Genomic DNA, 54794 nt, shown 5'->3' with positions numbered 1-54794 from the left:
ACGCGGGCCCCGGCCCGCCAGATGTCGGTCCGGTAACGGACCTGACAGCGACTCTTATACACCCTTGACACCCCTAAAGGTCTAGGCCAAGCTGCGGGAACTGGTCTAAACCATTAAAGCCACACCCGTCCTTGAGGGGGAGAACGCGATGAAGCGTGGGCTCATAGCGGCGACCGCGGCCGCGGGAATGCTGGTGAGTGTCGCTGCCTGTGGGTCGAGCGGCAAGAGCAATTCGGGCGCCGACGGCTTCAAGGGCCAGAAGCTGACCGTATGGGTGATGTCCGGATCCAATCCGGAACAATGGACCAAGCAGGTCTCCGACCAATTCAAGAAGAAGACCGGCGCCACGGTCGAATTCAAGGTCCAGCAGTGGAACGGAATTCAGCAGAAGCTGAGCACCGCCCTCTCGGAGGACACGCCGCCGGACGTCGTCGAGATCGGCAACACCCAGACCGCCGCCTACGCCAAGGCCGGTGCCCTGGTCGACCTCGGCGACCTGAAGAAGGAGATCGGCGCCGACTGGAACGACGCCTTCAACAAGGCCGCGATGGCGGACGGGAAGCAGTACGCCCTGCCGTGGTTCGCCGGCAACCGCGTGGTGATGTACAACAAGAAGATCTGGGCCCAGGCCGGGATCACCAAGCTCCCCACCACGCGCGCCGAACTCTTCCACGACTTCGACACCATCAAGCAGAAGACCGAGGCCGATCCGCTCTACCTGCCCGGCCAGAACTGGTACTTCCTCGACGGCCTGACCATCGGCACCGGTGCGCAACTGGTGAAGAGGGAAAGCGGCAAATGGGTGTCCAATTTCGCTGACCCCAAGGTCGCCAAGGCGATGGACATCTACAAGCAGTACATGGCGTTCAGCAGCGCCCCCAAGAACAAGGACGAGGCAACTCCGCAGCAGGCCGAAGTCTTCGCCAAGGGGAAGACCGGCGCCCTCATCGCCATGGGCTACGAGGCCGCGACCGCCATCAAGGCCAATCCGAAGATCAAGGAAGACATCGGATTCTTCACCATTCCGGGGGAGAACGCCGCCAAGCCCGAGGGCGTCTTCCTCGGCGGTTCCAACTTCGCGGTCGCCGGAATGAGCAAGAACCAGGAACTCGCCAAGGAATTCCTGAAGGTCGCGCTCTCCAAGGACAACGACGCCCAGATGGTGAAGGAATCCGGCTGGACGCCCAAGTCCCCGGCCCTGGCCGGCGCCGCCAAGGACAACCCGGCCGCCGCGGCCGCCGCCCCGGCCGCCGAGAAGTCCGGCGGCACCACCCCGCTGATCCCGCAGTGGGCCGCGGTGGAGAACGTGCCGAACCCGATCAAGAACTACATGACCGCGGTCCTGAACGGCAAGGCACCGACCGACGCCGCCAAGGACATCGAGTCCGAGATCAACTCCCGGCTCGCCAAGCAGTAGCCGGCCACCGCACGCGCACGGGCCGGGCGGTCCCGCGGGGCCCCGCCCGTACGCCCGGAAAGCAGCGACCGCGGCCGCCGGCACCGCGCCGGGCCGGCACCCCGCGGTGCCGGCGGCCGCCTCCACCGCACCACCCGCACATCCACGGGAACGAGGGGACCACACGCTCATGGCAGTGCAGCTCGACGAAGCGGCGGGGCGGACCGCGCCGCGGACCGGCAAGGGCGGCGCACCGCCCGCCCGGAGCGGCTCCGGCGGCCGACGGTCCGCCCCCTACCTCCTGCTGCTCCCGGCCCTGCTCGCCACCGCGGTCTTCCTGGGCTGGCCCCTCGTCCGCAACCTGGTGCTCTCCTTCCAGAACCTCAACATGAAGGAGCTGATCCAGCACCTCACCGACTGGCGGGGCCTGGGCAACTACCAGGAGGTGCTGGGCAGCGAGCAGTTCTGGCGGGTCACCGGCCGCACCATCGTCTTCACCGCCGTCAACGTCGTGCTGATCATGGTGCTGGGCACCCTGCTCGGACTGCTGCTGGCCCGGCTCGGCACGAAGATGCGCCTGGTGCTGTCGGCGGCGCTGGTGCTGGCCTGGGCGATGCCGTCGATCGCCGCCACCACCGTCTTCCAGTGGCTCTTCGACTCCCGCTACGGCGTCGTCAACTGGCTGCTGGACCACCTCGGTTGGCACGCCATGGCCCACTACGACTGGGTCGGCACCCAGTTGTCCACCTTCTTCGTGATCACCGTCCTGATCGTCTGGCAGTCGCTGCCCTTCGTGGCCCTCAACCTCTACGCGGCCACCACGACCATCTCCAAGGAGCTCTACGAAGCGGCCCGGATGGACGGCGCCGGCACCTGGAAGATCTTCACCTCCGTCACCTTCCCCTTCCTGCGCCCCTTCTTCCTGGCCACGACGTTCCTCGAAGTCATCTGGGTCTTCAAGGCGTTCCCGCAGATCTTCGCGATCAACCAGGGCGGCCCGGACCGGCTCACCGAGACGCTGCCGATCTACGCCTTCACCGAGGGCGTCGGCAACCTCCACTTCGGCATGGGCGCCGCCATCTCCGTCCTGACCATCGTCGTGCTGCTCGCCCTCACCGCGTACTACCTGCGCCTGACCCTCAAGCAAGAGGAGGACGCGCTGTGAAGCGCTCACTCGCCGGCCGGATCTGGCCCAACGCGACCGCCGCCGTCCTCGCGCTGCTGTTCGTCTTCCCCGTGTACTGGATGTTCGCCACGGCCTTCAAGCCGACCCAGGACATCCTCAGCGAGGACCCGGTGTGGTTCCCGTTCCACGGCACCGTCTCGCACTTCGTGACGGCCGTGGACGCGCCGAACTTCTGGCGCCTGGCCGGGAACTCCGTCGTGGTGACCGTGGTCGCCGTCGGACTGTCGCTGGTCATCGGGCTGTGCGGTTCGTTCGCCATCGCCCGGATGCGCTTCAAGGGCCGCCGGGGCATCCTGCTGACCTTCATGGTCGCCCAGATGGCGCCCTGGGAGGTCATGGTGATCTCGATCTACCTGATCGTCCGGGACGCCGACCTGCTCAACAGCCTGCTGCCGCTCACCTTCTTCTACATGCTGATGGTGCTCCCCTTCACCCTGCTGACGCTGCGCGGCTACGTCGCCGCGGTGCCCAAGGAGTTGGAGGAGTCCGCGATGGTCGACGGCTGCTCGCGCCGACAGGCGTTCGTCAAGGTCGTCCTGCCGCTGCTGGCCCCCGGCCTGATGGCCACCTCCCTCTTCGGCTTCATCACCGCCTGGAACGAGTTCCCGCTGGTGCTGGTCCTCAACAAGGAGCCCGGCGCCGGCACCCTGCCGCTGTGGCTCTCGCAGTTCCAGACCCAGTTCGGTGACGACTGGGGCGCCACCATGGCCGCCGCGTCGCTCTTCGCCCTCCCCATCCTGATCCTCTTCCTGTTCCTCCAGCGCAAGGCGGTCGGCGGTCTCACCTCCGGCGCAGTGAAGGGATAGCCCATGACCACCGTCAGCCGCTCCGCCGACACCCTCACCCGCGACGCGCTCGCCGTCCTCCAGCCCGGCTTCACGGGCACCACCGCCCCCGACTGGCTGCTGCACCGCCTGGACGAGGGCCTGACGACCGTCGCCCTCTTCGGCCGCAACGTGCACGACGCCGCACAACTCGCCGCGCTCACCGGCCGGTTGCGCGAGGCGCGCCCGGACCTGCTGGTCGCCATCGACGAGGAGGGCGGCGACGTCACCCGCCTCGAAGTGCGCGGCGGCTCCTCCTTCCCCGGCAACCTCGCCCTGGGCGCCGTCGACGACCCCGACCTGACCCGGGCCGTCGCCCGCGAACTCGGCCGCCGCCTCGCCGACTGCGGCATCAACGTCAACTGGGCCCCGTCCGCCGACGTCAACTCCAACCCCGCCAACCCCGTCATCGGCGTCCGCTCCTTCGGCGCCGATCCCGCCCTCGTCGCCCGGCACACCGCCGCCTACGTCCAGGGACTGCAGTCCGCCGGCGTCGCCGCCTGCACCAAGCACTTCCCCGGCCACGGCGACACCGACACCGACTCCCACCACGACCTCCCGCGCATCACCGCCGACCTGACGACGCTCCGGGAACGCGAACTGGTGCCGTTCCGCGCCGCGGTGGCCGCCGGCACCCGCGCGGTGATGAGCGCCCACATCCTGCTGCCCGCCCTGGACACCGAGCGGCCCGCCACGCTCAGCCCCGCCGCGCTGCACGGGCTGCTGCGCGCCCCCGCCACCGAGGGCGGCCTCGGCTTCGACGGACTGATCGTCACCGACGGCATCGAGATGCGGGCCATCGCCGCCGCCTACGGCATCGAACGCGGCAGCGTACTGGCGCTCGCCGCCGGTGCCGACGCGATCTGCGTCGGCGGTGGACTGGCCGACGAGGACACCGTGCTGAGACTGCGCGACGCCCTGGTGCGCGCGGTCCGGGACGGCGAACTGCCGGAGGAGCGGCTGGCCGACGCCGCGGCGCGGGTCCGCACCCTGGCGCACTGGACTCGGGACGCGGGCGCGGGGGAGGGGACCGCGCCCGCGCCCGGGATCGGGCTGACCGCCGCCCGCCGGGCCCTCCGCCTGACCTCCGCCACCCCGCACGAGCCACTTACCCGACCCGCCTACGTGGCCGCCTTCACCCCCCTCGCCAACATCGCCGTCGGTGACGAAACCCCCTGGGGCATCGCCGCCGAACTCTCCCGCCTCCTCCCCGGCACCGAGACCGGCGCCTACACGGCCGAGGACGCCGCGGCCGGGACCCGCGCCCTCGTCGACACCCTGCTCGCCGCCGCCGGCGACCGCCCCGTCGTCGCCGTCGTCCGCGACCTGCACCGCCACCCGTGGATGGCCGACGCCCTGCACGCCCTGCTGGCCGCCCGCCCCCGCACCGCCGTCGTCGAGATGGGCGTCCCCCAGACCCCGCCCCAGGGCACCCCCCACCTCGCCACCCACGGCGCCGCCCGCGTCTGCAGCCAGGCCGCCGCGGAGGCCCTCACCGGAATCCGCCCCTGACCGCGCCCGGGTAAGGGCCCCGACGGGTGCCGACCCCACCGCCCCTGACAGGCACCGACCTTGACGGACCCCGTCCCTGACCGACCCTGCTCCTGACGGTCCCCGCCCCTGACGTTCCCCGCCCCTGACGGGCGGCTCCCCGCGCGGAGTTACCCCCGCCCCGCCCCGCAACGCACCGAGGGCCCGCCCCGGCGCCCGCCCCTCAGGGGCCGGCACCGGCACGGGCCCTCAGGCCGTCGGTCGGTGCCGTCAGAGCCCCTGCCACGCCGGCTTGGCGGCGTAGGTCGCCCGGAAGTAGTCGGCCAGCTTCAGCTTGGACGCCGCGGCCTCGTCGACGACCACCGTGGCGTGCGGGTGCATCTGGAGTGCCGAGGCCGGGACCAGCGCGGCGAGGGGACCCTCGACGGCCTGGGCCACCGCGTCTGCCTTGCCCTCGCCCGTGGCCAACAGCACCAGGTGACGCGCCTCCAGGATGGTGCCGATGCCCTGGGTGATGACGTGGTGCGGGACCTCGTCCGGGCTGTCGAAGAAGCGGGCGTTGTCCTCCCGGGTCTGCTGGGTCAGCGTCTTGATGCGGGTACGGGAAGCCAGCGACGAGCAGGGCTCGTTGAAGCCGATGTGCCCGTCGGTGCCGATGCCGAGCAGCTGGAGGTCCACCCCGCCGGCCTCGCGCAGCGCCTCGTCGTACGCCGTGCAGGCGGCCGGCACGTCCAGCGCGGTGCCGTCCGGCCCCATGAACGCGCTCTCGTCGAGCCCCAGCGGCTCCACCACCTCGCGCAACACCACCGAGCGGTACGACTCCGGGTGCCCGGCGGGCAGGCCCACGTACTCGTCGAGCTGGCAGATCCGCGCGCGCGAGGCGTCCACCGCACCGGCCCGGACCTTCGCCGCCAGCGCCTCGTAGATGGGCAACGGGGTCGAGCCGGTGGCCACGCCGAGCAGCGCCTCGGGCTTGCGGCGCACCAGGGTGGCGATGGCCTCCGCGATGAGCGCGCCGCCTGCCGCGGCGTCCGGGACGATGACAACTTCCACGCTTGGCCTGCCGTTCTGGAGAATGGGCTATGTGGTATAGACCAATCTAGCAGAGGAGGCCGGCCCTGACCCCGTGGCGTCGCTGAACGAAAGGGCACGTTTTCCTGACCGTTCCCCGTCGCCGTGGTGACCGCACCACGGGGCGGACGGGGTGCGGCGACGGGGTGACGGAACGGGGCGCCAGGGCGGGCGCGCGGCTGTCAGAGCAGGGCGCCGCCCGTGGCGTCTATCCACTGGCCCGTCACCCACCGGCTGTCCTCCGAGGCGAGGAAGCCCACGATGTCGCTGATCTCGGTGGGTCCGGCCACCCGCCCCAGCGGGGAGAGCGCGCCGGTCGCGGCGCGGGCCTCGGCGTTCGTCTCGCCGCGCAGCCAGCCGGCGTTCATGTCGGTGTCGACCGCGCCCGGTGCCACCGCGTTGACGGTGATGCCGCGGGGGCCGAGCTCCTTCGCCAACGAGCGGGTCAGCACGTCGACGGGCCCCTTGGACATCGCATAGGCGATCAGGTCCGACCGCGCGGCGCCCTGGGTCAGCCGCGTGGAGACGTTGACGATCCGTCCGCCGTCCCGCAGGCGGGACAACCCCTCCTGGATCACGAAGAACGGTGCGGTGGAGTTGACCGCGAAGAGGCGCTCGACGTCGCCGCGCGTCATCTCACCGAACGGGCGCAGGGTGCCGTCCAGCGTCTTGTTGATCCCCGCGTTGTTGACCAGGACGTCCAGCCCGTCGGCGTGGGCGTCGAACGCGGTCCACAGCGCCTCGGCGTCGCCCGGCTCCCCGAGTCCGGCGCGCAGCGTGAACGCCTCGCCGCCCGCCGCCTCGATCGCCGCGACCGTCTCCTTCGCCGCCGTCTCGTCGCTGGCGTAGTGCACCCCGACCCGGGCGCCGTCGCGCCCCAGTCGCTCCGAGATGGCCCGGCCGATCCCCCGGCCGCCGCCCGTCACCAGTGCCGTCCTGCCGCTCAGAGCACCCATCGTGACCCCTCCCCTTCTTCTGCGCGTCCGCGCGCTACCCGCGCACGGACACCCGGTCGTCCGGCGAGCCCTTTCTGTAGTGCTCGCTACACAAAAACCGTAGCACGCGTTTCTTATCGACCGCTATAGAATTCACTCCATGGTGGCCAAGGAGACCAAGCGGCGCGGCCGGCCCCGGTCGTTCGACCGCGACACGGCACTGGAGAAGGCGGTCCGCTCATTCTGGGAGCACGGCTACGAAGCCACCTCCATCTCGGACCTCACCCGCGAGATGGGGATCAGCGCCCCCAGCCTCTACGCCGCCTTCGGCGACAAGCGGGCCCTGTTCGACGAGGCGATCACCGTCTACGGGCAGCTCTACGGCGGCTTCATCACCCGCGCGCTCGCCGAGGAGCCCACCGCCCGCCGCGGCGTGGAGCGGGCGCTGCGCGAGGCCGCGGCCGAATACACCGTCCCGGACCGCCCGCGCGGGTGCATGGTCATCAGCGCCGCGCTGAACACCGCCCCCGCCTCCGCGGAGGTCGCCGACTCCCTGCGGCAGAAGCGGCAGTCGAACCTCCGCGAGATCGAGCGCGCGATCCGGGCGGACGTCGCCATCGGCGAACTCCCCGCCGACACGGACGCGCCGGCACTGGCCGCCTACGTGAGCGCGATCGTCGCCGGGATGTCGCAGTCCGCGCGCGACGGCACGGACCGGACGACCCTGGAAGCGGTCGCCGCCCTGGCGATGAACGCCTGGCCGAGCGTGGTGGAGGTGCACGAGGAACGGCCGCACGCGGTGGAGCCGTCCGAGGGCGAGCGGGTCTGACATCGACCCCGAAAACACCCGCGGGCCGCGGCGCCGGGACAGGACCCTCAACCTGTCCGGCACCGCAGCCCGGAGCTGACATCGGCCGGGCCCGTTCTACGGGCGGGGCGCGCCCCCTGTGCGGTTGGGGACGCCGTCCCGTCCTGGGACCGGTCGATCGGAGGCCTGGGCGCAGTCAGGGCAGAGAGCGCCGTGGGCCTCTATCCGCCCTCCTGTGCGGGGAGGGCGGAGGCTTCAATGGTTCGGGGTTTCCCCCGAAATGCCGCACCGCACATTCTGGACTAGACCATTCTGCCGTGTCCATGGCCGTGCAGGCACAACACATACCGTACGCCGGTAGGCTCCCAGGTGTGCCCTCGATGAACGATCTCGTACGCCAGCACACCGCTCTGGGCGACTCCGACCTGGAGTGGCTGCACCTGTTGGTCTCGGAGTGGCAACTGCTCTCCGACCTCTCCTTCGCCGACCTCGTGCTGTGGGTCCCCACCCTCGACGGCACCCGCTACGTGTCGGTGGCCCAGATGCGGCCCAACACCGGACCCACCTCCTACCAGGACGACATGGTCGGCCACCTCGTGCCCCGGGGCCGCCGGCCGATGCTGGACTCCGCCCTGGACGAGGGCCGCATCGTGCGCGAGGGCGACCCGGAGTGGCGCGAGGAGGTGCCGGTGCGGGTCGAGTCGATCCCGGTCCGCCGCGAGGGCCGGGTCCTCGGAGTGATCGCCCGGAACACCAACCTGCTCACCGTACGGACCCCCAGCCGGCTGGAGTTGACCTACCTCCAGAGCGCCTCCGACCTGGCCCAGATGATCGCTGCCGGAACGTTTCCCTTCCCCGGCCAGCAGGTCGACATGGACGCCTCGCCGCGCGCCGGCGACGGACTGATCCGGCTCGACGCCGACGGCGTCGTCCAGTACGCCAGCCCCAACGCGCTCTCCGCCTACCACCGGCTCGGCCTCGCCGCCGACCTCGTGGGCCACCACCTCGGCCAGGCCACCGCCGAACTGGCCCCGGCCCGCGGCCCGGTGGACGAGGCGCTGGTCAAACTGGCCAGCGGCTGGGCCCCGCGGGAATTCGAGGTCGAGGGCGAGGAGGGCGTGATCCAATTGCGCGCCATTCCGCTCAAGCCCAAGGGGACGCATATCGGTTCACTGGTTCTGTTGCGCGACGTGACCGAACTGCGACGCCGCGAACGGGAACTGATCACCAAAGACGCCACCATTCGGGAAATTCACCACCGGGTGAAGAACAATCTCCAGACGGTCGCCGCCCTCCTGCGGCTGCAGTCCCGCCGGATGGAATCCGAGCAGGGCCGCGAGGCGCTCAACGAGGCCGTGCGCAGGGTCGGTTCGATCGCGATCGTGCACGAGACGCTCTCCCAGACGCTCGACGAACGGGTGGAATTCGACGAGATCGCCGACCGGGTGCTGGCCATGGTCGCGGAGATCGCCCCGGGCAAGGTGACCACCCGCCGCACCGGACGCTTCGGCATCCTGGACGCCGAGGTGGCCACCCCGCTGTCGATGGTGCTGACGGAGGTGGTCCAGAACGCCCTGGAGCACGCCTTCGACCAGGAGCAGCACGGTACCGTCGAGGTCACCGCGGTGCGCGGCGGCAGCCGCACCGAACCCCGCCTGCTGGTCACCGTCCAGGACAACGGCCGCGGACTGCCCGAGGGGTTCGATCCGCACCGCACCGGAAACCTGGGGCTGCAGATCGTGCGGACCCTGGTGGAGGGGGAGTTGGGCGGAACGTTCGACATGGTCCGCCGGCCCGAGGGCGGCACCCAGGTGCTCCTCGACCTTCCCGTGCGCGCCGAGAAGTAGCACCGGGGCGGGCGACGGGGCCGCGGGGCGGGCGGGAGGGCCGCGCCCCGGGCACAGCAACAAGCCCCGGACCAGTGTGCGGTCCGGGGCTCAAAGCTATTGCGATGCGATATCGACCGGGCGTCAGCTCCGGGCGGGCATCGAAGGTACTGCGCGCTGCGGCTCGGGGGCCACGGGGCGGTTGGCTCAGGCGCTGGCGTTGCGCGCCCGGTTGCGAGCTGCACGGCGCTTCATCGCGCGGCGCTCGTCCTCGCTCAGACCACCCCAGACGCCCGAGTCCTGGCCGGACTCGAGCGCCCACTGCAGGCACTGCTCCATGACGGGGCAGCGGCGGCAGACGGCCTTGGCTTCCTCGATCTGCAGCAGCGCGGGACCGGTGTTGCCGATGGGGAAGAAGAGCTCGGGGTCTTCTTCGCGGCAAACGGCGCGGTGACGCCAGTCCATGGCTGCTCCATCTCCTCGTGTGACGGGAACGTTGCTTGTGAATGTGAACGCTTTCACGAATCCCTCCACAAGGGAAGGGCCGAAAGCCAGTCAAGGACTGGTGCGGTCCTGTGGGATGAGGAGGAGGATTCGGGCTCTCAAGGGGGCCGGTAAAGCGGCCGTCCCGATCGCCATGAAGAGACTCGCAAACCTCGGCGACGGATACAACCCCTTCCGGAAACTTTTTTTTGATTCCTTGGTGTCGCCTAGCTCACAGCCGTCATTCCAGGGGGTGGAAGCCAGCCTAAACGTTCGAGTGAAAGGACTTTAGGCCCTACTGCTCACACAATCACACGCAGTGCACGGCGTACGCCTGTGAACGTCACACTCGTGCGCAGTCCGAGGTGGTCACCGTCCATCTGAAACGGCAGGGGCACCTGCGAATGCAAGGTGAAGTCGGTGAGGTCGTGGAGTGAGAGGACGTGCTTGCCCCGTGGGCCGCGGTCCGGTGTGGAGGCGAGGAGCTGGGAGGCGTAGCGGGTCACCGCCGGCATCGAGAACTTGTCCAGCGCGAAGAGGTCCAGCGCGGTGTCGAACGACGCCTCGGGGGAGGGGTAGATCGGACGGTTGCCCAGGTAGGACCACGGGGCGGTGTTGCAGATTATGGACATCGCGAGGTTCTCGGTGACCTCGGTGGTGCCCGGTGCGTCGCCCGGCCGTTCGAGCGTGATGGTGCCCCGGCGGCGGTTCGCCTCGCCGAGGAACTGACGCACGACCTGTCGCACGTACAGGGCATGGGTCGAGCGCTTGCCGCGCTCGCGCTGCTGTTCGACCCGGCCCACTACGCCCGCGTCGAAGCCGAAGCCGGCGCAGAAGGTGAACCAGCGGGCCGGCACCCCCTCGTCCGGGCTGCCCGGCGTGCCCGAGGCCAGGCCCAGTCCCACGGTGCGCTCGGTGCGGTCACGCAGCGCGTCCAACAGGGCGCCGGTGGCCTCCACGACGTCGTTGGGCAGTCCCAGGGCGCGGGCGAAGACGTTGGTGGAGCCGCCGGGGACCACGGCGAGCCGGGGGTGCGAGTCCGGGTCGGGGCCGGTCGACAGGAGGCCGTTGACGACCTCGTTGACCGTGCCGTCCCCGCCGAGCGCCACCACCAGGTCGGTCTGGCCGCCCTCGGCGGCCTCCCGGGCCAGGTCGCGGGCGTGGCCGCGGTACTTCGTCTCGGCGACCTCCAGCTTGAGGTCGCTGGCCAGCGCGTGGGTGAGCACCTCACGGGTACGGACACTCGTGGTGGTAGCTGCGGGATTGACCACGAGAAGTGCGCGCATATGCAGCAGCGTACCTACCTGCCGGTACCTGCTTCGCCGCCGTCCACGCTGCGGGCACGCCCGGCCCGGCGGTGACCCGGCGCTACCCTGCTGGGGTGACCAGTCAGCAGAAGCAGTCCCCGAAGCGAGCCGCCGGCACCCCCGCGGCGTCCGAGCCCAAGGGGCCCCGGCCCGCCCGGCTCGGCGCCGCCGCGGCGCTCACCGCCGTCGAGGGCCTGGCCCTGGCCGCCCTCGGCGCGTACATGCTGATCGACGGCATGGTCGGGACGCCCGACAGTCCGCAGCAGGCGGAAATGGGCGGGGTCACGATCCTGGCGCTGGCGGTGCTGCCGTTGGTCGCCGCGCGGGGGCTGTGGCTGCGCCGCCGGTGGAGCCGGGGGCCCTCGCTGATCACCCAGATCGTGGCGCTGCCGGTCGCCTGGACGCTGATCAAGGGCGGCGGCGCACTGATCGCCGCCGGCGGAGCGCTGGCGGTGGCGGCGCTGGTCGTCCTCGTGCTGTTGGTCAATCCGACCGCGACCACGGCGCTGGGCATCGCCCCGCGGGAGACCCCGTAGGACTGAGGCGCGCCGCGGTTTCCTGAGGCGGCCCGGCGCACGCGCACGCATGCATGTGGCCCCGTAGGGGTGGGCCGAACGGATCCCGTACGGGTCGTCGGCGCCCCCTGCGGGGCCACAACGCGGTGGGGTGGGGTGATGTTCCCGATGTCTGGATCGGTGCCGGTGCCGGTGCCGGTGCTGGTACCGGTGCCGGCCGTTGCTTTTACTGGTCGTTGTTGGTGCCGGTCGTTGCTGGTGCCCGCACCAGCAACGTGGCTCGGCCGGTGCCGCCGGTGTTACTCCTCTACCAGCAGCTTGTCGCGCAGTTGGGCCAGGGTGCGGGCCAGCAGGCGGGAGACGTGCATCTGGGAGATGCCGACCTCCTGGGCGATCTGCGACTGGGTCATGTTCCCGAAGAACCGCAGCAGCAGGATCTTCTTCTCGCGCGGCGGCAGGTCCTCCAGCAGCGGCTTGAGGGACTCGCGGTACTCCACGCCCTCCAGCGCCTCGTCCTCGGCCCCCAGGGTGTCGGCGACGGCCGGCGACTCGTCGTCGGTGTCCGGGACGTCGAGGGAGAGGGTGCTGTAGGCGTTCGCCGACTCCAGGCCCTCCAGGACCTCCTCCTCGGAGATCCCCAGGTGCTCGGCCAGCTCGTGCACGGTGGGTGCCCGGCCGTGTCGCTGGGAGAGCTCGGCGGTCGCGGTGGTCAGCGACAGCCGCAGCTCCTGGAGGCGCCGCGGAACCCGGACCGCCCACCCCTTGTCACGGAAGTGCCGCTTGATCTCGCCGACGACGGTGGGCGTGGCGTAGGTGGAGAACTCCACGCCGCGGTCCGGGTCGAACCGGTCCACCGACTTGATCAGACCGATCGTGGCGACCTGGGTCAGGTCGTCGAGCGGCTCACCGCGGTTGCGGAACCGCCGGGCCAGGTGCTCGACCAGCGGCAGGTGCATCCGCACGAGGGTGTTGCGCAGCTCGGCACGCTCCGGGGAGCCGTCGGGGAGCTTGCGCAGCTCGTAGAACATCGCGCGGGCGCCGCCGCGGTCGTGCGCGGCCTGCCGCTCCGCGGGGGACCGGTCCTGGGGCCGGTCCCCGGCAGCCGGCGGATCCTGCTGCTCCGCCTGCCGACCCTGCTGCTCGCTCTGGTCCATGTGGTCCGCCCGCTCCGCCTGCTCCGCCGCGTCCAACCGGCCGCCGTGGTCGTCCGCTCCCATCGGGTGCGGCTGGGCATGCTGCCCGGGGATGACCGCGCCCGCCGCCATCCTCGCGCCGCGTTCGAGATCTTTCACGGGGCCCCCTGTTCGGTCATGACGGTCCGGGACCGGCGCCGCGCTCCTTGTACAGACTGATGGTGACCGTGCGGTCCTCGGCGACGGTGGAATCGACCTTGCCGGCCAGCGCGGAGAGCACCGTCCAGGCGAAGGTGTCGCGCTCGGGAGCGCGGCCGTCGGTCGTCGGGGCCGACACCGTCACCTGCAGTGCGTCGTCGATGAGCCGGAAGACGCAGCTGAGGACGCTGCCGGGGACGGCCTGTTGCAGCAGGATCGCGCAGGCTTCGTCAACCGCGATGCGCAGATCCTCGATTTCGTCGAGGGTGAAGTCCAAGCGGGCTGCGAGGCCGGCCGTGGCCGTACGCAACACGGACAGGTAGGCACCCGCAGCGGGCAGACGGACTTCCACGAAGTCCTGAGTCCCGGGCTCGCCTGCGATCTGGGACACCCTCACCTCCAAGGTGACACAAGCTGGTAGAGCTGGAATGCGTGCTGAAGCTCTTGCGGTTCGCGTTTCTTCGCGTTCTTCGGGGTATCCGTGCCGGGTGGTCCTCCCGCCAGGTGCAAGGAGAACGATCCGGCGCGGCTCGTGGTTCGGCTGTGACGCTATCGCGATCGGCGGGCCGGTGTCGCCCGGAAGGAGCAGGGCAGCCGTCCGGACGGCGACGGCCGACTCACCGGCGCCACGTCTGTTACTGAGTGTAAAACCTCGGGCACGGACGGTGGTAGGGGTGGGAGCCGTCAAATCGAGCCCGATTACGCTCCGTTGGTGGGCGCGGTGTCCGCGAGCGTGTGCAGCGCCTCTCCAGTGAGCCGGAATACCGTCCATTCGTCCATGGGTTGGGCGCCGATGGAACGGTAAAAACCGATGGAGGGTTCGTTCCAATCCAGCACCGACCACTCGAAACGCTGGTAGCCGCGGCGCACGCAGAGTTGCGCGAGGGCCGCCAGCAGCGCCTTGCCGTGGCCGCCGCCGCGCGCCTCGGGGCGGACGTACAGGTCCTCCAGATAGACACCGTGCGTGCCCGTCCACGTCGAGAAGTTCCGGAACCACAGGGCGAAGCCGACCGGCCCGCCGGCGTCCTGCGCGATCAGCGCGAAGGCGGCCGGCTGGGGGCCGAACAACGCCTCCTTCAACTGCGGCTCGGTGGCCGTGGCGGACTCGGCGGCACGCTCGTAGGCGGCCAGTTCGCCGATCATGGCGAGGATGACGGGGACGTCGTCGGGTGTCGCTTCGCGGATCATGCGGCAAGGCTAGACCGGCGTCCCGGCGCGCCCCGAGGGGGTGCCGCCCGGGCCGGTCACGCGCTTCAGACCAGCGCCTCGTCCACGAAGCACCACCGCCACGAGGCGCCCGGTTCGAACGACCGCATCACCGCGTGGCCGGTCTCCTTGAAGTGCCCGGTGGCGTGCTGGTACGGCGAGGAGTCGCAGCAGCCGACGTGGCCGCACACCAGGCAGAGCCGCAGTTGCACCGGGTGGCTGCCGGCGGCCAGGCACTCCAGGCAGGTGGCGCTCAGCGGCGTCGGTTCGGCGCGCGGGAGTTCGGGAACGTGCGTGCACTCGCTCATGATGGCCAGGTTAGATCGCCGGGACGGCCGGCGGGGGAGCGTGGGGACGGTGCGGGCGTGAACGTGATGCCGCTGTTGCTGCTGGTCGCGGGTAGTGCGGGGGTCGCCGGCCTGGCGCGGCGGACCCCGGTGCCGGCGCCACTACTGCTGGTCGCCGTGGGACTCGGCGCCGCATACATCCCGGGCATCCCGGACTACACCCTCAATCCGCACGTCGTGCTGCCGCTGCTGCTGCCCCCGCTGCTGCACACCGCCGCCCTGGACAGCTCCTACCTGGACCTGCGGGCCAACGTGCGGCCGGTGGCGCTGCTCTCGGTCGGCTACGTGCTGTTCGCGACGCTGGCCGTCGGGTACGTCGCGTACCTCGTCGTCCCGGACCTGCCGCTGACCGCGGCGCTCGTGCTGGGCGCCGTGGTCGCCCCGCCGGACGCCGTCGCGGCCACCGCGATCGCCCGCCGGCTGGGCCTGCCGCACCGGATCACGACGATCCTCCAGGGCGAATCGCTGGTCAACGACGCCACCGCGATCACCGCGTACAAGGTGGCGCTGGCCGCCGCCGTGGGCGTCAGCGCCACCTGGGGGCAGGGCTTCAGGGAGTTCGCCGTGGCGTCCCTGGGCGGCATCGGGGTCGGCCTGGTGCTGATGGTGCCGCTGCACTGGCTCCGCCGCCGGCTGCGGGAGTCGGCGCTGTTGGAGAACACCCTCTCGCTGCTCATCCCGTTCACCGCGTACGCCGCCGCCGAGCAGGTCGGGGCGTCCGGAGTGCTGGCCGTCGTGGTCGTCGGCCTCTACCTGGGGCACCGGTCCTGGCAGGTCGACTTCGAGACCCGGCTCCAGGAGGAGGCGGTCTGGAAGATGGTCTCCTTCGTGCTGGAGTCCGCGGTGTTCGCGCTGATCGGGCTCCAACTGCCGGTCGTGCTGCGCGGGCTGGGGGAGTTCAGCACCACCCAGGCGCTCGGCTACGCGGCCGTGGTGTTCGGCGCCGTGGTGCTGGCCCGCTACGCGTGGGTCTTCCCCGCCACGTACCTGCCACGGCTGTTCTCGGCCCGGATCCGGACCCGCGAACCGGACACCACCTGGCGGGCGCCGGTCATCGTCGGCTGGGCAGGGATGCGCGGGGTGGTCTCGCTGGCGATCGCCTTCTCCATCCCCACGACGGTGCACGACGGCGCCCCCTTCCCGGCCCGCAACCTCGTGCTCTTCCTGACCTTCACCACCGTCATCGGCACCCTCGTCGTCCAGGGGCTGACGCTGCCGCCGCTGATCCGGGCGCTGCGGCTGCCGGGCCGGGACGCGCAGGCCGAGACGCTGGCCGAGGCGCAGGCCCAGAACGAGGCGTCCCGGGCCGCCGAGACCCGGCTCGACGCCCTGCTCGAAGACGAGCGCAACGCCCTGCCCGGGCCGCTCGCCGACCGGCTGCGCACCGTCCTGGAACGGCGCCGCAACGCCGTCTGGGAGCGGCTCGGCGCGGTCAACGAGGTGACCGGGGAGTCCGCCGACGACACCTACCGGCGGCTGGCCCGGGAGATGATCGACGCCGAACGGCGGGTCTTCGTCGAACTCCGCGACGCGCGCCGGATCGACGACGAGATGATGCGGACGCTGCTGCGCCGACTGGACCTGGAGGAGGCCGCGGCCTACCGGGAGGGCACCGACTGACCGCCCGCCGCCCTCACGGCCGCCGGGGCGGGCGCTACGGGGTGCCGGTGACCACGGCGGCGACGGTGCTGCCGGGCGGGAAGGCGCCCCGCTCGACCAGCGCCGTCAGGGCGAACAGCAGCTTGGCGACGTAGACGCGCTCGACGGGCAGGCCGTGCCGCTCCTCGAAGGCGTCCGCGAACGCGTCCAGTTCCGGGGTCCGGCGGGCGTAGCCGCCGAAGTGGAAGTCCGCCGCCAGCGACCAGTCGCCGCGCGGCCCGCCGAAGGCCGCATGCTGGAGGTCGGCGACCGCCGCGTGGAGGAAGTGCGGGTCGCCGCCCTTGAGGACCGGGACGCCCAGCGCCCGCTGCCCGGGGCCGAGACCGGCGGCGAGGCCGGCCAGGGTGCCGCCGGTGCCGCAGGCCACCGCGACCACGTCGGCCCGCCCGCGCAGCTCCCGGCCCAGCTCGGTGCAGCCCCGCGCGGCCAGGGCGTTGCTGCCGCCCTCCGGTATGAGGCGGAAGGCCCCGAAACGGTCCCGGAGGGCGGCGAGGAACGCCGGGTCCCGCGCGCGGCGGTAGGTGGCCCGGTCGACGAAGTGCAGCACCATCCCGTCGGCGGCGCAGCGGGCCAGCGACCAGTTGAGCGGGGCCCCGGCCAGTTCGTCGCCGCGGACCACGCCGACGGTGCGGAAGCCGAGCAGCCGGCCCGCGGCGGCCGTGGCGCGCAGGTGGTTGGAGTACGCGCCGCCGAAGGTGAGCAGCGCGCGGTCGCCCGCCTCGGCCGCGGCCCGCAGGTTGGGCGCGAGCTTGCGCCACTTGTTGCCCGGCAGGTCGGGGTGGATGAGGTCGTCCCGCTTCACCAGCAGGCGGACGCCCCGACGGGCGAACCGGTCGTCGTCGACGGACTGGAGCGGGGAGGGCAGGCGCGGGCGGAGTGCCTGGGGGCCGGGACTGGTCACGAGGTGCGAGGGGGAGGGGACGGGGAAGGGGGACGGGGGTGCAGGTTACGGCACGGCGTCAGCTGTGGAGGAAGCCGTCGCCGTGGGCGGAGATGTGGGCTTCGAGCGCGGTCAGGGCGCTCTGGGTGGCCTCGGGGGTGCCGCTGCCGCGGCGCTCGGCGTAGTAGGCGGCACCGAGCTTGCGCAGGAGGTCGCTGCCGGCCCGCTGCTGCTGCAACTCGTCGACCTTCTGCTTGCCTTGCGCCAGTCCCTGCTTGGCCTGTTCCTTGGCGCGGTCGAGAAACCCGGACATTGCTGCCTCCCTGGGGACGGGCCGGTGGGCCCGGTCGGTGTCGGTTCGTCTGCGTAAGGGATCAACGGCGGGGACGGCCGTGCGGTTCCCGTGCCAGGCTGGGGGACGTGGGCGAGGAACGCGACAGGGGTGGGCCGGTTGGCGCATCGGACCCGGCCGTCCGGAGGACCTACCGGGAGCGGGCGTCACGGCTGCCGGGGGCGGTGCTGTGGACCACCACCACGGTGCCGGGGGCGGGGCCGGTGCTGCCCGACGGCTGCACCGACCTGCTGTGGAGCGCGGGCCGGCTGCTGGTGGCCGGACCGGACACCGGGCCGCAGGCCCAGGACGGCGCGGTGCCGGCCGGCACGCGGTGGGTGGGGCTGCGGTTCGCGCCGGGCCAGGGGCCGGCGGTCTTCGGGGTGCCGGCCCACGAACTGCGCGACCGGCGGGTGCCGTTGGAGGACCTGTGGGGCGCCCGGCGGGCCCGGGAGCTGGCGGCCCGCGCGGCGGCGGCCGACGCCCCGGGCGCGGTCCTGGAGCAGGCCGCCCGGGACCGCCTGCGGGCGGCGGGGCGGTGGACCGACGGGGCCGGGGCGGCGGACGGGCTGCCCGGGCGGGACGGGCGGACCGCGGCGATCGCGGCCGGGCTCGGGCGCGGCCGGCCGGTGGCCGAGGTGGCCCGCCTGGTCGGGCTGGGCGAGCGCCAACTGCACCGGCACAGCCTGGCGGTGTTCGGGTACGGGCCGAAGACGTTGGGCCGGGTGCTGCGGCTGGTCCGGGCGCTGGAACTGGCCCGCGCCGGCGTCCCGTACGCCGAGGTCGCGGCGCGGGCCGGCTACGCGGACCAGGCCCATCTGGCGCGCGAGGTGAAGTCGCTCGCGGGGGCCGTGCTGGGGACGTTGCTGCGCGCGGGTTAGCGTGTCCGGTATGGACTACCAGGCCGTTCTTGAAGAGGTAGCGGCCTATGCGAGGCCGTTCGTGGGGCGCGGGCACGTCGCCGACTACATTCCGGCGTTGGCACGGGTCTCCCCGGACCGCTTCGGGATCGCCGTCGCGGACATCAACGGCGACGTCTACGGGACCGGTGACTGGGAGGTCCCGTTCTCCGTGCAGTCGATCTCCAAGGCGTTCTCGCTGGCCCTGGTGATGGCCGGGTCCCACGGGGACGACGACATCTGGCAACGGGTCGGGCGCGAGCCCTCCGGCACGCCGTTCAACTCCCTGGTGCAGCTGGAGTGGGAGAACGGCATTCCGCGGAATCCCTTCATCAACGCCGGCGCGCTGGTGGTGACGGACCGGCTGCTGACCATGACCGGTGACGCCAGCACCTCGATGCTGGAGTTCCTCCAGACCGAGAGCGGCAATCAGGAGCTGGCGTTCGACCAGGCGGTGGCCGGTTCGGAGGCCGACCACGGCGACCGCAACGCGGCGCTGGCGCACTTCATGGCCTCGTTCGGGAACCTGGAGAACCCCGTGCCGAGCGTGATCGAGCACTACTTCTGGCAGTGCTCGATTGAGATGTCGTGCCGGGACCTGTCGGTGGCCGGCGGATTCCTGGCCCGGCACGGGCTGCGGGCCGACGGCAGCCGGCTGCTGGAGGCGCGCGAGGCAAAGCGCATCAACGCGGTGATGCTGACCTGCGGCACCTACGACGCGGCGGGGGAGTTCGCCTACCGGGTGGGCCTGCCGGCGAAGAGCGGGGTGGGCGGCGGCATCGTGGCCGTGGTGCCGGGCCGGTGCACGCTGTGCGTGTGGAGCCCGGGGCTGGACGCCCGGGGCAACTCCGTGGCCGGCATGGCGGCGCTGGACCACTTCACGACGCTCACCGGCTGGTCGATCTTCTAGGCCGGCGCGCCCGCGTCGGCCTAGAAGATCGACCAGCCGGGCGGGCTGGCGTTGTGGGCTCGCAGGCGGCGGCGCATGGTGGGCGGTAGGAGGTGCACCTGCCATGGAGCACGAGATGCGCGCGGAGTACGCGGAGGGCGTGCTGCCGCACGAGGACACGCCGGTCAGGAAGTGGCACATGACCCGGGTGGGCGCGACCATCGCGATGTGCGGTCAGCCGCTGGCCCCGGCCGCCGCCACCCAATCGGCCGGTCGGTGGGGGACGCCCGAGGCGCAGCCGTTCTGCCGCACCTGCGGCGTGATGTACCTGGAGGAGCATCCGCAGGACATCGAGTGACCGAAGCGGCCGTCCCCGTTCGGCCACGGCACTTCTGACGGATCCCCGCGGCGTCGCGGGGATCCGTCGCACGCGCCGCTAGGACAGCGGGGCGAAGAGGTCGACGCCGTGGCCGTCGGGGTCCTGCACGACGGCGTAGCGCTGGCCCCAGTCGGCGTCCCAGGGGGCCTTCTCGCCCGTGTAGCCGGCGGCGGTGAGGTCCGCGTACACCGCGTCGACGTGCGCGGCGTCCGCGCAGGCGAAGGCCAGGCCGGTGGAGGTGCCGGCCGGCGACGGCGTCCAGTCGGGGTCGAGGGCGCGGGCGGTCTCGTGGGTGTCCCACATCAGGCGGAGGCCGCCGGGCAGCTGCGCCTCGGCGTGCGGGGCGCTCGCCGCGCCGTCGGGGACGGTCAGGCCCAGGCGCCGGTAGAACGCCAGGGCGGCGGCCATGTCGGCCACGACCAGGCCGATCGCGTCGAGTCGGGGTACGGGTGGGGTGTTCATGACGGCGAGCGTAGGAGCTGCCGGCGGGCGCCGTCTTGAAGGAATCGGACGCCGCGCCGGCCGGCGCGTCAGGGGACGCGGACGACCTGCCCGGCGTAGGAGAGGTTGCCGCCGAAGCCGAACAGCAGCACCGGGGCGCCGCTCGGGACCTCGCGGCGTTCGACCAGCTTGGCCAGGGCGAGCGGGACCGAGGCGGCGGAGGTGTTGCCGGAGTCGACGACGTCCCGGGCGATGACGGCGTTGACCGCGCCGAGGCGTTCCGCGACCGGCTCGATGATCCGCAGGTTGGCCTGGTGGAGGACGACGCCGGCCAGTTCGTCCGGGCGCAGCCCGGCGCGGTCGCAGACCTTGCGGGCGATGGCGGGCAGCTGGGTGGTGGCCCAGCGGTAGACGGTCTGGCCCTCCTGGGCGAAGCGGGCCGGGGCGCCCTCGATGCGGACCGCGTTGCCCATCTGGGGGACCGAGCCCCACAGGACGGGGCTGATCCGCGGTTCCGGGGAGGCGGTGACGACCGCGGCGGCCGCGCCGTCGCCGACCAGGACGCAGGTCGAGCGGTCGGTCCAGTCGACGACGTCGGTGAACTTCTCCGCGCCGATGACCAGGGCGCGGGTCGCCGAGCCGGCCCGGATGGCGTGGTCGGCGGTGGCCAGGGCGTGGGTGAAGCCGGCGCAGACGACGTTGAGGTCCATCGTGGCGGGCGCGGTCAGGCCCAGCCGGGCCGCGACCCGGGCCGCGGTGTTGGGGCTGCGGTCGACGGCGGTGCAGGTGGCGACCAGCACCAGGTCGATGTCGCCGGGGTCCAGGCCGGCGGCGGCCAGGGCCTTGCCGGCGGCCGCGGCGGCCATCGCGTCCACCGTCTCCTCCGGTGCCGCGACGTGCCGGGTGCGGATGCCGACGCGACTGCGGATCCAGGCGTCGTCGGTGTCGACGATCCCGGCGAGGTCGTCGTTGGTCAGCACACGGGCGGGCTGATAGTGGCCGAGGGCCAGGATGCGCGACCCGGTCATGGTGTCCCCTGCGGTACGTGGAGCGGGCGGTTCCCGGACAGTCTCGCCGGTCGACGCCGCCGGACGGGTGTGCGAACCGCCAACGTTCCGCCGTCAGAACTGGAGGCTTCCGACGCGTGTCGGCCGCGGGAACGGGCTCAGCCCAGGGCGCGGAAGCGCCGCAGACGCAGGCTGTTGCCGACCACGAAGACCGAGGAGAAGGCCATCGCGGCGCCGGCGATCATCGGGTTGAGCAGGCCGGCGGCGGCCAGCGGCAGCGCGGCGACGTTGTAGCCGAACGCCCAGAACAGGTTGGTGCGGATGGTGCCGAGGGTGGCCCGGGCCAGCCGGATGGCGTCCGCCGCGGCGCGCAGGTCACCGCGCACCAGGGTGAGGTCGCCGGCCTTGATGGCGGCGTCGGTGCCGGTGCCCATCGCCAGGCCCAGGTCGGCGCGGGCCAGCGCGGCCGCGTCGTTCACCCCGTCGCCGACCATGGCGACCGAGCGGCCCTCGCCCTGGAGGCGCGCGACGACGGCCACCTTCTCCTCCGGCAGCACCTCGGCGATCACCTCGTCGATGCCGACCGCCGCGGCGACCGACTCGGCCACCGCGCGGTTGTCGCCGGTCAGCAGCACCGGCGTCAGCCCGAGCCCGCGCAGCCGGCGGACCGCCTCCGCGCTGGTGGGCCGGATCGCGTCGGAGACGACCAACACGGCGCGGGCCGCCCCGTCCCAGCCGACCGCGACCGCGGTGTGCCCGGCCCGCTCGGCCGCGTCCTTGGCGGCGGCCAGGGCGGGCGGCAGCTGCTGGCCGCGGTCGGTCAGCAGGCGCTCCCGGCCGACCAGGACCGTGTGCCCCTCGACGGCGCCGTGCACGCCCAGCCCGGGCACGTTGGCGAAGTCCTCGGGGGCCGGCAGGGCCCCGCCGGGCTCGGCCTCCAGGGCGGCGGTGGCGACGGCCCGGGCGATGGGGTGCTCGGAGGAGTGCTCCAGCGCACCGGCCAGCCGCAGCGCCTGCGCGCGGGTCACGCCGTCGGCGAGGTGGACGTCACTCAGGGTCATCACGCCGGTGGTGACGGTGCCGGTCTTGTCCAGGACGACGGTGTCGACGGTGCGGGTGGTCTCCAGCACCTCCGGCCCCTTGAGCAGGATGCCGAGCTGGGCACCGCGGCCGGTGCCGACCATCAGCGCGGTCGGCGTCGCCAGGCCCAGCGCGCACGGGCACGCGATGATCAGCACGGCGACCGCGGCGGTGAACGCGGCGACCGCGCCGTGGCCGGTGCCGAGCCAGAGGCCGAGGGTGGCCAGCGCGAGCGCGATGACGACCGGGACGAAGACCGCGGAGATCCGGTCGGCGAGCCGCTGCGCCGCCGCCTTGCCGTTCTGGGCCTCCTCGACCAGCCTCGTCATCCGGGCGAGCTGGGTGTCCGCGCCGATGCGGGTGGCCTCGACGACGAGCCGGCCGCCCGCGTTGACGGTGGCGCCGGTGACGGTGTCGCCGGGGGCGACCTCCACGGGCACGGACTCGCCGGTCAGCATCGAGGCGTCCACCGCGGACGAGCCGTCCACCACCCGGCCGTCGGTGGCGACCTTCTCCCCGGGGCGGACCACGAACCGGTCGCCCACCCGCAGCTCGCCGACCGGGATCCGCACCTCGCGGCCCGCCCGGAGCACCGCGACGTCCTTGGCGCCCAGCTCCAGCAGGGCGTGCAGGGCCGCCCCGGCCTTCCGCTTGGCGCGCGCCTCGAAGTACCGGCCGGCCAGGATGAAGGTGGTGACGCCGGCTGCCGCCTCCAGGTAGATCGCGCCGCTGCCGTCGGTGCGGGCCATGGTCAGCTCGAAGGGGTGGGTCATGCCGGGCATGCCGGCCGTGCCGAAGAACAGCGCCCACAGCGACCAGCCGAAGGCGGCGAGGGTGCCCATCGAGATCAGGGTGTCCATGGTGGCCGCGCCGTGCCGCAGGTTGGTCCAGGCGGCCCGGTGGAACGGCCACGCCCCGTAGGCCACCACGGGGGCGGCCAGGGTCAGCGACAGCCACTGCCAGTTGGTGAACTGCAGCGCCGGGACCATCGCCATCGCGACCACCGGGACGGCGAGCGCCAGCGAGACGCACAGCCGCTGCCGGAGGGCGGCGAGCGGGCCGTCCTCCGGGCCGGGGGCGTCGTCGGCGGGCGGTTGCGGCGCGGGCGGCTCGGGAACCGCGGCGGTGTAGCCGGTCCTCTCCACGGTGGCGATCAGGTCGGCGGTCGCCACCGTGCTGTCCTCCGCGAGGGTCACCTGCGCCTTCTCGGTGGCGTAGTTGACGGTGGCGGTGACCCCGGGCATCCGGTTGAGCTTCTTCTCGACGCGGGCCGCGCACGAGGCGCAGGTCATGCCGCCGATCTCCAGCTCGACGACGGGCCCATCGATCGCGGTGGTCATGACGGCTGGTCCTCCTGTTCGCCAGAGTGCGGGGCTCCGGGGGCGGCCGGCCCCCGTCCAGCCTCCGCCGACCCCGCCAACACTTTACCCCCCTGGGGTATCTCGTCCAGTGGGGCGGGCCGTGGCGTCCGTCTCGCCGCCGTCGGTGGCCCGGTGCACCCGGTCGCCCATGGCCCGCAGGTACGCGGTCAGCTCGGCCGGTTCGTGCACCGTGAACTCCCGCCCCAGCATCGCCAGCCGCATCGCCAGCCACTCCAACGAATCGGGTGCGCTGTGCCAGCGGCAGCTCTCCCCGTCGAGCGGTTCGACCTCGCCCGCGGCCCGGCCGCCGAGCCGGGCGGCCACCTCCCCGGCCGGCCCGTACACCGTCGCCACCGCCCGGTACGTCGCCGCCGTCCCGCGCATCCGCTCCCGGACGTACGCCCCGGCGTCGGCGGCCGGCAGCTCGCGCGGCGCGGTCCGCACGCCGGTGGCGAACGGCTCGCTCAGCCGGTCCACCCGGAAAGTCCGCCAGTCGTCGCGGTCGTTGTCGAACGCGACCAGGTACCAGCGGCGGCCCGCGGCGACCAGGCGGTGCGGCTCCACCAGGCGGCGGGTGAGTTCGCCGGCGCCGGCGCGGTAGCGGAAGCGCACCCGCTCGTGGTTGGCGATCGCCGCCGCCAGCACCGTCAGGTGCTCCGGGTCGACGGTCGGCCCGTCACCGGCCGGCAGCGGGACGGTGGCGGTGCCCAGTGTGCCCACCCGCCGCCGCAGCCGGGCCGGGAGCACCTGCTCCAGCTTGGCGAGCGCCCGGACCGACGCCTCCTCGATGCCCGCGATGGTGTGGCCGGCCGTCGAGCGCAGCCCCACCGCGATGGCCACCGCCTCCTCGTCGTCCAGCAGCAGCGGCGGCATGGCGGTGCCGGCGGCCAGCCGGTAGCCGCCCTCCGCGCCCATCGAGGCGTGCACCGGATAGCCCAGTTCGCGCAGCCGCTCGACGTCGCGGCGGATGGTCCGGGTGGTCACCCGCAGCCGTGCGGCCAGCTCCCGCCCGGGCCACTCCCGGGGGGTCTGGAGCAGGGACAGCAGGTTCAGCAGACGTGCCGAGGTCTCACTCATGGCGACGATGATGGCCCAGGAAGTAGGACGGGAGCTGTCCTAGGTGGGCCGTAAGGTCGAGGACGTCCGGGACGGGCGTCCGCCGCACCAGCGCGGCGGACGCCCGTCCCGGCGCGTCCCCCCCGCTCGTCCCACGGCACCGCCAGGAGTTCCGCATGTCCCCGTCCGATCCGCACCCCGCCGCGCCGGCCGGCGCCGTCCCCGCGCCCGCCGACCGCAGACGCTGGATCGCCCTCGCCGTCGTCCTGACCGCGAGCTTCATGGACCTGGTCGACGCGACCATCGTCAACATCGCGCTGCCCAGCATCCAGCGGGACACCGGGGCCGGCTTCGGCGCGCTCCAGTGGATCACCGCCGGATACGCCCTGGCCTTCGCCATCGGCCTGATCACCGGCGGCCGGCTCGGTGACATCCACGGTCGTAAGAAGCTCTTCCTGCTCGGGATGGGCGGCTTCACGGTGGCCTCCGCGCTGTGCGGGCTCGCCGCGGACCCGGCGATGCTGGTCGCCGCGCGGGTGGTGCAGGGCGCGACGGCCGCGCTGATGGTGCCGCAGGTGCTGGCGATCATCCACGTCAGCTTCCCGGCCCACGAGCGCGGCAAGGTCTTCGGGATGTTCGGTGCCGTGATCGGACTCGGCGCGGTCTGCGGCCCGCTGATCGGCGCCCTGCTCACCCAGGGCGACCTCTTCGGCCTGGAGTGGCGGCCGATCTTCCTGATCAACCTCCCGGTCGGCGTCGTCGGCATCTGGCTCGGCCGGCGCTTCCTCACCGAGTCCCGCTCGGACACCGCGCTCCGCCTCGACCTGGTCGGCACCGCGCTGCTCACCGTCGGCCTGCTGCTGGTGCTCTACCCGCTCACCCACGGCCGCGAGGCCGGCTGGCCCGTCTGGGGCTTCGTCGCCATGGCGGCCGGACCGCTGGTCCTGGTCGGGTTCGTCCGCTACGAGCGGTTCAAGGCCCGCAAGGACGGCTCGCCGCTGGTCGAGCTCTCGCTGTTCCGGATCAAGACGTTCGCGGCGGGCGTCGGCGTCCAGCTCACCTTCGGCGCGGTCACCGGCCTGTTCTTCCTCATCTGGACGCTGTACATGCAGCTCGGGCTGGGCTGGGGGCCGCTGCACGCCGGGCTGACCGGGGTGCCGTTCTCGCTGGCCTGCTCGGCCGCGGCCGGGCTGTCCGTCCAGAAGCTGGTGCCGCGGTTCGGCCGCGCGGTGCTCCAGGCCGGCGCGCTGATCATGCTCGGCGGGGCGCTGCTCTACCTCTGGCAGGTCGACCACTACGGCACCGCCATGCAGTCCTGGCAGATGGCCCCGGCCTTGGTCCTGATGGGCGCCGGCATGGGGCTGATCGTCGCGCCGATCACCGACGCGGTCCTCTCCGAGGTCCCGGTCCGGCACTCCGGTTCGGCCTCCGGCATCTTTAACACCACCGGTCAGGTGGGCATGGCGCTGGGGCTGGCGCTGTCGTCGGTGGCGTTCTTCGGCGCGGTGGACGGCCCGGGGCGCGCGGGCTTCGTCGCCGCCACCACGCACGCCCTGGGGTGGATCGCCGGCGGCCTGGTGCTCGTCCTCGGCCTGCTGTTCTGGCTGCCCCGGCGGGCCCGGGCGGGGAGCCCGGCGCCGGTGCAGCCGGCGGCGGCCGCCGGCACGTCGGAGGCACCGGAGGCGGAGCAACCGGCGCTCGTGCCCTGATCACCGCGGGGGCGCACGCCCGGGGCGCGCGGGCAAATGGACGGCACGGCCCGGCCCACGACCCGGTGCGGAGTGCGCAAAATCAAGCCCGGACCGTACCTCCCGCGTGCCCCCACGGGCGATACTTGGCCGGTGTCGATGATCAGCAACCTCCGCAAGGCCGCCCGGCTGCCGCAGCCGCGCAAGGGCGGGGTGGACCTCAGCCACCCGGCCCGCTCGCCGCTCGGCACCGCCGTGGTGAACTGCGCGGTCTACGTGTCCGGGGTGCGCCAGGAGGGCGACCGGCCGGCCGAGGAGGCCATCCGGCAGGTCCGGCGGTCCGGTGACGGCTTCGTCTGGATCGGCCTACACGAACCGTCCGAGGTGGAGTTCGCCGGCGTCGTCGAGCTGTTCGGGCTGCACCCGCTCGCCGTCGAGGACGCCGTCCACGCCCACCAGCGCCCCAAGCTGGAGCACTACGACGACTCGCTGTTCACCGTCTTCAAGACCGTCCGCTACGTCGAGCACGACCAGCTGACCGACACCAGCGAGGTCGTCGACACCGGCGAGATCATGGTCTTCACCGGTACCGACTTCGTGATCACGGTGCGGCACGGCGGCCACGGCTCGCTGGGTCCGCTGCGCGAGCAGCTGGAGCGCGATCCGGACCAGCTCGCACTCGGCCCGTCCGCGGTGCTGCACGCCATAGCCGACCTCGTCGTGGACGACTACCTCGACGTCGCCGCCGCCGTCCAGGACGACATCGACGACGTCGAGAGCGAGGTCTTCTCGGTGCGCGGCAGCCGCGGCGCCGACCGGATCTACCAGCTCAAGCGCGAACTGCTCGAATTCAAGCGGGCGGTGACCCCGCTGGACCGCCCCCTCCAGGAGCTGGCGACCCGTTCGCTGCAGTTCGTCGAACCGCGGACCAAGACCTACTTCCGGGACGTCGCGGACCACCTCGACCAGGTCCGCGAGCGGATCACCGGCTTCGACGAACTGCTCAACTCGATACTCCAGGCGCACCTCGCCCAGGTCGCCAACGCCCAGAACGAGGCGATGCGCCGGATGTCCGCCTGGGCGGCGATCCTGGCCGTCCCCACCATGGTCACCGGCGTCTACGGCATGAACTTCGAGTACATGCCGGAGAAGAGCTGGCCGTTCGGCTATCCGCTGGTGATGGCCGTGATGGTGGGGATCTGCTGGCTGATGCATCGCGGCTTCAAGCGCAACGGCTGGTTGTAACGCCGTTACAGAGCCGGCCGCGCGGCACCGCCCGCGCCCTCACCGCCCCGTGACGTGCAGCGGCCGGGCCGCCCCGAAGCCGGCGGCCACTTGCGGCACCAACAGCACCACCAGCACCACCAACGGCACCGTCCAGGTACCCGAGGCGTCGTGCACCGCGCCCAGCACCGCCGGACCGGTGGCGGCCAGGACGTAACCGAAGCACTGCGCCATGCTGGAGAGTTGGGCGGTGTGCCGGGCGTCCGGGGCGCGCTGGACGATGAACAGCAGCGCCAGGCTGATCGCCGCCCCCTGCCCCAGGCCCAGCAGCGTCATCCACAGGTACGCACCGCCGACCGGCGCCGCCCACATGCCGACGAAGCCCGCCGCGCACAGCACCGCGCCCAGCGCGGCCAACGCGCCGGCCGGCAGCCGGCGGCCGACGATCACCGGCGCCAGGAACGACCCCGCGATCCCCAGCAGCGAGGAGAACGACAGCATCCAGCCGGCGTCGCCCGCGCCCATCCCGGCGTCCTTGAGGATCGTCGGCAACCAGGCGGCGGCCGCGTAGTAGCTCAGCGACTGCAACCCCATGTAGCCGGTGACCTGCCAGGCCAGCGGGGAGCGCCACAGCCCGCGGACCGGGTGCGCGGCCTGCCGGGCGGCGGCCGCCGACACCGCGGTGCGGCGGCGCAGCTGCGGCAGCCAGACCACCAGCGCGAGCACCGCCAGCGCACCCCAACAGGTCAGTGTGGCCTGCCAGGAGAGCCCGGCGGCCTGCTGCACGGGAACGGTGATGCCGGCCGCCAGCGCCGCGCCGCCGAACAGCGACATCGAGTAGAGCCCGGTCATCAGGCCCGCCCTGGCCGGGAAGTCCCGCTTGATCAGGCCCGGCAGCAGCACGTTGGCGACCGCGATCCCGGCGCCGATCACGACCGTCCCGGCGAACAGCGCCACCACCGAGTCCACCAGCCGCAGCCCGGTGCCCAGGCAGATCAGCACCATCGTGCCGAGCAGCGACCGCTCCATGCCGAAGCGCCGGCCCAGCCGCGGGGCGATCGGGGCCAGCAGCCCGAAGCAGAGCAGCGGCAGCGCGGTCAGCAGGCTGGTGGCGGCCGCCGACATGCCGCTGTCGGAACGGATCGTGCCGACCAGCGGGGAGACCGCGACGAGCGCGGGCCGCAGGTTCAGCGCCAACAGGACGACCCCGAGGCCGAGGGTGAGGGCGTGGCGGCCGGTGGCGCCGGTGGGCGGGGCGGCGTCGCCGGCCGGGGCCGGGGCCGGCGCCTCGCCGGTCGGCCGCGGCGGGGCCGGCGATATGCCCGATGCGGGTCCGCGTGTCATCGCTGGGGTTCCTCCTGTGGTGCTTCGTGTCCGTCGGTGCCGGTGGGGCGCTCCGTCTCCGCCGCGTCCCGGTCGTCGTCCGCGGCCTGTGCGCGCAGGGCGTCGGCCGCCTCGGCGAGGTGGTCCAGCGCCGCCCGCTCGGCGGCGTCCGGGTCCCGCGCCTCGATGGCGTCGACGATCGCGGTGTGCGCGTCGATCTGGTGGCGGACCGCGTCGGGCAGCAGCGGCGTGCCGACCACGGCCTGCAACGTCTCCCGTAGGGCGGCGCCGAACTGCTCGTACAGCTCGGCCAGCAGACGGTTGTGCGCGGCGGCGGCGACCGCCTGGTGGAAGCGCACGTCCGCGTCGATGAACTGGGCCACGTCGCCGGCCTCCCAGGCCCGGCCGCGCAGTGCCAGCGCCTCCCGCAGTGCGGCCAGGTCCTCGTCGGTGCGGCGTTCGGCCGCATGGCGGGCGGCGTCCCGCTCCAGGCTGGCGCGCACCTCGTACGCCTCCAGGTTGGCGGCCCGGCGCAGCCGGCGCTGGACGGCGGCCCCGAAGCCGCTGCGGGCCCGGACGTAGGTCCCGTCGCCCTGCCGCGGCTGAAGCATCCCGGTGTGCACCAGGGCGCGGACCGCCTCGCGGACGGTGTTGCGGCCGACGTCCAACTGCTCCACGAGCAGCGGCTCGGCCGGGATCTTGGTGCCGACCGGCCACTCGCCGTCGGCGATCAGCCGTTCCATCTGCTCGATGACCAGCTCGACGAGGCTGGTGCGGGCAGTGCTGCGCAGCGGCATCGGCGCCGTCCTCCCGTCCGCGTTCCGCGGCTCTGCGTGCGGCGGTGCCCGCCCGAGGGGACACCGGATTCCACCGGTGATGGGAACATCCCATGTTTAGCGCTGTCAAATGACCGGGCTTAGCCTGAGGGCGGTGCCGCCCCCGTCGGGGCGGGCCGGCCGGCCGCTCGGCGCACGACGTGGGTGCCGGCCGCACGCACGCACAAGAAGGACCCGCGGACCCATGGACGAACGAGCCCGCCGGCCGTGGCCCTGGCAGGGCGAGTGGCCGGTGATCGGTGCGGTGGCGGTGGGCGGCGCCCTCGGTGCCGCGGCCCGGTACGGCGCCGGCCTGATCTGGCCGACCGCCGACGCCGCCTTCCCCTGGACCACACTGCTGGTCAACGTGGTCGGCTGCGCGCTGATGGGCGTCCTGATGGTGCTGATCACCGAGGCGTGGACGGCGCACCGGCTGCTCCGCCCGTTCCTGGGCACCGGGATCCTCGGCGGCTTCACCACCTTCTCGACCTCCGCGGTGGACACCGAGCACCTGGCGGCCGCCGGCCGGCTGCCGCTCGCCCTGGCCTACCTCGCCGGCACCCTGTTCGCCGCGCTGGCGGCGGTGGCCCTCGCGAGCAGCGCCACCCGGACGGTCCTCGACCTGAGGCGGCGGACGGCATGACGGAACACCGGCACCACCACCACGCGGAGCGCGGGACGGCGACGGGCGGACCGGCCGACCCCCCGGTGCCGTCGGCCGCGACCCCGGTCAGCAGCCCGGCCCTGCGGCTGACCGTCCTCGTGGGCGAGCAGGACGTCTGGCACCACCGGCCCCTCTACGCGGAGGTCGTGCACCGCGCCCGTGCGGCGGGCCTCGCCGGGGCCAGCGCCTTCCGCGGCGTCGAGGGGTTCGGGGCGACCTCGATGATCCACACCCAGCGGCTGCTGTCGCTCAGCGAGGAACTGCCGGTGGCGGTGGTCGTGGTGGACACCGAGGAGCGGGTGCGGGCGTTCCTGCCGCAGCTGTCCGAACTGCTGGCGGACGGCGGCCTGGTGACCCTCGACCCATGCGAGGCGATCACGTTCGGCGGCCGGCCGGGCGGCGCCGGCGGAACGGACCCGGCCCGGTGAACTGGCTGCTGGTGGTGGCGGGTGCCGTGGTCGGGGCACCGCTGCGCTTCCTCACCGACCGCTTCGTCCAGGCCCGACACGACACCGTGTTCCCCTGGGGGACCTGCGCGGTCAACGTCATCGGCAGCCTGATCCTCGGCCTGGTGACCGGCGCGGCCGCCGCCGGCGCCGCTCCCGCGCACGTCCAACTGCTGCTCGGCACCGGCCTGTGCGGGGCGCTGACGACCTATTCGACGTTCTCCTACGAGACCCTGCGGCTGGTCACCGACGGGGCGCGCGGGTACGCCGTGCTCAACGTCGGGCTGAGCCTGGCGGCCGGACTGGCCGCCGCCTGGGCCGGGGTGGCCCTCGGCCACGCCCTGTGAACCGTGCCGCTCCGGCCCGGCGCCCCTCGAAGCCTCCGCACGCGGACGAGCGGTGGGGCCCGGGAAGGAGCCCCACCGCTCGGGCGGACGTACGGCATGCGGGGGCTGGTGGGGGGTACGGAGCCGGCCGCCAGGTACCGGCTCCGTCAGCCCCGGCCCGTCGTCTGCCCGGCCACCGTCAGCCCGGCCGGGAAGCGGCGGGCCGACCGACGTGCCGCGTGCGGGGGACGGACCGCTCGGTCAGCCGCCGAAGCGGACGCCGGCCAGGCCGTTCGCCCAGAGCTGGTCCACCTGGGCGCGCTCGTTGGAGTCCGGCTGGGTGTTCTGGCAGGACGGGCCGGGCCCGCCGCCGGACATCAGCTCGCTGCAGGGGCCTTCGTAGTGGTCCGGCAGGCCCAGGACGTGGCCGGTCTCGTGCGCCACGATGCGGGTGCGGTTGTACTGCTGGGCCTGGCTGTAGTCGATGAAGACGAAGCCCTTGCCGTGGCCGTCGGTGCTGGCGTACGAGCCGCGCGGGTCGTTGCCCTCCTTGTACTGGAAGTCACCGCCGTTGCCCGCTTGCAGCTTGACGTTCTGGACCGCGCTGTTCCAGATCGAGGCGCTCTGCGATATCTCGTTCGCGAAGGTGGGTGCGGCGCTCGGGTCGTAGGTGACCGTGACCGACTTCAGGTGCGGGTTGGCCTTCATCTTGGCCCGGGCCGACTGCATGACGGCCTCGAAGAACGCCTTGGTGTTCGCCTTCTCCGCCGGCGAGCCGGTGTAGGCGGCGACCGAGGCGGGGGTGCTGTGGTGGGGGGCGGAGTGTGCGGTGGCGGCGGTGGCCGACACCGGAGCGGCCGCGGCGAGCGCGGCGGCGAGGCCCAGGCCGAGCGCAGCCGACAGCGCCGTCTTGGGAGATCTCATGTGGGGGGCTCCTTAATTTCCGGGAGGCCGTACGGCCGCCGTGTGGGGCGGCGGCCGGGGCCCTGCGGATTTCTTGGTGCCGCTGAGTGTGGACGGAGTTCACCCGTGGGACGGAGATGCCAGGTGGCGATAGCCCGAGGCAATACCCCCGGTGGCCGCGGACCAACGTGCTGGTGAAGAGCCGGAGTTCGGACCGGCCGAAGAGTCTGGTGTGAGCCGCGCCTGCGCGTTTATGCTCCCGGCGTGGAGCTAGAGGTAAGGCATCTTCGGGCCCTGTGCGCCATCGCCGACTCCGGCAGCGTGCGCAAGGCGGCCCGGCAGCTGGGGATGACGCAGCCCTCCTTGACGACCCAGCTCCACCGCATCGAAAAGGCCCTCGGCGGGCAGCTCTTCTTCCGCGAGCCGACCGGTAGCCGTCCCACTCCGCTCGGTCATTCGGTGCTCTGTCGCGCCCGGCCGATAGTGGCCGAAATGCGCGCGCTTGTCGAGGACATCGCCTCGGTATCGGTCCGGGAGGAAGGCACCCGGCTGCGGATCGGCAGCACCAACAGTCCGGCCGTCGCGGGCTGGTTGCGCCGGCTGCGGGCCCGGCTCCCGGAGACCGACACCACGATACGGACCGACGTGTCCGCCAACGCCCTGCTCCACATGATCGCGATGGGCCAGCTCGACGCGGCCTTCGTGCACGAGGTCGAGGGCGCCCCGCTGCGCGTACCGGACGGCCTGCTGACGCACGAACTCCTCGCCCGCGAACCGCAGTTCATCGCCCTCGCGGAGAGTCATCCGGCGGCCACACGGGCCGTCGTCCGGGTCGCCGACCTGGCCACCGACCAGTGGATGGTCGACCCGACGGTGGACGGCGAATGGGCCGGCCTGCGCCGCATCTGGGCCGCGGCCGGCATCAACCCCCGGGTGGTGCACGGCGACTACCTCACCGCCGTGGACCTCGTCATGGCCGGCGAGGTGGTCACGCCCTGCCAGCCCACCGCCCGCTCCCGCCCCGGCATGGCGATCCGCCCGCTGCACGGCGACCCGCTGGCGGTCCGGCTCTTCATGGCCTGCCGCGCGGACGGCCCCTCGGCCGCCTCCGCCGACGACCTCTTCGCCGACCTCACCGCCGCCTACACGGACATCGCCTGGGCCAGCGAGGCGTACCACGACTGGCTGGTCCAGCACGGCGGCGTGCTGAGCTCCGGGCGCTGAGGCGTCAGGGCCCTATAGCCCGGGGTTATCACCCGCCCCGGCCCCCGAACGACCGCACCCGGCCCGCCGGGGCCGCCGGGTTGCGGCGGGTGGCGGACCGGGTGCGGTCGATGGACCGGGCGGTCGCAGGGACCGCGGGTCGGCAGGGGTGAGCGGGGCTCAGCCCTTCTTCGTCGCCCAGAAGATCTTGTCGATCTGGGCGATCAGGTCCAGGGCCTTCTGGCCGGTGGCCGGGTCGTTCGAGCCCTTGGCCGCGCTGAGGGCCTTGAGGGCGTCGTTGACCAGCTGGTGCAGCTCCGGGTACTTCTCGAAGTGCGGCGGCTTGAAGTAGTCGCTCCACAGCACCGAGACGTGGTGCTTGGCCAGCTCGGCCCGCTGCTCCTTGATCAGGACGGCGCGGGTGCGGAAGTCAGCGTCCTCGTTGGCCTGGTACTTCTCCTGGACGGCCTTGACCGACTCGGCCTCGATGCGGGCCTGGGCGGGGTCGTAGACACCGCAGGGCAGGTCGCAGTGGGCGCTGACCTTGACCTTGGGGGCGAACAGGCGGGAGAGCATGTTCAGTCCTTCCTCGTGATCGTCTTCTCACGTGCGAGATTACTCGGTGCCGGAAGGCTTTTCTCGGGTGGCCCGGGGGTCTTAGGGCAAAAGTCCGGTGCCGGACCGGGACTGATGGAGGATGGTCCGGTGAAGGTCGTACGGGGGCAGGACCGGGAGGTACGGATGCCGGAGCGGGTGCGCGAGCCGGAGCGGGAGAGCGGCGACGGCGCGGAACCGGCGCGCGGCGGGCCGCTGCGGGCGTTCGGTGTGGCGGAGGTCTACAACCCGTCGATGGTGCCGACGCTCCAACCGGGGGACCAGCTCCTGGTGCAGTACGGGGCGGTGGTGCGCCCGGGGGACGTGGTCGTGCTGCGGCACCCGTTCCGGCAGGACCTGCTGATCGTCAAGCGCGCGGTGGAACGGCGCGCCGGTGGCTGGTGGGTGCGCGGTGACAACCCGTACGTGGAGAACGACAGCCGGGAGTTCGGGGTGGTCCCCGACGAGTTGGTCCTCGCGCGGGCCTGGCTGCGGGTGCGGCCGCCGCGCGGGCTTCAGCGCTCGCCGCGGGCGGTGGCTTCCTGGGCGCTCTCGTCGGTGCGGGTGCTCTCCCGGCGCTTGCGGGCGCGGTAGGCGGCGACGTTGGCGCGGGTGGCGCAGCGGTCCGAGCAGTAGCGCCGGGACCGGTTGGTGGAGGTGTCCAGGTAGGCGTTGCGGCAGGGCTTGGCCTCGCAGATGCCCAGGCGGTCCACGCCCAGCTCGGTGAGGTGGAAGGCCAGGCCCATGCAGGCGGTCGCGGTGAAACCGGCCGTGGCGTTGGCGGCGTGGTCGGCGATGTGCATGTGCCACTTGGGGCGGCCTCCCCCGGCGTCACGGAACTCGTGGCCGGAGATCTGCGGGCTGACCGGGAACTCCATCATCAGCGCGTTCAGCAGGTCGACGGCGAGCACCTCGTCGCCGCGGTCCGCCGCCTCGAAGACCGCGCGCAACCGGGAACGGACCGTACGCAGCCGGGTGACGTCACTCTCGGTGGCCCGCCGAGCGGCCTGCTGGGCAACGCCGAACAACTCGCGAACCGCTTCGACGGACGTGAGGGAGTCCCCGCCGCGCTCGGGCTGCTCGGTGTTGACCAGACGCACGGCGTAGTCCGAGTAATAGGCCAGTTCCACGTGTGTTCCTTACGGCGCGAGCGTAATGGGTGTCGTCACCACGAGGGTATTACGCGGTTGCGCCTGGCGGCTTGGGCCTGTTCCCACGTTGTCGGCTTCCCCGCCGTTGCGCCTGCGGCGCGGGGTGCTTCCCACGTTGTGGGGTTTCCCGCCGTGCGGCGTTTCGCCGTTGCGCCTGCGGCGGGCGGTGCCGCTGCGCGGGGCTGTTGGGTGGCGGTGTCGGGCCTGCGGGGGTGGTGTGCAGGACTGCTGCGCTTTACGTCCTGCACACCACCCCCTCCGGCCCGCCCCCTCCCGTTGAGGGTGGGTTGAAAACCGGGTGGGTGGGGGCCGGGCCCCGGTGGGTTGGTGCTGGTGACCACTGGGCGCGCTCACGGATGTGAATCCACCCACGGAGTCGCAGGGACCCACCAACACAGGCCCCCACTCACCCCTTTCCCACCCATCTACGGGAGGGGTCGGGTTGGCGGGTGGTGGGGTGCCCGGACGTAAAGCGCAGCAGTCCGGGCACCCCACCACCCGCCAACCCGACACCGCGCCCTACCTACAAGCCCCGCGCAGCGGCCCCGCGCCGCAGGCGCAAACAACAACCCACGGCGGGACGGCCGACAACGTGGGGCAAGCCCCGCGCAGCAGCCCCGCGCCGCAGGCGCAAAGACAGCAACCACCACGGCAGGAAAGACAACAACGTGGGAAGCAAAGCCACGCGCAGCGACCCGTCAGAGGACCTTCGACAGGAACGACTTGGTGCGCTCGTGCTGGGGCTTGGTGAGGACGTCGCGCGGGTGGCCGGACTCGACCACCACGCCGTCGTCCATGAAGACCAGCGAGTCGCCGACCTCACGGGCGAAACCCATCTCGTGGGTCACCACGACCATCGTCATGCCGTCGGCGGCCAGGTCCTTCATGACGTCCAGGACGTCGCCGACCAGCTCCGGGTCGAGGGCCGAGGTGGGCTCGTCGAAGAGCATCAGCTTGGGCTCCATGGCCAGCGCCCGGGCGATCGCCACCCGCTGCTGTTGGCCGCCGGAGAGCTGCGAGGGGTAGTTGCCGGCCTTGTCGGCCAGGCCGACCCGGTCCAGCAGCTTGGCCGCCCGTTCCCGCGCGGACGCCTTGGACTCGCCCTTGACCTGGACCGGCGCCTCCATGATGTTCTCCAGCGCGGTCATGTGCGGGAAGAGGTTGAAGCGCTGGAAGACCATGCCGATGTCGCGCCGGCGGGCGGCGACCTCGCGGTCGCGCAGCTCGTAGAGCTTGCCGTTGTGCTCGCGGTAGCCGACGAGTTCGCCGTCGACCGACAGCCGGCCGGAGTTGATCTGCTCCAGGTGGTTGATGCACCGCAGGAAGGTCGACTTGCCGGAGCCGGACGGGCCGATCAGGCAGAAGACCTCCCGGGGCGCCACCTCCAGGTCGATCCCCTTGAGGATGTGCGCCGCACCGAAGGACTTGTGGACGCCCTCGGCCTTGACCATCGGGACCGCGGCCTTGCCCGAGCCGGTGTTCGTGGCCTTGCTCTTGCTCGTGCTCATGCCGTACCTCCGGCGCGGTTCGGGCCGGCCAGCTTCGTCTTGAGGCGCTGGAACGGGGTGGGCGGAAGCTGGCGGCTGGCGCCGCGGGCGTAGTAGCGCTCCAGGTAGTACTGGCCGATGCTGAGCACCGTCGTGGCGATCAGGTACCAGGCGGCGGCGAGGATCAGCATCTCGACCACCACGCCGGAGTCCCGGCCGACGTTCTGCGCGGCCTGGAGGAGGTCGTAGTACTGCACGGCGATGACCAGGGACGAGGTCTTGAGCATGTTGATGACCTCGTTGCCGGTCGGCGGCACGATCACCCGCATCGCCTGCGGCACGACGATCCGGCGCAGCGTCCTGCCGTGGCTCATGCCCAGCGCGTGCGCCGCCTCGGTCTGGCCCTCGTCGACGGCGGTCAGGCCGGCCCGACAGATCTCGGCCATGTACGCGGCCTCGTTGAGGCCGAGGCCGAGCAGCGCGCACAGGAACGGGGTCATGAAGTCCGACCACTCGTCCTTGTAGATCGGCATGATGTCGATGTACTGGAAGACCAAGCCGAGGTTGAACCAGAGGAAGAGCTGGACGTAGACCGGGGTGCCGCGGAAGAACCAGACGTAGAACCACGCCACGGACTTGGTCACCGGGTTCTTGGACTGCCGCATGACCGCCAGGACCACGCCCAGCACGATGCCGATCACCATCGACAGCACGGTGATCCACAGGGTGTTGCGCAGGCCCTTGAGGATGTCCGCGTTGAACATGTACTCCGGTATCGCGCCCCAGTTGACCTTCCCGGAGGCGAAGGCCCGGACGAGCAGCACCAGCAGCCCGATGACGACGAGCGCGGCGACCCAGCGCCCGTAGTGGCGGACCGGTATGGCTTTGATGGGCTCGGGCTGGGCCGGCGGTGCGGCCGCCGGCGGCTCGGCCGGCTTGTCGACGTCAACTGACACGAGGGTTGCCTTTCAGCGTGTGGCGGGAGAGGCGTGGTGGGGCCGCGCGGAGCGCCCCGGCGGGACGGGACCGGGCGCCGGCTCAGGTGCCGCCGTTGATCTGCACTTCCTTGACCGCGGCGTCCCTGACGTTCCACTTGGCCAGGACGCCGTCGTACGCGTGGTTCTTGATCACCAGCTCCATGGCCGCCTTGATCGCGTCGCGCAGCTGCTCCTGCCCCTTGGGGACGGCGATGCCGTACGGGGCCGCCTTGAGCGGGGCGCCGCCGACCGTCTGGAAGTCGTTGCCGCCGCCGGAGACCTTCACCGCGTAGGCCGCGACCGGGTAGTCGCTGGAGACCGCGTCCACACCACCGGTCCGCAGCCGGGTCTGGGCCTCGGAGTCGTTGTCGAACGCCTCGATGGAGATGGGCTGCTCGCCGCCCGCCTCACACGCCTTGGACTTGTCCTTGGCCAGGTCGTGGGAGACGGTGCCGCGCTGTACGGCGAGCTTCTTGCCGCACATGGTCTCCCAGCCGTCGATGCCCTTGGTCTTGCCCTTCTGGGTGTAGAGCGAGACGCCGACGTTGAGGTAATCGACGAAATCGACGCCCTCGCCGATCTTCTTGCCGGTGGTGCTGTCGATGCCCTGCTGGCGGTCCTTGGTGTCCGTCATCGCCGACATCGCGAGGTCGTAGCGCTGCGACTTCAGACCGCCCATGAGGGTGTCGAAGGTGGCGTTGTTGAAATTGAGCTTGATGCCCAATTCCTTGCCGATTGCCGCGGCAAGATCCGGATCGATGCCTTCCACCTTGCCGTTCGAGCGGAACTCCACCGGTTTGTAGGTGATGTCCGAGCCGACCTGGAGCATCCCCTTGTCCTGGACGTCCTTGGGGAGCTTGCTGAAAAGCGGGGCGTGCGGGTTGCGGTTCTTGGCCGCCTCCCGTCGGGCGATCGCCGCGTCGGTCTGGTCACCGCAGGCGCTGAGCAACAGCAGCGAGGCGGTGACCGTGGCTATTGCCGCGACGGTCTTGACGGGCTTACCGGACCTGCCGGCCGCCGCGCGACGGGTGGTGTCTGCGGTCATGCGGATCCTCCTGCGGTGGGTAGCCGACGTGCCAGTGTGGGCAGCCGAAGTGCTGGTGAGAAGGGGGTGGGCACACACCTTTGGGCACCTTTGGGCGTCGCGCCCTCGGTCGGTGACGGAATCTTGCCATCCGGACTCCGGTATTCGGACTGTCGTTCAGGTCAAAATCGGATAACGGACGAGCAAGGGCCATCTCCGGCCTTGTGGCGCAAGGGAAAAGGCCCGCCATCGACACCGGAGGGAAAGGGGGTGACCCCGCGGTGTCTCGGAATTCGGACAGCTCCGGGGTATCTCCGGCGTTTTCAGGCGTTCCGTCGCTAATGTCGGAGCCTCGTACCGGCAGGTAACGAATCTGACTCGTCGCCTTGCACGCCCGTCCGGTAGAAAGGGTCGTTACACCCCTCATCCGGGGCTCAGGGCGCGTGTGCGGCGCGCCCGGCGTCCGTACCTCCCCCCGCGCGGCGGCCATCCGCCGGGCAGGGCGCGGACGCGGTGCCCGCCCACCCCCCAACCAGGGAGTGGCCACCCTCAACAGATTTACGACAAAGGGGTCAGAGAACAGTGGCAGCGGAGATCGTCAATCCTCGCAGCGACAACGCGACCGGTGCGGAAGAAGGCACGGACGGCACGTCCGGCGAACTCTTCGACCCGGCCTTCGCGCTGCATCGCGGCGGCAAGATGGCCATCCAGGCAACCGTCCCGGTGCGGGACAAGGACGACCTGTCCCTCGCGTACACGCCGGGCGTCGCCAAGGTGTGCAGCGCGATCGCCGAACGTCCCGAGCTCGTGCACGACTACACCTGGAAGTCCCAGGTCGTGGCCGTGGTCACGGACGGCACCGCGGTGCTGGGCCTGGGCGACATCGGCCCGGAGGCATCCCTTCCGGTGATGGAAGGCAAGGCCATCCTCTTCAAGCAGTTCGGCGGCGTGGACGCGGTGCCGATCGCGCTCGCGACCACCGACACCGACGAGATCGTGGACACCGTCGTCCGCCTCGCGCCCTCCTTCGGCGGCGTCAACCTGGAGGACATCTCGGCGCCCCGGTGCTTCGAGATCGAGCAGAAGCTCAAGGAACGCCTGGACATCCCGGTCTTCCACGACGACCAGCACGGCACCGCCGTGGTCACCCTGGCCGCGCTGCGCAACGCCGCCAAGCTGACGGACCGGACGCTGGGCCAGCTCCGGGCGGTCATCTCCGGCGCCGGTGCGGCCGGTGTCGCCATCGCCAAGATCCTCGTCGAGGCGGGCATCGGCGACGTGGCGGTCTGCGACCGCAAGGGTGTCGTCTCGGCGGACCGCGGTGACCTCACCGACGTCAAGCGCGAGCTGGCCGGCTTCACCAACAAGGCGGGCCTGAGCGGCTCCCTGGAGCAGGCGCTGGACGGCGCCGACGTCTTCATCGGCGTCTCCGGCGGCACGGTGCCGGAGGAGGCGGTGGCGAAGATGGCGAAGGACTCGATGATCTTCGCGATGGCCAACCCCAACCCGGAGATCCACCCGGACGTCGCCCACAAGTACGCCGCGGTGGTCGCCACCGGGCGCAGCGACTTCCCGAACCAGATCAACAACGTGCTGGCCTTCCCCGGAATCTTCGCCGGCGCCATGCAGGTGCGCGCCTCGCAGATCACCGAGGGCATGAAGCTCGCCGCCGCGGAGGCGCTGGCCGCCGTCGTCGCCGACGAGCTGAGTGCGGACAAGGTGATCCCGTCGCCGTTCGACGAGCGGGTCGCCCCGGCCGTCACCGCGGCCGTCGCCGCAGCCGCCCGTGCGGAGGGCGTCGCGCGCCGCTGACCCGCCGCCGCGGACACCGTTGACGGGCCGGACCGACCCCCTCGTGGGTGCGGGTCCGGCCCGTCCGGCGTTGCGGGGCGGCGGCCGGAAAGGACGATGGGATTCCGGCCGTCCGCGGTCCCGGTGGGCGTCGCGTGTCACACCCGCGCCCGCTGTCGCGGGACCCGCCCGCGGCCTACGTTGGGATCATGTTTGCTGCCTACGCCGCCCGCATCGACCGCGACCAGCCGCTGAACGGCCTCGAATTGGGGGAGCGCCCGGCCCCCACCGCCCGCCCCGGCTGGACCACCGTCGACGTCAAGGCCGCCTCCCTCAACCACCACGACCTGTGGACGCTGCGCGGCGTCGGGATCACCGGGGAGTCGCTCCCGATGATCCTCGGCTGCGACGCCGCCGGCATCGACGAGCACGGCAACGAGGTCGTCCTGCACTCCGTCATCGGGCAGACCGGCCACGGCGTCGGCCCGGACGAGAAGCCCTCCATCCTCACCGAGCGCTACCAGGGCACCTTCGCCGAGCGGGTCACCGTGCCCTCCTGGAACGTCCTGCCCAAGCCCGCCGAGCTCTCCTTCGAGGAGGCCGCCTGCCTGCCCACCGCCTGGCTGACCGCGTACCGGATGCTGTTCACCAACGGCGGGGTGCGGCCCGGGGACAGCGTGCTGGTGCAGGGCGCCGGCGGCGGCGTGGCGACCGCCGCCATCGTCCTGGGCGCCGCGGCGGGCCTGCGGGTCTTCGCCACCAGCCGGGACGAGACCAAGCGCAAGCGCGCCGTGGAGCTGGGCGCCGAGGCGGCGTTCGCGACCGGTGAGCGGCTGCCCCAGCGGGTGGACGCGGTGATCGAGACGGTCGGCGCCGCCACCTGGTCGCACTCGGTGAAGTCGCTGCGGCCCGGTGGCACCCTGGTCATCTCCGGTGCCACCAGCGGCTTCACGCCGAAGAGCGGCGAGCTGAACCGGATCTTCTTCCTGGAGCTGAAGGTCGTCGGTTCGACGATGGGCACCAAGGAGGAACTGGCCGGCCTGCTCAGCTTCTGCGCCGCCAAGGGCATCCGGCCGGTGATCGACTCCACGCTGCCGCTGGACCGGGCGCCCGAGGGCTTCGCGAAGATGGCCGAGGGGGAGCTCTTCGGGAAGGTCGTGCTGACCGTCTGAGCCGTGGGCGCCGGCCCGCCGGGACGTCAGCCGCGGCCGGGCGGCGGGACGTTGACCAGGCTCCGGTGCAGGACGTAGGCGGGCACGGCCGGTGCGCCGGGCGTGCCCGCACCCGCCTCGTCCGCCGGCACCGCCGGGGTGGGGGCGACCCCGGGCAGGGCTGTGATCGCCGCCCGCAGCCGGACCGGAACGGCGCCGCCGGCAAACGCCCGCCAGGCCGAACCGGTGCTCCACTCGCCGAAGTTGAGCACCCGTCGGCCGTCCTGCGAGAAGTGGAAGTGGGCGCCGAGCAGCCCCGGGACGCGCTCCTCGGCCAGCCTCCGCAGCACGGTGTCGGCGAGCGCGCGCTGGGCGTCCGGCCCGGTCGTGGCGAACGTCGGCGTCACCAGGAACGCCGGCGTCCGGGTGGCGCGCTCCTCGGCCACGTGACTGCGGTAGCGGCGGTAACGGATGACGCCCGGGCGGCGGATGCCCGGGACGGCCGCGTCGACGGGGGCGAGGGCCGCGGGGCGCCGGGTGCGCACCCACTCCCGGTGGGCCGCGTCGTCGGTCCACTGCGCGTAGTTGAGGACGTGGCCGCCGTCGGTGCTCAGGAACGTGGTGAGCGTCAGCATCGCGGCCGGGCGGGGTTCCTCCTCCCAGGCGGCCAGCACCGCATCGGCCGCCGCGCGCTGGAAGCGGTCGGCCGGTACCAGCCAGGGGCTGATCAGGACGGTGCCGGCGTCGGGGCGTCGGACGTCCGGGAAGGCGGGGAGGGGGGCGTCGGTCGGGGGCATGGGGGCTCCGTTTCGTGCCGGTGGGCGGGCTGGCCGGTACCGGGCACGATGCTGGTTCCTCAGGCGTGGTTGAGGTCAAGGGGGTCGAGGACGGACACCCCGGCGTGTCAATGAAGGTTGACGAGACTCGCTTGTCAACGTAAGTTGACGCCATGACCGAAGCAACGGACCTCGCCGCGCGGGCGAGCGACCCGGATCCGCGGGCCGGCCTCCGCGCCGTCGCCGCGCTCCGCCGGCTGCTGGAACAACTCGAAGCCGTACAGGTGCGCAGCGCCCGCGCGAAGGGCTGGTCGTGGCAGGAGATCGCCGCCGAACTGGGTGTCAGCCGGCAGGCGGTCCACAAGAAGCACGGGAGGCGCTGATGTGGGAGAGGTTCACGGGGGCGGCCCGGGCGGTGGTGCGCGACGCGGTGACGCACGCGGACTGCGCCGGAAGCCGCACGATCGGCGAACCGGAGCTGCTGCTCGCACTGTTGGACCGCCGGGACACCCCGGCCGCGGCGGTACTCGACGGGCTCGGCGCGCCGCGGACGGCGCTCGCCGCCGACCTGGCGGCGGACCGGCGGCGGGGCGGCGTCTCGGCGGCCGACGCGGCGGCGCTGGCCGGGCTCGGCATCGACGTCGACGCGGTCGTGGCGCGGGTGGAGGACGCGCACGGGGTCGGGGCGCTGGCCGGCGGCCCGGTCGACGGTGGCCGCCGGAGTGGGCGCCGGGCGTGGACGCGGCACCGCTTCTCCCCGGACGCCCGGGCGGCGTTGGAGCGTGCGCTGCGGATCGCGGCGGGCCGCGGTGAGCGGCACCTCGGCGACGAGCACCTGCTGCTGGCGCTGACCGTCCGGTCCGGCCCGGCCGGTTCGGTGCTCGCCGGCCACGGCGTGACGCACGACGCGGTGGTGCGGGTCCTGGGCGAACGGACCGTCGGGCGCGCGAGCTGACGTGCCCGCGCCGGGCGGCGGCGTCGGTCGCCGGCCGGGGAGCCCCGGTCGGCGACCGACGCGCGTCGGCCGCTACGCGTCCCGGTCCGCCGCCCCGCCGTCCGCCCCCGGCCGGCGCAGCAGCGCCCCGATGTGGGCGGCGGCGGACGCCAACCGGTGCCGGGACTCGGCGAGTTGGTCCGCGGTGACGCCGTGGTCGCGGGCGGCGTCCCGCAGGCCGTCCCGGAACCGGTCCAGCAGGCGGTCGAAGTCGCGGGCCGGGTCGCCGCTGCCGGGCTCGGCGGCCCACGCGGGCGCGGCGGGCTCCTCGGCTACGGGCGCCGCCCCGGCCGCCGGCGGCTCGGCCTCCTCCTTGGCGAGGTCGATCCGCTCGACCGTGATCCGCGGGCCGTCGTGGGCGGTGCCGTGGTCCGTCGTGGTGCGGTGGTCGGCGCCGTCGCCGTGGTCCCCGGTGTCCGGGGCGGCCCGGTCGTGCGCGTCGGCCCGGTCGCTGCCGGATGCGGCGCCCGTGTAGCGGCCGACCTCGCGGGAGACCTCGGACAGCGCGTCGCGCACCGCCGTGGACCAGTCGCCGGAGCGCACCGCCTCCTGGGTCTGCTCCTGGACGTGCTTGATGACCCGCTGGATCTCCTCGCGCGCGAACACCTGGGCGTCCTTGGCCTGTTTGCGGGCGCGCTGGGCCTCCTGCTTGGCGCGGCGGCTCTCCTCCTTGGCGCGGCGGGCCTGCTCCTTCCACTCCTCCTTGGCGCGCCGGAACTCCTCCTTCGCCTGCCGCCAGGCGTCCTTGTCGCCGAACGCGCCGTCGAAGTAGTCCGAAGCCTCCGGGAACGGCCGGTCGCCGGCCGGGGCCTTGCGCCCGGCCTTCCCCGCCCCCGGCGTCCCGGTGCCGGCCCGGGCCTGCTGGGCGGCCTCCCGGACCTCCCGGCGCAGATCGCGCGCCGAACCGCTGACGTCCTCGCGGATGTCCGAGGCGAGGGCCGCCACCGACTCCCGGATCTCCAGTTCCAGATCGGCGAGTTCGCCGCCGCGGTCGGCGAGTTCGGCCCGGCCGGCGTCGGTGATCGAGTAGACCTTCCGGCCGCCCTCGGTGGCGTGCGTCACCAGGCCCTCGGCCTCCAGCTTGGACAGCCGGGGGTAGACGGTGCCGGCGGACGGGGCGTAGAGCCCCTGGAAGCGCTCCTCCAGCAGGCGGATGATCTCGTAGCCGTGCCGCGGGGCCTCGTCGAGCAGCTTGAGGAGGTAGAGCCGCAGGCGGCCGTGGGCGAAGACGGGGGGCATGCTCAGAGCACCTTCTTCCCGGCGGGCGGGGTCGTGGGGGAGGGGCCGTCGTCCGGTCCGCCGCCCGGCGCCCCACCGGCGGGGCCGCCCGGCTCGTCGTAGCCGGGGCGGCGCAGCAGGGCGAGGGCGCCGGAGACGGTGGTGGCCTTGAGCCGGCCGGTGCCGGCCCCCAGCGAACCGGTGATGCGCTTGGCGCCCCACTGGCCGGTGACCCGCAGGTCGTCGAAGGCGTTGGTGACCGCGCCGGTGGTGGTGCCGGCGTCCACCTTCGCGTCGGCCGGGTCGGGCAGCCGGATGGCGATCTCGCCGGAGACCGTGGTCAGGTCGATCTGCGCGCCGGCCGCCGGGTCCAGGTCCAGCACCATGTCACCGCTGACGGAGTCGGCGTGCACCGCGCCGCCGATCCCCTCGATGACGGTCAGGTCGCCCGAGACGGAGTTGAATCGGAGGTCGCCGGTGAGGGCCTGGGCCTCGACGTTGCCGGCGACGGTGTCGGCGCGGACCGGGCCGGAGAGCCCGACGAGGGTGCTGTCCCCGTTGACCCCGCGCAGCTCCGTGCGGCCCGAGACGCCGGAGATGACCACGCCGGCGCCGACCACCCCGACCTCGACGCGGGTGGTGGCCGGCACGGTCACCGAGACCACCGCGCTGCGGTTCCAGCCCTTGCGCTCCAAGAACGTCAGGAAGCCCTTCCAGGGCAGGTCGTCGTAGCCGACGGTGAGGGTGCCGTCCTCGACGGAGACCACGACCTGCGGGCCGTGCAGCTCGGACACCTCCAGCCGGGCCGGCCCCTCCTCGGAGGTACCGACGACGTTGACGGTGCCGCCCATCAGGCGCACGGAGAGGGCGTTGACCGGCTCCTCGATCTCCAGCGTGCGTGGTGCGGAGACCGTCCATTCGGTCCGGGCTGACATACCTGGCCTCCCCTGGGTAGGCAGACAACGCAACATATCGCGTCTTCGCTAGACACGATATATCGCAGCCTGCGGGAGTCAAGCGGGTCCGCCCCTGACCGTCCCCTGATGCGCCCCCTTCCGTTCCCCTAGGTGACGGCGACGGCGGCGCCCCCGTCGGTCGGGCGCCCGCCGCTCCTACTCGTCGTCCTCGTCGTCCAGCCGGGCCAGCCAGGTGGCCAGCCGCTCCACCGGAACCTCGAAGTCCGGGTTGAGGTCGACGAACGTGCGGAGCTGCTCGGCCACCCACCCGAGGGAGACCTCCTCCTCGCCGCGCCGGTTCTCCAGCTCCTCGATGCCGCGGTCAGTGAAATACACGTGCTCTCCAGCAGGTCAAAAGGACAGTGCGGCCAGGATAGGCAGCCGCACCGGGCCGCCGTGCCACCGGTCGGGGGCGGCCGCAGCACCCCGGACACCCCGAAGGGCCCGCCCCACCCAACGGTGGGAACGGGCCCTTCGCGGACCGCGCTCAGTGGTGGCTAGACGCTCACGCGTCGAAGACCTCGGCCACCAGCTGGGCCTGCTCGGCCTGGTGCCGCTTGGCCGAGCCGACCGCCGGCGACGAGCCGTGCGGCCGCGAGATGCGACGCAGGCGCTCACCGTGCGGGACGTCGGCGCCGACCGCCAGGTCCAGGTGGTCGATCAGGTTCAGGCCGAGGAACGGCCAGGCACCCTGGTTCGCCGGCTCCTCCTGCGCCCACAGGTACTTCTCGGCGTTCGGGAACTTGGCGATCTCCGCCTGGAGCTCCTTGCCGGGCAGCGGGTACAGCCGCTCGATCCGGACCAGCGCGGTGTCGAACGCGCCGCGCTTGTTCCGCTCCTCCTCCAGGTCGTAGTAGACCTTGCCGGAGCAGAAGACGACCTTGCGGACGTCCTCGGGCTTGACCGCGGCGTCGCCGATGACCGGACGGAAGCCGCCGGTGGTGAACTCCGCCGCCTTCGACGCCGCGGCCTTCAGACGCAGCATCGACTTCGGGGTGAAGACGACCAGCGGCTTGTGGTGCGGGTTGTGCACCTGCCAGCGCAGCAGGTGGAAGTAGTTCGACGGGAGCGTCGGCATCGCGACGGTCATGTTGTTCTGCGCGCACAGCTGGAGGAAGCGCTCGATCCGGGCCGAGGAGTGGTCCGGGCCCTGGCCCTCGTAGCCGTGCGGGAGCAGCAGGGTGACGCCGGAGGTCTGGCCCCACTTCTGCTCCGCGGACGAGATGAACTCGTCGATGACGGTCTGCGCGCCGTTGGTGAAGTCACCGAACTGCGCCTCCCACATCACCAGCGCGTCCGGACGGGCCAGCGAGTAGCCGTACTCGAAGCCCATCGCCGCGTACTCGCTGAGCAGCGAGTCGTAGACGTTGAAGCGGGCCTGGTCCTCCGACAGGTACAGCAGCGGGGTGTAGTCCTCGCCGGTCTGCCGGTCGATCAGCACCGCGTGGCGCGAGCCGAACGTGCCGCGGCGGGAGTCCTGGCCGGCGAGCCGGACCGGGGTGCCCTCCATCAGCAGCGAACCGATGGCCAGGGTCTCGCCCATGCCCCAGTCGATGGTGCCTTCCTCGACCATCGTCGCCCGGCGCTGCAGCTGGGGCAGCAGCCGCGGGTGGACGGTGATGTTGTCGGGGATGTTGACCTGCGACTCGGCGATCCGCTTGACGACCTCCTGGGAGACCGCGGTCTCCACGTGGACCGGGAACTCGGCCTGCGGCTGCGGCACCTCGGGCGCGGCCGGCGTGGTCGTGGCGTCGCGGACCTCGGTGAAGACCTTCTCCAGCTGGCCCTGGAAGTCCTGGAGCGCCTGCTCCGCCTCTTCGAGGGTGATGTCGCCCCGGCCGATCAGCGACTCGGTGTAGAGCTTGCGCACCGAACGCTTCTTGTCGATCAGGTCGTACATCAGCGGCTGGGTGAAGGCCGGGTTGTCCAGCTCGTTGTGGCCGCGGCGGCGGTAGCAGATGAGGTCGATGACCACGTCCTTGTTGAACGCCTGGCGGAACTCGAAGGCGAGCCGGGCGACCCGGACGACGGCCTCGGGGTCGTCGCCGTTGACGTGGAAGATCGGCGCCTCGATCATGCGGGCCACGTCGGTGGCGTACATGGAGGAGCGCGAGGACTCCGGCGCGGCGGTGAAGCCGACCTGGTTGTTGATGACCACGTGCACCGTGCCGCCGGTGCGGTAGCCGCGCAGCTGGGACATGTTCAGCGTCTCCGCGACCACGCCCTGACCGGCGAACGCCGCGTCACCGTGCAGCTGGATCGGCAGGACCGTGAAGTCCGTGCCGCCCTTGTTGATGATGTCCTGCTTGGCGCGGGAGACACCCTCGACGACCGGGTCCACGGCCTCCAGGTGGGAGGGGTTGGCGGTGAGCGAGACCTTGATCTGCTCGCCGTCCAGGCCGGTGAAGGTGCCCTCGGCGCCCAGGTGGTACTTCACGTCGCCGGAGCCGTGCATCGACTTCGGGTCGAGGTTGCCCTCGAACTCGCGGAAGAGCTGCGCGTAGGACTTGCCGACGATGTTCGCCAGCACGTTGAGCCGGCCGCGGTGGGCCATGCCGATGACGGCCTCGTCCAGTCGCGCCTCGGCCGCGGAGTCGATGACCGCGTCCAGCAGCGGGATGACCGATTCGCCGCCCTCCAGGGAGAAGCGCTTCTGGCCGACGTACTTGGTCTGCAGGAACGTCTCGAACGCCTCGGCGGAGTTCAGCCGGCGCAGGATGCGCAGCTGCTCGTCGCGCTCGGGCGACTTGTGCGAGCGCTCGACCCGGTCCTGGATCCACTTGCGCTGCTTGGGGTCCTGGATGTGCATGAACTCGATGCCGGTGGTGCGGCAGTACGAGTCGCGCAGCACGCCCAGGATGTCGCGCAGCTTCATCATCGACTTGCCGGCGAAGCCGCCGACCGCGAACTCCCGCTCCAGGTCCCACAGGGTGAGGCCGTGCTCGGTGATGTCCAGGTCGGGGTGCTTGCGCTGGTGGTACTCCAGCGGGTCGGTGTCGGCCATGACGTGGCCGCGCTGCCGGTAGGAGTGGATCAGCTCGAAGACCCGCGCGGCCTTGGTGACGTCGTCGTCGTGCGACGCGTCGATGTCGCGCATCCAGCGGATCGGCTCGTAGGGGATCCGCAGCGACTTGAAGATGTCGTCGTAGAAGTCGTTCTCGCCGAGCAGCAGCTGACTCATGATCCGCAGGAACTCGCCGGAGGCGGCGCCCTGGATCACACGGTGGTCGTAGGTGCTGGTCAGCGTCATGACCTTGGAGACGCCCAGCTTGTTCAGGGCGTCCTGCGAGGTGCCCTGGAACTCGGCCGGGTAGTCCATCGAGCCGACGCCCATGATCATGGCCTGGCCGGGCATCAGGCGCGGCACCGAGTGGACGGTGCCGATGCCGCCGGGGTTGGTCAGCGACGCGGTGACCCCGGTGAAGTCGTCCATCGTGAGCTTGTTGTCCCGGGCCCGGCGGACGATGTCCTCGTACGCCTGCCAGAACTCGAAGAAGCTCAGCGTCTCGGCCTTCTTGATCGCCGCGACGACCAGCTGGCGCTCGCCCTTCGCCTTGACCAGGTCGATGGCCAGGCCGAGGTTGATGTGCGCCGGCTTGACCAGCGTCGGCTTGCCGTCCTTCTCCGCGAAGGAGTTGTTCATCGACGGCATGGCCTTGAGGGCCTGCACCATCGCGTACCCGATGACGTGCGTGAAGGAGACCTTCCCGCCGCGGGCGCGCTTGAGGTGGTTGTTGATGACGATGCGGTTGTCGAACAACAGCTTCACCGGGACCGCACGGACGGACGTGGCCGTCGGCAGCTCCAGGGACGCGCTCATGTTCTTCGCCACGGCCGCCGACGGGCCGCGCAGGGTCACCAGCTCGGGGCCCTCGGGCGCCGCACCGTTGCTCGCGGCGGGCTGCTTGGCCGCCGGGGCCGGCTTCGCCGCGGGCTTCGCCGGCGCCGGCGCGGCGCTGGCAGCGGGCTTCGCCGGGGCGGCGGCCGCGGTGGGGGGCTTCGGGGCCTCAGCGGCGGGAGCCGCGGGAGCCGGCGCCGACGGGGCCGGGGCCGCCGGAGCAGCGCCTGCTGCCGGCTGGCTCGGCGCGCTGGCGGCGCCTGGCTTGTAGTCGGCAAAGAAGTCCCACCAGGCTCGGTCTACCGAGTTCGGGTCCTGGAGGTACTGCTGGTAGATCTCGTCGACGAGCCACTCGTTGGAGCCGAACGCGGCAGCGGGATTCTTCCGCTGCTCTTCCTGTTCGGCCGAGACACTCGCACTGTTGGGGGACTGTAGCGACACGGCGGCAACCGCCCTCTTCCGCTTCCTAAGGTGGTGGACAGCGGGAATAAAGGCTACGCCTCTTGTGACCTTTGGTGCAGTCCGGGAGGGCCACTCGTCGCGCACGTCACATTCACCGAAGGGTTTCGGAGCTCGACTTGGCGGGAAACACACGTGGTTTGGCTGCGTGCGGGTAGCACTGAGAGCCGTCGCACCCCGCAATGAGTGCTCCCACCACCGACCCTACGACAGTCGGCGTCAACCTCGGGATGACTCCAGCCCCGGAAGAGCGACCCGGATCCGGCAACCCCGGGGTGATTCGGCCACCCCGATCCGTCCGCCGTGCAGGTCCACCGCCCAGCGCGCGATCGCCAGGCCGAGCCCCGTCCCGCCGTCGCTGCCCGGGCCCGAGGGGGCCGGACCGCCGCGGTTGAACCGCTCGAAGACCCGGTAGCGCTCCGACTCCGGGATGCCGGGGCCCTCGTCCTGCACCTCCAGGACCAGGCTCTCCGGCCCGTCGCCGCGCCGGGCCCGCACGGTGACCCGGCCGTGCCGGGGGCTGTGCTTGATCGCGTTGTCGATGAGGTTGGCGACGACCTGGTGCAGCCGCTCGGCGTCGGCGTGCGCGGTCAGCTCCGGCGGGGAGACGTCGAGGTGGAGGTGGACGTCCGCACGGGTGTGGGTGCCGGAGCCGGCGAGCCGGGAGAGCCCGGAGAGGGTGGCGGCGCCGCGGCTCATGTTCGCCTCCTTGAGCACCCCGGAGAGGTACGGCCAGACCTCGAAGCGCCCGGCGTGCAGCGGCACCACGCCGTTGTCCAGCCGGGACAGGTCCAGCAGGTGCTCCACCAGCCGGCCCAGCCGCTCGGTCTGCTTCAGTGCCGTCCGCATGGTGTCCGAGTCGGGCTCGCAGACGCCGTCGACGACGTTCTCCAGCACCGCGCGCAGGGCCGCGATGGGGGTGCGCAGCTCGTGCGAGACGTTGGCGACCAGTTCCTTGCGGTGGGTGTCCACCGCTTCCAGGTCGGCGGCCATGCGGTTGAAGGCGTCGGCCAGGTCGCCGAACTCGTCGCGGCGGTCCGCGCGCACCCGGCGGGTGTAGTCGCCGTGCGCCATCGACCGGGTCACCTCGGTCATCTCGCCGAGCGGGGCGGTCAGCCCGGTGGCCACGAACTGGGTGATCAGCAGCGAGGCGATGATCGAGAAGACCGTGATCACCCGCAGCTCGGTCGCCGAGTGCATCGCCACGAACACCAGGAGTGTGGTGATGATCACCGAGACGATGACCAGGGCACCGAGCGCCGCCTTGACCGAGCGGTACGGGTCCAGCGGCCGCAACGCCTCCCAGAACCGGTCCCACAGGTCCCGCGCCCGCGGCCGCCACCGACGGATCATGCGGGCGGGGTCTCCAGCGCGTACCCGACGCCGTGGACCGTGCGGATGCGCTCGGCACCGATCTTGCGGCGCAGCGCCTTGATGTGGCTGTCGACCGTCCGGGTGCCGGAGGCGTCCGCCCAGTCCCAGACCTCGGCCAGCAGCTGCTCGCGGGAGAGCACCGCACGCGGGGTGTTCGCCAGGCAGACCAGCAGGTCGAACTCGGTGGGGGTGAGGTGGACGTCACTGCCGCGCACCCGCACCCGCCGCTGGGCGTGGTCGATCTCCAGCTCGCCGAGGCGCAGGATGCCGCTGCGCGGGGTGTGCGCGGCCAGCGCGGCCCGCTCCACCCGGCGCAGCAGGACGTGCACCCGGGCCGCCAGCTCCCGCATGGAGAACGGCTTGGTCATGTAGTCGTCGGCGCCGACGCCGAGGCCCACCAGCATGTCGGTCTCGTCGTCCCGGGCGGTGAGCATCATCACCGGCACCGGGCGCTGCGCCTGCACCCGGCGGCACACCTCCAGGCCGTCGAAGCCCGGCAGCATCACGTCGAGGACGAGCAGGTCGGGCTGCCACGCCTCCGCCGTGTCCACGGCGGCCGGGCCGTCGGTGGCCGTCTGCACCTGGAAGCCCTCGGCGCGCAGCCGGGCCGCGATGGCGTCGACGATCGTCGGATCGTCCTCCACGACCAGCACCCGGCGCTGGGCGCCCGGCGTGGCCGCGGTGGTGCCGCCCTGGGTTGTCTGAGTCTGGTCCATCGCCCGCCCCTGCATGTGCCCTGCGTGGTCGCGTCTTGCTGGGCAGCAGCGTAAGGGCATGATGTGACAGTCGGCTACGCGCCCTACGCGGACCGGAGCGCCAGGTGGACCACGTCCGGGACGCCTCGGGCAACCGGGATCTCTTCGGTCCGTACGCCCTCGAATCCGGCATTTCCCAGCGCCCGCTCGAACTCCGACGACGGCTGCGCGGACCACACCGCGAGGACCCCGCCGGGGGTCAGCCGGTCCCGGCAGGCGGCCAGGCCGGCGGGGGAGTAGAGCCCGCCGTTGTCCTCGGTGACGGTCCAGTCGGGGCCGTTGTCGATGTCCAAGCACAGGGCGTCGTAGGCGTGTTGGCCGGCGCCTTCGCGCAGGTGGGCCACCAGGTCGGTGTGCAGGACCTCGGTGCGCGGGTCGGCCAGCGCCGGCCCGGAGAGCGCCGACAGCGGGCCCGTGCGGTGCCAGTCGATCACCGCCGTCTCCCGTTCGACGACCGCGATCCGGCCCCAGCGCTGCTGGCCGGCCGCCCGGGCCAGCGAGAAGCCCACGCCCAGCCCGCCGATCAACACCGAGGGCCGGGCGCGGTCGGGCGGCAGCGCGGCCAGCGCGGCGTCCACCAGGCGCCGTTCGGAACGCCCGTCGGAGGTGTCCATCAGGAAGCAGCCGTTGGCGATGATCTCGTAGACCGGGCCGTCCGGTCCGGGGGCGTGGGGGCCGGCGGCGCCCGGGTCCCGGCGCCGCAGCACCACCTCTCCGTAGGGGCCCTCGCGCCGGTCGAGGGTGTGCACGGCCGGCTCGGTGCCGGCGGTCGGATGCCAGGGGTGATCGGGAGCCATGCGGCCATCTTGGCCAACGCCCGGGGCGCGGTTCAACGGCGACGGACCGGGCGCCGGAGCGGCTCCGGAGGCCGGCCCAAATGGACGCGGTGCATCTCACGGGGGTTGCGGGTTGTGAGGGATGTCACTCGCACAGCTGACTCATGGATTGGCCGTGCACAGTGGATCGCGGACGGTGCGCGGGGGTGTCGGAAGGGACGTGCGATGGCGAGTGCGGTCGAGACGACCGGTGGTCCGCCGGTCGGGGACGGGGTGGCCGAGGGCGCCCCGGTGCTCCTGACCGGGCTGCCCCGGCAGCGCGGCGACGCGGCCGCACCGGTCGCCGCCGCCCCGCCGGCCGCGGCGGCTGTGCTCCCCACCCCGGCCCGCCGACGCCGGAGCCGGCTGCGCCCCTGGCGGCTGCTGCCCACCCCCACCGGCACCCCCTTCACGTTCTGGTACGCGGTCGTGCTGGTGGGCACCTCGCTCTACGCCGAGCAGGGTGACCCCTCGGTGGTCTCCGCCCTGCTCCAGGGCTCCAGCACGGACGTGGTCCACCTCGCCCAGGCGCCGCTGCTGGTGCTCGTCGCCAGCGCCCTGTGGAGCGCCGGCGGACTGCTCTCGGGGTTCGCCCTGGCGTTCCTCTTCGTGCTGACCGCGCTGGAGCGGCGGATCGGCGGGGTGCGCAGCGCGGCGGTGTTCTTCGGCGGACACGCGCTGGCCACCCTCGCCACGGAGGTGCCGGTCGGCTTCTCCGTCGCCGCCGGAGGGCTGCCGGACAGTTCGCTGCACCGCCTCGACTACGGCATCAGCTTCGGGGTGATGACCTGCGTCGGGGCGCTCGCCGGACTGCTGCCGGCCTGGCTGCGCTGGCCGGTGCTGGTCGCCGGCGGCTACCAGGCGCTGTCCGGCCTGCTGACCTACGTCGATCCGATGACCGACTGGGGGCACGCGCTCTCGCTCGTCCTGGGGATCGCCGCCTGGCCGCTGCTCCGGTACTGGCGGGCGCAGCGCTCCGGGCCGGCCCCGCTGCTCGGCGACCTCGGGCACCCGGCGCTGCGGCCCGGCCGGGCGGTCTGAGGCCGGCACCGCCCGCCCGCCCGTCCGGGCCGCGCCGCGATGCACGCCGTCGATCGCGGAGAATGGGGCCCTCGCGGGCGCCGTGACGAAGGGCGACCGCCGGCCTCAGGAGCAGAGAAGAACCGTGTCGCACGAGCGCCGCCGCCCCGCCCAGGACCGTCCGTCCACCCCGTCGCCGGCTCCGGACGCCGCCCGGCTCCCGCTGCTCTCCGACTGCGGCGACTGCTTCGGCCTGTGCTGCGTGGCGCTGCCGTTCGCGCGCTCGGCGGACTTCGCCCTGGACAAGGAGGCCGGCCGGCCCTGCCCGAACCTGCGGACCGACTTCGCCTGCGGCGTCCACCGCGACCTGCGGCAGCGCGGCTTCGCCGGCTGCACGGTCTTCGAGTGCTTCGGCGCCGGCCAGAAGGTCTCCCAGGTCACCTTCGGCGGGACGGACTGGCGGACCGCGCCGGAGACCGCCCGGCCGATGTTCGACGCGTTCGCCGTGATGCGCCAGCTGCACGAACTGCTCTGGTACCTCACGGAGGCGGTGGCCCTGCCGTCCGCCGGCGACCGTGGTTCCGCCGACCGTGCGCGCGCGGCCGGCGCCGTACTGTCCGCCGCCGTGTACGCCGAGCTGCGGGCCGCCCTGGAGCGGACCGAGGAGCTGACCCGGGGCACCGCCGAGGAGCTGGCCGGGCTGGACGTGGCCGCCCACCGCGAGGTGGTCAGCGTCCTGCTGCTGAAGGTCAGCGAGGCGGTCCGGGCCGAGGTGCCGGGCCGGAAGAAGGAGCGGCGGGGCGCCGACCTGATGGGGGCGCGGCTCAAGGACGCCGACCTGCGGGGCGCCAACCTGCGCGGGGCGTACCTCATCGCGGCCGACCTGCGCGGCGCCGACCTGCGCTCCGCGGACATGATCGGCGCCGACCTCCGGGACGCCGACCTGCGCGGCGCCGACCTCACCGGCAGCATCTTCCTGACCCAGGCCCAGGTGAACGCGGCCCGGGGCGATGCGGCCACCCGGCTGCCACAGGGGCTGCGCCGCCCCGCCCACTGGTAGCGCCGGCCGCCGCCGGCACGGGCCCCGCCCGCCCCAGGTGCCCCGCCCCGCAAC

Annotated in this window: 54 protein-coding genes; 24 read left to right on the top strand and 30 right to left on the bottom strand. The window is 72.5% G+C overall.

Features of this window, described 5'->3' with window-relative positions; translation table 11 throughout:
• Positions 1–148: 148 nt before the first annotated feature.
• The 4 genes from ABD385_RS13770 to ABD385_RS13755 all read left to right on the top strand — a co-directional run bounded on the left by ABD385_RS13770 (position 149) and on the right by ABD385_RS13755 (position 4918).
• Entirely contained in the window at positions 149–1417 is a 1269-nt protein-coding gene (locus ABD385_RS13770; RefSeq protein ID WP_344575473.1) for an extracellular solute-binding protein, read from the top strand.
• Positions 1418–1586: 169 nt separating this feature from the next.
• The gene (locus ABD385_RS13765) at positions 1587–2561 is read left to right on the top strand and encodes a carbohydrate ABC transporter permease (RefSeq protein WP_344575472.1); all 975 of its coding nucleotides are present in this window, start codon (positions 1587–1589) and stop codon (positions 2559–2561) included.
• Complete coding sequence (locus ABD385_RS13760; RefSeq protein ID WP_344575471.1) at positions 2558–3388, top strand: carbohydrate ABC transporter permease; 831 nt, start codon at positions 2558–2560, stop codon at positions 3386–3388. The genes ABD385_RS13765 and ABD385_RS13760 overlap by 4 nt, the downstream gene beginning before the upstream one ends.
• A 3-nt stretch (positions 3389–3391) precedes the next feature.
• Entirely contained in the window at positions 3392–4918 is a 1527-nt protein-coding gene (locus tag ABD385_RS13755; RefSeq protein WP_344575470.1) for a glycoside hydrolase family 3 protein, read from the top strand.
• A gap of 249 nt (positions 4919–5167) precedes the next feature.
• Here ABD385_RS13755 and nagB read toward each other — a convergent pair whose 3' ends face one another.
• Positions 5168–5950 (bottom strand): glucosamine-6-phosphate deaminase, encoded by a 783-nt coding sequence (gene nagB / locus ABD385_RS13750; protein ID WP_344575469.1) that lies wholly within the window; start codon positions 5948–5950, stop codon positions 5168–5170.
• A 200-nt stretch (positions 5951–6150) separates the two neighbouring features.
• Complete coding sequence (locus ABD385_RS13745; protein WP_344575468.1) at positions 6151–6924, bottom strand: SDR family oxidoreductase; 774 nt, start codon at positions 6922–6924, stop codon at positions 6151–6153.
• 139 nt (positions 6925–7063) lie between these two features.
• On the opposite strand from ABD385_RS13745, the gene ABD385_RS13740 reads away from it, so the two are divergent.
• Together ABD385_RS13740 and ABD385_RS13735 are read left to right on the top strand one after the other, a co-directional pair.
• The gene (locus ABD385_RS13740) at positions 7064–7732 is read left to right on the top strand and encodes a TetR/AcrR family transcriptional regulator (protein WP_344575467.1); all 669 of its coding nucleotides are present in this window, start codon (positions 7064–7066) and stop codon (positions 7730–7732) included.
• Between the two features lie 359 nt (positions 7733–8091).
• Complete coding sequence (locus ABD385_RS13735; protein ID WP_344575466.1) at positions 8092–9558, top strand: sensor histidine kinase; 1467 nt, start codon at positions 8092–8094, stop codon at positions 9556–9558.
• Positions 9559–9744: 186 nt separating this feature from the next.
• On the opposite strand, the gene ABD385_RS13730 is transcribed toward ABD385_RS13735, so the two are convergent.
• A complete protein-coding gene (locus tag ABD385_RS13730) occupies positions 9745–10002 on the bottom strand; it encodes a WhiB family transcriptional regulator (protein ID WP_003983230.1) in 258 nt (85 codons plus the stop codon).
• Between the two features lie 320 nt (positions 10003–10322).
• Positions 10323–11306 (bottom strand): diacylglycerol/lipid kinase family protein, encoded by a 984-nt coding sequence (locus tag ABD385_RS13725; RefSeq protein WP_344575465.1) that lies wholly within the window; start codon positions 11304–11306, stop codon positions 10323–10325.
• Between the two features lie 95 nt (positions 11307–11401).
• Between ABD385_RS13725 and ABD385_RS13720 the strand changes: the two genes are divergently transcribed.
• Positions 11402–11863: a hypothetical protein gene (locus ABD385_RS13720; protein WP_344575464.1), complete on the top strand. Its 462-nt coding sequence runs from the start codon at positions 11402–11404 to the stop codon at positions 11861–11863.
• Between the two features lie 278 nt (positions 11864–12141).
• Here the strand turns inward: ABD385_RS13720 and ABD385_RS13715 are convergent, their stop codons facing one another.
• The 4 genes from ABD385_RS13715 to ABD385_RS13700 all read right to left on the bottom strand — a co-directional run bounded on the left by ABD385_RS13715 (position 12142) and on the right by ABD385_RS13700 (position 14687).
• Positions 12142–13107 carry an RNA polymerase sigma factor SigF gene (locus ABD385_RS13715; RefSeq protein ID WP_344575679.1) on the bottom strand — a complete coding sequence of 322 codons (966 nt, stop codon included), beginning with the start codon at positions 13105–13107 and terminating at the stop codon, positions 12142–12144.
• 43 nt (positions 13108–13150) lie between these two features.
• Positions 13151–13564, bottom strand: coding sequence for an ATP-binding protein (locus tag ABD385_RS13710; protein ID WP_003985353.1), 414 nt, complete (start codon positions 13562–13564; stop codon positions 13151–13153).
• A gap of 308 nt (positions 13565–13872) precedes the next feature.
• A complete protein-coding gene (locus tag ABD385_RS13705) occupies positions 13873–14361 on the bottom strand; it encodes a GNAT family N-acetyltransferase (protein ID WP_344575463.1) in 489 nt (162 codons plus the stop codon).
• 65 nt (positions 14362–14426) lie between these two features.
• Complete coding sequence (locus ABD385_RS13700; protein WP_344575462.1) at positions 14427–14687, bottom strand: UBP-type zinc finger domain-containing protein; 261 nt, start codon at positions 14685–14687, stop codon at positions 14427–14429.
• 66 nt (positions 14688–14753) lie between these two features.
• Between ABD385_RS13700 and ABD385_RS13695 the strand changes: the two genes are divergently transcribed.
• A complete protein-coding gene (locus tag ABD385_RS13695) occupies positions 14754–16346 on the top strand; it encodes a Na+/H+ antiporter (RefSeq protein WP_425585402.1) in 1593 nt (530 codons plus the stop codon).
• Positions 16347–16380: 34 nt separating this feature from the next.
• On the opposite strand, the gene ABD385_RS13690 is transcribed toward ABD385_RS13695, so the two are convergent.
• Positions 16381–17286 carry a 1-aminocyclopropane-1-carboxylate deaminase/D-cysteine desulfhydrase gene (locus tag ABD385_RS13690; RefSeq protein ID WP_344575460.1) on the bottom strand — a complete coding sequence of 302 codons (906 nt, stop codon included), beginning with the start codon at positions 17284–17286 and terminating at the stop codon, positions 16381–16383.
• 58 nt (positions 17287–17344) lie between these two features.
• A complete protein-coding gene (locus ABD385_RS13685) occupies positions 17345–17578 on the bottom strand; it encodes a hypothetical protein (RefSeq protein ID WP_344575459.1) in 234 nt (77 codons plus the stop codon).
• Between the two features lie 107 nt (positions 17579–17685).
• On the opposite strand from ABD385_RS13685, the gene ABD385_RS13680 reads away from it, so the two are divergent.
• The 3 genes from ABD385_RS13680 (at position 17686) to ABD385_RS13670 (ending at position 19742) form a co-directional block, all read left to right on the top strand.
• Complete coding sequence (locus ABD385_RS13680; protein ID WP_425585398.1) at positions 17686–18477, top strand: helix-turn-helix domain-containing protein; 792 nt, start codon at positions 17686–17688, stop codon at positions 18475–18477.
• A gap of 10 nt (positions 18478–18487) precedes the next feature.
• Positions 18488–19405, top strand: coding sequence for a glutaminase (locus ABD385_RS13675; protein ID WP_344575458.1), 918 nt, complete (start codon positions 18488–18490; stop codon positions 19403–19405).
• Between the two features lie 103 nt (positions 19406–19508).
• Positions 19509–19742, top strand: a complete 234-nt coding sequence (locus tag ABD385_RS13670; protein ID WP_344575457.1) for a hypothetical protein — start codon at positions 19509–19511, stop codon at positions 19740–19742.
• A 78-nt stretch (positions 19743–19820) separates the two neighbouring features.
• Here ABD385_RS13670 and ABD385_RS13665 read toward each other — a convergent pair whose 3' ends face one another.
• From ABD385_RS13665 to ABD385_RS13650, 4 genes are all read right to left on the bottom strand, one after another.
• Positions 19821–20225: a VOC family protein gene (locus ABD385_RS13665; protein ID WP_344575456.1), complete on the bottom strand. Its 405-nt coding sequence runs from the start codon at positions 20223–20225 to the stop codon at positions 19821–19823.
• A 68-nt stretch (positions 20226–20293) separates the two neighbouring features.
• On the bottom strand, positions 20294–21232 hold the full coding sequence (locus tag ABD385_RS13660; RefSeq protein WP_344575455.1) for a beta-ketoacyl-ACP synthase III: 939 nt from the start codon (positions 21230–21232) through the stop codon (positions 20294–20296).
• 137 nt (positions 21233–21369) lie between these two features.
• Positions 21370–23631, bottom strand: a complete 2262-nt coding sequence (locus ABD385_RS13655; RefSeq protein ID WP_344575454.1) for a heavy metal translocating P-type ATPase — start codon at positions 23629–23631, stop codon at positions 21370–21372.
• Positions 23632–23715: 84 nt separating this feature from the next.
• Positions 23716–24729: a helix-turn-helix transcriptional regulator gene (locus tag ABD385_RS13650; RefSeq protein WP_344575453.1), complete on the bottom strand. Its 1014-nt coding sequence runs from the start codon at positions 24727–24729 to the stop codon at positions 23716–23718.
• Positions 24730–24884: 155 nt separating this feature from the next.
• On the opposite strand from ABD385_RS13650, the gene ABD385_RS13645 reads away from it, so the two are divergent.
• Positions 24885–26417, top strand: coding sequence for an MFS transporter (locus ABD385_RS13645; protein WP_344575452.1), 1533 nt, complete (start codon positions 24885–24887; stop codon positions 26415–26417).
• A 138-nt stretch (positions 26418–26555) separates the two neighbouring features.
• Positions 26556–27641: a magnesium/cobalt transporter CorA gene (gene corA, locus ABD385_RS13640; RefSeq protein ID WP_344575676.1), complete on the top strand. Its 1086-nt coding sequence runs from the start codon at positions 26556–26558 to the stop codon at positions 27639–27641.
• Between the two features lie 39 nt (positions 27642–27680).
• Here corA and ABD385_RS13635 read toward each other — a convergent pair whose 3' ends face one another.
• Together ABD385_RS13635 and ABD385_RS13630 are read right to left on the bottom strand one after the other, a co-directional pair.
• Positions 27681–28964, bottom strand: coding sequence for a CynX/NimT family MFS transporter (locus ABD385_RS13635; RefSeq protein WP_344575451.1), 1284 nt, complete (start codon positions 28962–28964; stop codon positions 27681–27683).
• Positions 28961–29740, bottom strand: a complete 780-nt coding sequence (locus ABD385_RS13630) for a FadR/GntR family transcriptional regulator (RefSeq protein WP_344575450.1) — start codon at positions 29738–29740, stop codon at positions 28961–28963. Before ABD385_RS13630 ends, ABD385_RS13635 begins: the two co-directional genes overlap by 4 nt.
• 223 nt (positions 29741–29963) lie before the next feature.
• Between ABD385_RS13630 and ABD385_RS13625 the strand changes: the two genes are divergently transcribed.
• Genes ABD385_RS13625 through crcB form a run of 3 tightly spaced genes read left to right on the top strand, consistent with a single transcriptional unit; the run spans position 29964 to position 31215 of the window.
• Positions 29964–30401: a fluoride efflux transporter FluC gene (locus ABD385_RS13625; protein ID WP_344575449.1), complete on the top strand. Its 438-nt coding sequence runs from the start codon at positions 29964–29966 to the stop codon at positions 30399–30401.
• Positions 30398–30850, top strand: coding sequence for a DUF190 domain-containing protein (locus ABD385_RS13620; RefSeq protein ID WP_344575448.1), 453 nt, complete (start codon positions 30398–30400; stop codon positions 30848–30850). The genes ABD385_RS13625 and ABD385_RS13620 overlap by 4 nt, the downstream gene beginning before the upstream one ends.
• Positions 30847–31215, top strand: a complete 369-nt coding sequence (gene crcB / locus ABD385_RS13615) for a fluoride efflux transporter CrcB (RefSeq protein WP_344575447.1) — start codon at positions 30847–30849, stop codon at positions 31213–31215. The genes ABD385_RS13620 and crcB overlap by 4 nt, the downstream gene beginning before the upstream one ends.
• A gap of 240 nt (positions 31216–31455) precedes the next feature.
• Here the strand turns inward: crcB and snpA are convergent, their stop codons facing one another.
• On the bottom strand, positions 31456–32118 hold the full coding sequence (gene snpA, locus ABD385_RS13610; protein WP_344575446.1) for a snapalysin: 663 nt from the start codon (positions 32116–32118) through the stop codon (positions 31456–31458).
• 243 nt (positions 32119–32361) lie between these two features.
• Here snpA and ABD385_RS13605 point away from each other — a divergent pair, with 243 nt between their 5' ends.
• The gene (locus ABD385_RS13605) at positions 32362–33321 is read left to right on the top strand and encodes a LysR family transcriptional regulator (RefSeq protein WP_344575445.1); all 960 of its coding nucleotides are present in this window, start codon (positions 32362–32364) and stop codon (positions 33319–33321) included.
• A 159-nt stretch (positions 33322–33480) separates the two neighbouring features.
• Here ABD385_RS13605 and sodN read toward each other — a convergent pair whose 3' ends face one another.
• A complete protein-coding gene (gene sodN, locus ABD385_RS13600; protein WP_344575444.1) occupies positions 33481–33876 on the bottom strand; it encodes a superoxide dismutase, Ni in 396 nt (131 codons plus the stop codon).
• 165 nt (positions 33877–34041) lie between these two features.
• Here sodN and sodX point away from each other — a divergent pair, with 165 nt between their 5' ends.
• Positions 34042–34488, top strand: coding sequence for a nickel-type superoxide dismutase maturation protease (sodX, locus tag ABD385_RS13595; protein ID WP_344575674.1), 447 nt, complete (start codon positions 34042–34044; stop codon positions 34486–34488).
• Here sodX and ABD385_RS13590 read toward each other — a convergent pair.
• The 4 genes from ABD385_RS13590 to ABD385_RS13575 all read right to left on the bottom strand — a co-directional run bounded on the left by ABD385_RS13590 (position 34410) and on the right by ABD385_RS13575 (position 38554).
• Positions 34410–35024 carry a CGNR zinc finger domain-containing protein gene (locus tag ABD385_RS13590; protein ID WP_344575443.1) on the bottom strand — a complete coding sequence of 205 codons (615 nt, stop codon included), beginning with the start codon at positions 35022–35024 and terminating at the stop codon, positions 34410–34412. The genes sodX and ABD385_RS13590 overlap by 79 nt on opposite strands.
• Positions 35025–35743: 719 nt before the next feature.
• Complete coding sequence (locus tag ABD385_RS13585) at positions 35744–36496, bottom strand: amino acid ABC transporter ATP-binding protein (protein WP_344575672.1); 753 nt, start codon at positions 36494–36496, stop codon at positions 35744–35746.
• A gap of 53 nt (positions 36497–36549) precedes the next feature.
• Positions 36550–37488, bottom strand: a complete 939-nt coding sequence (locus ABD385_RS13580; protein WP_344575442.1) for an amino acid ABC transporter permease — start codon at positions 37486–37488, stop codon at positions 36550–36552.
• An 82-nt stretch (positions 37489–37570) separates the two neighbouring features.
• A complete protein-coding gene (locus ABD385_RS13575) occupies positions 37571–38554 on the bottom strand; it encodes an ABC transporter substrate-binding protein (protein ID WP_344575441.1) in 984 nt (327 codons plus the stop codon).
• 561 nt (positions 38555–39115) lie between these two features.
• On the opposite strand from ABD385_RS13575, the gene ABD385_RS13570 reads away from it, so the two are divergent.
• Together ABD385_RS13570 and ABD385_RS13565 are read left to right on the top strand one after the other, a co-directional pair.
• Positions 39116–40345: an NAD(P)-dependent malic enzyme gene (locus tag ABD385_RS13570; RefSeq protein ID WP_344575440.1), complete on the top strand. Its 1230-nt coding sequence runs from the start codon at positions 39116–39118 to the stop codon at positions 40343–40345.
• Positions 40346–40533: 188 nt separating this feature from the next.
• Positions 40534–41496 (top strand): zinc-binding dehydrogenase, encoded by a 963-nt coding sequence (locus ABD385_RS13565; RefSeq protein WP_344575439.1) that lies wholly within the window; start codon positions 40534–40536, stop codon positions 41494–41496.
• Between the two features lie 26 nt (positions 41497–41522).
• Here ABD385_RS13565 and ABD385_RS13560 read toward each other — a convergent pair whose 3' ends face one another.
• On the bottom strand, positions 41523–42272 hold the full coding sequence (locus ABD385_RS13560; protein ID WP_344575438.1) for an antibiotic biosynthesis monooxygenase: 750 nt from the start codon (positions 42270–42272) through the stop codon (positions 41523–41525).
• A 152-nt stretch (positions 42273–42424) separates the two neighbouring features.
• On the opposite strand from ABD385_RS13560, the gene ABD385_RS13555 reads away from it, so the two are divergent.
• Positions 42425–42634, top strand: coding sequence for a helix-turn-helix domain-containing protein (locus ABD385_RS13555; RefSeq protein ID WP_039640853.1), 210 nt, complete (start codon positions 42425–42427; stop codon positions 42632–42634).
• On the top strand, positions 42634–43206 hold the full coding sequence (locus ABD385_RS13550) for a Clp protease N-terminal domain-containing protein (RefSeq protein ID WP_344575437.1): 573 nt from the start codon (positions 42634–42636) through the stop codon (positions 43204–43206). The genes ABD385_RS13555 and ABD385_RS13550 overlap by 1 nt, the downstream gene beginning before the upstream one ends.
• 72 nt (positions 43207–43278) lie before the next feature.
• On the opposite strand, the gene ABD385_RS13545 is transcribed toward ABD385_RS13550, so the two are convergent.
• From ABD385_RS13545 to ABD385_RS13515, 7 genes are all read right to left on the bottom strand, one after another.
• The gene (locus ABD385_RS13545; protein ID WP_344575436.1) at positions 43279–44484 is read right to left on the bottom strand and encodes a PadR family transcriptional regulator; all 1206 of its coding nucleotides are present in this window, start codon (positions 44482–44484) and stop codon (positions 43279–43281) included.
• 2 nt (positions 44485–44486) lie between these two features.
• Positions 44487–45398, bottom strand: a complete 912-nt coding sequence (locus ABD385_RS13540; protein ID WP_344575435.1) for a DUF4097 family beta strand repeat-containing protein — start codon at positions 45396–45398, stop codon at positions 44487–44489.
• Positions 45399–45575: 177 nt separating this feature from the next.
• Positions 45576–45755 carry a DUF6104 family protein gene (locus ABD385_RS13535; protein WP_126916014.1) on the bottom strand — a complete coding sequence of 60 codons (180 nt, stop codon included), beginning with the start codon at positions 45753–45755 and terminating at the stop codon, positions 45576–45578.
• A gap of 169 nt (positions 45756–45924) precedes the next feature.
• The gene (locus ABD385_RS13530) at positions 45925–49698 is read right to left on the bottom strand and encodes a multifunctional oxoglutarate decarboxylase/oxoglutarate dehydrogenase thiamine pyrophosphate-binding subunit/dihydrolipoyllysine-residue succinyltransferase subunit (protein WP_344575434.1); all 3774 of its coding nucleotides are present in this window, start codon (positions 49696–49698) and stop codon (positions 45925–45927) included.
• Positions 49699–49935: 237 nt separating this feature from the next.
• Positions 49936–51069 (bottom strand): sensor histidine kinase, encoded by a 1134-nt coding sequence (locus ABD385_RS13525; protein WP_344575433.1) that lies wholly within the window; start codon positions 51067–51069, stop codon positions 49936–49938.
• The gene (locus tag ABD385_RS13520; RefSeq protein WP_016570288.1) at positions 51066–51806 is read right to left on the bottom strand and encodes a response regulator transcription factor; all 741 of its coding nucleotides are present in this window, start codon (positions 51804–51806) and stop codon (positions 51066–51068) included. The genes ABD385_RS13525 and ABD385_RS13520 overlap by 4 nt, the downstream gene beginning before the upstream one ends.
• Positions 51807–51889: 83 nt before the next feature.
• The gene (locus ABD385_RS13515) at positions 51890–52642 is read right to left on the bottom strand and encodes a spermidine synthase family protein (protein ID WP_344575432.1); all 753 of its coding nucleotides are present in this window, start codon (positions 52640–52642) and stop codon (positions 51890–51892) included.
• A 204-nt stretch (positions 52643–52846) separates the two neighbouring features.
• Here ABD385_RS13515 and ABD385_RS13510 point away from each other — a divergent pair, with 204 nt between their 5' ends.
• Both ABD385_RS13510 and ABD385_RS13505 read left to right on the top strand, forming a co-directional pair.
• Positions 52847–53701, top strand: coding sequence for a rhomboid-like protein (locus ABD385_RS13510; RefSeq protein WP_344575431.1), 855 nt, complete (start codon positions 52847–52849; stop codon positions 53699–53701).
• A gap of 124 nt (positions 53702–53825) precedes the next feature.
• Positions 53826–54740, top strand: coding sequence for a pentapeptide repeat-containing protein (locus ABD385_RS13505; protein WP_344575430.1), 915 nt, complete (start codon positions 53826–53828; stop codon positions 54738–54740).
• Positions 54741–54794 lie beyond the last annotated feature (54 nt).

The sequence above is a fragment of the Streptomyces lunalinharesii genome (genome assembly GCF_039532155.1).
Lineage (GTDB): Bacteria > Actinomycetota > Actinomycetes > Streptomycetales > Streptomycetaceae > Streptomyces > Streptomyces lunalinharesii.
Note: the sequence above shows the minus strand (reverse complement) of the source record. Positions and strands in the feature narration are given on the sequence as shown.

What these genes read in the sequence shown, in the direction of transcription:
- ABD385_RS13770 (WP_344575473.1), top strand. Translation starts at nt 149, where the DNA reads ATGAAGCGTGGGCTCATAGCGGCGACCGCGGCCGCGGGAATGCTGGTG.
- ABD385_RS13765 (WP_344575472.1), top strand. Translation starts at nt 1,587, where the DNA reads ATGGCAGTGCAGCTCGACGAAGCGGCGGGGCGGACCGCGCCGCGGACC.
- ABD385_RS13755 (WP_344575470.1), top strand. Translation starts at nt 3,392, where the DNA reads ATGACCACCGTCAGCCGCTCCGCCGACACCCTCACCCGCGACGCGCTC.
- ABD385_RS13745 (WP_344575468.1), bottom strand. Translation starts at nt 6,924, where the DNA reads ATGGGTGCTCTGAGCGGCAGGACGGCACTGGTGACGGGCGGCGGCCGG.
- ABD385_RS13740 (WP_344575467.1), top strand. Translation starts at nt 7,064, where the DNA reads ATGGTGGCCAAGGAGACCAAGCGGCGCGGCCGGCCCCGGTCGTTCGAC.
- ABD385_RS13735 (WP_344575466.1), top strand. Translation starts at nt 8,092, where the DNA reads ATGAACGATCTCGTACGCCAGCACACCGCTCTGGGCGACTCCGACCTG.
- ABD385_RS13730 (WP_003983230.1), bottom strand. Translation starts at nt 10,002, where the DNA reads ATGGACTGGCGTCACCGCGCCGTTTGCCGCGAAGAAGACCCCGAGCTC.
- ABD385_RS13725 (WP_344575465.1), bottom strand. Translation starts at nt 11,306, where the DNA reads ATGCGCGCACTTCTCGTGGTCAATCCCGCAGCTACCACCACGAGTGTC.
- ABD385_RS13715 (WP_344575679.1), bottom strand. Translation starts at nt 13,107, where the DNA reads ATGGCGGCGGGCGCGGTCATCCCCGGGCAGCATGCCCAGCCGCACCCG.
- ABD385_RS13705 (WP_344575463.1), bottom strand. Translation starts at nt 14,361, where the DNA reads ATGATCCGCGAAGCGACACCCGACGACGTCCCCGTCATCCTCGCCATG.
- ABD385_RS13700 (WP_344575462.1), bottom strand. Translation starts at nt 14,687, where the DNA reads ATGAGCGAGTGCACGCACGTTCCCGAACTCCCGCGCGCCGAACCGACG.
- ABD385_RS13695 (WP_425585402.1), top strand. Translation starts at nt 14,754, where the DNA reads ATGCCGCTGTTGCTGCTGGTCGCGGGTAGTGCGGGGGTCGCCGGCCTG.
- ABD385_RS13685 (WP_344575459.1), bottom strand. Translation starts at nt 17,578, where the DNA reads ATGTCCGGGTTTCTCGACCGCGCCAAGGAACAGGCCAAGCAGGGACTG.
- ABD385_RS13675 (WP_344575458.1), top strand. Translation starts at nt 18,488, where the DNA reads ATGGACTACCAGGCCGTTCTTGAAGAGGTAGCGGCCTATGCGAGGCCG.
- ABD385_RS13670 (WP_344575457.1), top strand. Translation starts at nt 19,509, where the DNA reads ATGGAGCACGAGATGCGCGCGGAGTACGCGGAGGGCGTGCTGCCGCAC.
- ABD385_RS13665 (WP_344575456.1), bottom strand. Translation starts at nt 20,225, where the DNA reads ATGAACACCCCACCCGTACCCCGACTCGACGCGATCGGCCTGGTCGTG.
- ABD385_RS13660 (WP_344575455.1), bottom strand. Translation starts at nt 21,232, where the DNA reads ATGACCGGGTCGCGCATCCTGGCCCTCGGCCACTATCAGCCCGCCCGT.
- ABD385_RS13655 (WP_344575454.1), bottom strand. Translation starts at nt 23,631, where the DNA reads ATGACCACCGCGATCGATGGGCCCGTCGTCGAGCTGGAGATCGGCGGC.
- ABD385_RS13650 (WP_344575453.1), bottom strand. Translation starts at nt 24,729, where the DNA reads ATGAGTGAGACCTCGGCACGTCTGCTGAACCTGCTGTCCCTGCTCCAG.
- ABD385_RS13645 (WP_344575452.1), top strand. Translation starts at nt 24,885, where the DNA reads ATGTCCCCGTCCGATCCGCACCCCGCCGCGCCGGCCGGCGCCGTCCCC.
- corA (WP_344575676.1), top strand. Translation starts at nt 26,556, where the DNA reads ATGATCAGCAACCTCCGCAAGGCCGCCCGGCTGCCGCAGCCGCGCAAG.
- ABD385_RS13635 (WP_344575451.1), bottom strand. Translation starts at nt 28,964, where the DNA reads ATGACACGCGGACCCGCATCGGGCATATCGCCGGCCCCGCCGCGGCCG.
- ABD385_RS13630 (WP_344575450.1), bottom strand. Translation starts at nt 29,740, where the DNA reads ATGCCGCTGCGCAGCACTGCCCGCACCAGCCTCGTCGAGCTGGTCATC.
- ABD385_RS13625 (WP_344575449.1), top strand. Translation starts at nt 29,964, where the DNA reads ATGGACGAACGAGCCCGCCGGCCGTGGCCCTGGCAGGGCGAGTGGCCG.
- ABD385_RS13620 (WP_344575448.1), top strand. Translation starts at nt 30,398, where the DNA reads ATGACGGAACACCGGCACCACCACCACGCGGAGCGCGGGACGGCGACG.
- snpA (WP_344575446.1), bottom strand. Translation starts at nt 32,118, where the DNA reads ATGAGATCTCCCAAGACGGCGCTGTCGGCTGCGCTCGGCCTGGGCCTC.
- sodN (WP_344575444.1), bottom strand. Translation starts at nt 33,876, where the DNA reads ATGCTCTCCCGCCTGTTCGCCCCCAAGGTCAAGGTCAGCGCCCACTGC.
- sodX (WP_344575674.1), top strand. Translation starts at nt 34,042, where the DNA reads ATGCCGGAGCGGGTGCGCGAGCCGGAGCGGGAGAGCGGCGACGGCGCG.
- ABD385_RS13585 (WP_344575672.1), bottom strand. Translation starts at nt 36,496, where the DNA reads ATGGTCAAGGCCGAGGGCGTCCACAAGTCCTTCGGTGCGGCGCACATC.
- ABD385_RS13575 (WP_344575441.1), bottom strand. Translation starts at nt 38,554, where the DNA reads ATGACCGCAGACACCACCCGTCGCGCGGCGGCCGGCAGGTCCGGTAAG.
- ABD385_RS13565 (WP_344575439.1), top strand. Translation starts at nt 40,534, where the DNA reads ATGTTTGCTGCCTACGCCGCCCGCATCGACCGCGACCAGCCGCTGAAC.
- ABD385_RS13560 (WP_344575438.1), bottom strand. Translation starts at nt 42,272, where the DNA reads ATGCCCCCGACCGACGCCCCCCTCCCCGCCTTCCCGGACGTCCGACGC.
- ABD385_RS13555 (WP_039640853.1), top strand. Translation starts at nt 42,425, where the DNA reads ATGACCGAAGCAACGGACCTCGCCGCGCGGGCGAGCGACCCGGATCCG.
- ABD385_RS13550 (WP_344575437.1), top strand. Translation starts at nt 42,634, where the DNA reads ATGTGGGAGAGGTTCACGGGGGCGGCCCGGGCGGTGGTGCGCGACGCG.
- ABD385_RS13545 (WP_344575436.1), bottom strand. Translation starts at nt 44,484, where the DNA reads ATGCCCCCCGTCTTCGCCCACGGCCGCCTGCGGCTCTACCTCCTCAAG.
- ABD385_RS13540 (WP_344575435.1), bottom strand. Translation starts at nt 45,398, where the DNA reads ATGTCAGCCCGGACCGAATGGACGGTCTCCGCACCACGCACGCTGGAG.
- ABD385_RS13525 (WP_344575433.1), bottom strand. Translation starts at nt 51,069, where the DNA reads ATGATCCGTCGGTGGCGGCCGCGGGCGCGGGACCTGTGGGACCGGTTC.
- ABD385_RS13520 (WP_016570288.1), bottom strand. Translation starts at nt 51,806, where the DNA reads ATGGACCAGACTCAGACAACCCAGGGCGGCACCACCGCGGCCACGCCG.
- ABD385_RS13515 (WP_344575432.1), bottom strand. Translation starts at nt 52,642, where the DNA reads ATGGCTCCCGATCACCCCTGGCATCCGACCGCCGGCACCGAGCCGGCC.
- ABD385_RS13510 (WP_344575431.1), top strand. Translation starts at nt 52,847, where the DNA reads ATGGCGAGTGCGGTCGAGACGACCGGTGGTCCGCCGGTCGGGGACGGG.